65 protein-coding genes (1 of these 65 running past the window's edge) are annotated in these 53867 nt (G+C 53.8%); 43 read left to right on the top strand and 22 right to left on the bottom strand.

Annotation, left to right across the window (positions count from 1 at the left end):
• Window positions 1–343: 343 nt before the first annotated feature.
• Together JHD74_RS06150 and JHD74_RS06155 are read right to left on the bottom strand one after the other, a co-directional pair.
• Complete coding sequence (locus JHD74_RS06150) at window positions 344–1612, bottom strand: site-specific integrase (RefSeq protein WP_199062088.1); 1269 nt, start codon at window positions 1610–1612, stop codon at window positions 344–346.
• Between the two features lie 186 nt (window positions 1613–1798).
• Window positions 1799–2662 carry a YicC/YloC family endoribonuclease gene (locus JHD74_RS06155; protein ID WP_021181835.1) on the bottom strand — a complete coding sequence of 288 codons (864 nt, stop codon included), beginning with the start codon at window positions 2660–2662 and terminating at the stop codon, window positions 1799–1801.
• Window positions 2663–2788: 126 nt separating this feature from the next.
• Here JHD74_RS06155 and rph point away from each other — a divergent pair, with 126 nt between their 5' ends.
• Entirely contained in the window at window positions 2789–3505 is a 717-nt protein-coding gene (gene rph, locus JHD74_RS06160) for a ribonuclease PH (protein ID WP_024482927.1), read from the top strand.
• Between the two features lie 92 nt (window positions 3506–3597).
• Window positions 3598–4239: an orotate phosphoribosyltransferase gene (pyrE, locus tag JHD74_RS06165; RefSeq protein ID WP_024482926.1), complete on the top strand. Its 642-nt coding sequence runs from the start codon at window positions 3598–3600 to the stop codon at window positions 4237–4239.
• Between the two features lie 34 nt (window positions 4240–4273).
• On the opposite strand, the gene slmA is transcribed toward pyrE, so the two are convergent.
• The 3 genes from slmA to coaBC all read right to left on the bottom strand — a co-directional run bounded on the left by slmA (window position 4274) and on the right by coaBC (window position 6780).
• Entirely contained in the window at window positions 4274–4870 is a 597-nt protein-coding gene (gene slmA / locus JHD74_RS06170; RefSeq protein ID WP_021181838.1) for a nucleoid occlusion factor SlmA, read from the bottom strand.
• Window positions 4871–5126: 256 nt separating this feature from the next.
• Window positions 5127–5585 carry a dUTP diphosphatase gene (gene dut, locus JHD74_RS06175; protein WP_024527867.1) on the bottom strand — a complete coding sequence of 153 codons (459 nt, stop codon included), beginning with the start codon at window positions 5583–5585 and terminating at the stop codon, window positions 5127–5129.
• Window positions 5563–6780, bottom strand: a complete 1218-nt coding sequence (gene coaBC, locus JHD74_RS06180) for a bifunctional phosphopantothenoylcysteine decarboxylase/phosphopantothenate--cysteine ligase CoaBC (RefSeq protein WP_074029827.1) — start codon at window positions 6778–6780, stop codon at window positions 5563–5565. The genes dut and coaBC overlap by 23 nt, the downstream gene beginning before the upstream one ends.
• 183 nt (window positions 6781–6963) lie before the next feature.
• Here coaBC and radC point away from each other — a divergent pair, with 183 nt between their 5' ends.
• The 4 genes from radC to mutM all read left to right on the top strand — a co-directional run bounded on the left by radC (window position 6964) and on the right by mutM (window position 9217).
• Window positions 6964–7647 carry a DNA repair protein RadC gene (gene radC / locus JHD74_RS06185; RefSeq protein WP_024527869.1) on the top strand — a complete coding sequence of 228 codons (684 nt, stop codon included), beginning with the start codon at window positions 6964–6966 and terminating at the stop codon, window positions 7645–7647.
• 265 nt (window positions 7648–7912) lie between these two features.
• Complete coding sequence (rpmB, locus tag JHD74_RS06190; RefSeq protein WP_004931195.1) at window positions 7913–8149, top strand: 50S ribosomal protein L28; 237 nt, start codon at window positions 7913–7915, stop codon at window positions 8147–8149.
• An 11-nt stretch (window positions 8150–8160) separates the two neighbouring features.
• The gene (gene rpmG, locus JHD74_RS06195; protein ID WP_004392084.1) at window positions 8161–8328 is read left to right on the top strand and encodes a 50S ribosomal protein L33; all 168 of its coding nucleotides are present in this window, start codon (window positions 8161–8163) and stop codon (window positions 8326–8328) included.
• Window positions 8329–8407: 79 nt separating this feature from the next.
• A complete protein-coding gene (gene mutM, locus JHD74_RS06200; RefSeq protein ID WP_199062090.1) occupies window positions 8408–9217 on the top strand; it encodes a bifunctional DNA-formamidopyrimidine glycosylase/DNA-(apurinic or apyrimidinic site) lyase in 810 nt (269 codons plus the stop codon).
• Here mutM and coaD read toward each other — a convergent pair whose 3' ends face one another.
• From coaD to waaA, 3 genes are read right to left on the bottom strand one after another with little or no spacing between them, the layout of a single operon-like run.
• On the bottom strand, window positions 9218–9703 hold the full coding sequence (gene coaD / locus JHD74_RS06205) for a pantetheine-phosphate adenylyltransferase (protein WP_098929413.1): 486 nt from the start codon (window positions 9701–9703) through the stop codon (window positions 9218–9220).
• Window positions 9704–9706: 3 nt separating this feature from the next.
• Window positions 9707–10480, bottom strand: a complete 774-nt coding sequence (locus JHD74_RS06210) for a glycosyltransferase family 2 protein (protein ID WP_199062092.1) — start codon at window positions 10478–10480, stop codon at window positions 9707–9709.
• The gene (gene waaA / locus JHD74_RS06215; RefSeq protein ID WP_024527873.1) at window positions 10481–11758 is read right to left on the bottom strand and encodes a lipid IV(A) 3-deoxy-D-manno-octulosonic acid transferase; all 1278 of its coding nucleotides are present in this window, start codon (window positions 11756–11758) and stop codon (window positions 10481–10483) included.
• A gap of 123 nt (window positions 11759–11881) precedes the next feature.
• Between waaA and JHD74_RS06220 the strand changes: the two genes are divergently transcribed.
• A complete protein-coding gene (locus JHD74_RS06220; protein WP_024527874.1) occupies window positions 11882–12895 on the top strand; it encodes a glycosyltransferase family 9 protein in 1014 nt (337 codons plus the stop codon).
• 32 nt (window positions 12896–12927) lie between these two features.
• Here the strand turns inward: JHD74_RS06220 and JHD74_RS06225 are convergent, their stop codons facing one another.
• From JHD74_RS06225 to rfaQ, 3 genes are read right to left on the bottom strand one after another with little or no spacing between them, the layout of a single operon-like run.
• Complete coding sequence (locus JHD74_RS06225; RefSeq protein ID WP_199062094.1) at window positions 12928–14025, bottom strand: glycosyltransferase; 1098 nt, start codon at window positions 14023–14025, stop codon at window positions 12928–12930.
• A 3-nt stretch (window positions 14026–14028) separates the two neighbouring features.
• Complete coding sequence (locus JHD74_RS06230; RefSeq protein ID WP_199062096.1) at window positions 14029–15156, bottom strand: glycosyltransferase family 4 protein; 1128 nt, start codon at window positions 15154–15156, stop codon at window positions 14029–14031.
• Window positions 15153–16232: a putative lipopolysaccharide heptosyltransferase III gene (rfaQ, locus tag JHD74_RS06235; RefSeq protein ID WP_074029837.1), complete on the bottom strand. Its 1080-nt coding sequence runs from the start codon at window positions 16230–16232 to the stop codon at window positions 15153–15155. The genes JHD74_RS06230 and rfaQ overlap by 4 nt, the downstream gene beginning before the upstream one ends.
• Before the next feature lie 215 nt (window positions 16233–16447).
• Here rfaQ and JHD74_RS06240 point away from each other — a divergent pair, with 215 nt between their 5' ends.
• Both JHD74_RS06240 and JHD74_RS06245 read left to right on the top strand, forming a co-directional pair.
• Window positions 16448–17404, top strand: coding sequence for a polysaccharide deacetylase family protein (locus JHD74_RS06240; protein WP_199062098.1), 957 nt, complete (start codon window positions 16448–16450; stop codon window positions 17402–17404).
• Window position 17405: 1 nt separating this feature from the next.
• The gene (locus JHD74_RS06245; protein ID WP_074029840.1) at window positions 17406–18500 is read left to right on the top strand and encodes a glycosyltransferase family 9 protein; all 1095 of its coding nucleotides are present in this window, start codon (window positions 17406–17408) and stop codon (window positions 18498–18500) included.
• Between the two features lie 16 nt (window positions 18501–18516).
• Here JHD74_RS06245 and JHD74_RS06250 read toward each other — a convergent pair whose 3' ends face one another.
• The 6 genes from JHD74_RS06250 to rfaD are packed head-to-tail and all read right to left on the bottom strand — an operon-like array spanning window position 18517 to window position 24895.
• Entirely contained in the window at window positions 18517–19506 is a 990-nt protein-coding gene (locus JHD74_RS06250) for a glycosyltransferase (RefSeq protein ID WP_074029849.1), read from the bottom strand.
• On the bottom strand, window positions 19503–20735 hold the full coding sequence (locus JHD74_RS06255) for an O-antigen ligase (RefSeq protein WP_199062100.1): 1233 nt from the start codon (window positions 20733–20735) through the stop codon (window positions 19503–19505). The genes JHD74_RS06250 and JHD74_RS06255 overlap by 4 nt, the downstream gene beginning before the upstream one ends.
• Window positions 20736–20763: 28 nt before the next feature.
• The gene (locus tag JHD74_RS06260; RefSeq protein ID WP_199062102.1) at window positions 20764–21927 is read right to left on the bottom strand and encodes a glycosyltransferase; all 1164 of its coding nucleotides are present in this window, start codon (window positions 21925–21927) and stop codon (window positions 20764–20766) included.
• A complete protein-coding gene (gene rfaC / locus JHD74_RS06265; protein WP_199062104.1) occupies window positions 21924–22889 on the bottom strand; it encodes a lipopolysaccharide heptosyltransferase RfaC in 966 nt (321 codons plus the stop codon). The genes JHD74_RS06260 and rfaC overlap by 4 nt, the downstream gene beginning before the upstream one ends.
• 2 nt (window positions 22890–22891) lie before the next feature.
• Window positions 22892–23938: an ADP-heptose--LPS heptosyltransferase RfaF gene (rfaF, locus tag JHD74_RS06270; protein ID WP_024482909.1), complete on the bottom strand. Its 1047-nt coding sequence runs from the start codon at window positions 23936–23938 to the stop codon at window positions 22892–22894.
• A 24-nt stretch (window positions 23939–23962) separates the two neighbouring features.
• Window positions 23963–24895: an ADP-glyceromanno-heptose 6-epimerase gene (gene rfaD / locus JHD74_RS06275; RefSeq protein ID WP_021807264.1), complete on the bottom strand. Its 933-nt coding sequence runs from the start codon at window positions 24893–24895 to the stop codon at window positions 23963–23965.
• 240 nt (window positions 24896–25135) lie between these two features.
• Between rfaD and kbl the strand changes: the two genes are divergently transcribed.
• The gene (gene kbl / locus JHD74_RS06280; RefSeq protein ID WP_024527884.1) at window positions 25136–26332 is read left to right on the top strand and encodes a glycine C-acetyltransferase; all 1197 of its coding nucleotides are present in this window, start codon (window positions 25136–25138) and stop codon (window positions 26330–26332) included.
• Between the two features lie 9 nt (window positions 26333–26341).
• Window positions 26342–27367, top strand: coding sequence for an L-threonine 3-dehydrogenase (gene tdh, locus JHD74_RS06285; RefSeq protein WP_021181859.1), 1026 nt, complete (start codon window positions 26342–26344; stop codon window positions 27365–27367).
• A 189-nt stretch (window positions 27368–27556) separates the two neighbouring features.
• On the opposite strand, the gene JHD74_RS06290 is transcribed toward tdh, so the two are convergent.
• Genes JHD74_RS06290 through gpmM form a run of 3 tightly spaced genes read right to left on the bottom strand, consistent with a single transcriptional unit; the run spans window position 27557 to window position 31398 of the window.
• Window positions 27557–28507, bottom strand: a complete 951-nt coding sequence (locus tag JHD74_RS06290; RefSeq protein ID WP_199062106.1) for a divergent polysaccharide deacetylase family protein — start codon at window positions 28505–28507, stop codon at window positions 27557–27559.
• 2 nt (window positions 28508–28509) lie between these two features.
• Complete coding sequence (gene envC / locus JHD74_RS06295; RefSeq protein ID WP_024527886.1) at window positions 28510–29844, bottom strand: murein hydrolase activator EnvC; 1335 nt, start codon at window positions 29842–29844, stop codon at window positions 28510–28512.
• A 9-nt stretch (window positions 29845–29853) separates the two neighbouring features.
• On the bottom strand, window positions 29854–31398 hold the full coding sequence (gpmM, locus tag JHD74_RS06300) for a 2,3-bisphosphoglycerate-independent phosphoglycerate mutase (RefSeq protein ID WP_074029864.1): 1545 nt from the start codon (window positions 31396–31398) through the stop codon (window positions 29854–29856).
• A 303-nt stretch (window positions 31399–31701) separates the two neighbouring features.
• Here gpmM and JHD74_RS06305 point away from each other — a divergent pair, with 303 nt between their 5' ends.
• From JHD74_RS06305 to JHD74_RS06355, 11 genes are all read left to right on the top strand, one after another.
• On the top strand, window positions 31702–32136 hold the full coding sequence (locus tag JHD74_RS06305) for a rhodanese-like domain-containing protein (RefSeq protein ID WP_021807259.1): 435 nt from the start codon (window positions 31702–31704) through the stop codon (window positions 32134–32136).
• 26 nt (window positions 32137–32162) lie between these two features.
• Window positions 32163–32411 carry a glutaredoxin 3 gene (gene grxC / locus JHD74_RS06310; protein ID WP_024482902.1) on the top strand — a complete coding sequence of 83 codons (249 nt, stop codon included), beginning with the start codon at window positions 32163–32165 and terminating at the stop codon, window positions 32409–32411.
• Window positions 32412–32494: 83 nt separating this feature from the next.
• Window positions 32495–32965 (top strand): protein-export chaperone SecB, encoded by a 471-nt coding sequence (gene secB, locus JHD74_RS06315; RefSeq protein ID WP_021181865.1) that lies wholly within the window; start codon window positions 32495–32497, stop codon window positions 32963–32965.
• The gene (gene gpsA / locus JHD74_RS06320) at window positions 32965–33984 is read left to right on the top strand and encodes an NAD(P)H-dependent glycerol-3-phosphate dehydrogenase (protein WP_024482901.1); all 1020 of its coding nucleotides are present in this window, start codon (window positions 32965–32967) and stop codon (window positions 33982–33984) included. The genes secB and gpsA overlap by 1 nt, the downstream gene beginning before the upstream one ends.
• 98 nt (window positions 33985–34082) lie before the next feature.
• Window positions 34083–34904, top strand: coding sequence for a serine O-acetyltransferase (gene cysE, locus JHD74_RS06325; RefSeq protein WP_021181867.1), 822 nt, complete (start codon window positions 34083–34085; stop codon window positions 34902–34904).
• Window positions 34905–35077: 173 nt separating this feature from the next.
• Window positions 35078–36328 (top strand): integrase domain-containing protein, encoded by a 1251-nt coding sequence (locus tag JHD74_RS06330; RefSeq protein ID WP_199062108.1) that lies wholly within the window; start codon window positions 35078–35080, stop codon window positions 36326–36328.
• A gap of 263 nt (window positions 36329–36591) precedes the next feature.
• Window positions 36592–37269 (top strand): hypothetical protein, encoded by a 678-nt coding sequence (locus JHD74_RS06335; RefSeq protein WP_199062109.1) that lies wholly within the window; start codon window positions 36592–36594, stop codon window positions 37267–37269.
• A 120-nt stretch (window positions 37270–37389) separates the two neighbouring features.
• Window positions 37390–37602, top strand: a complete 213-nt coding sequence (locus tag JHD74_RS06340; RefSeq protein WP_199062111.1) for an AlpA family transcriptional regulator — start codon at window positions 37390–37392, stop codon at window positions 37600–37602.
• Window position 37603: 1 nt separating this feature from the next.
• A complete protein-coding gene (locus JHD74_RS06345; protein WP_199062113.1) occupies window positions 37604–38026 on the top strand; it encodes a hypothetical protein in 423 nt (140 codons plus the stop codon).
• A 13-nt stretch (window positions 38027–38039) separates the two neighbouring features.
• Complete coding sequence (locus tag JHD74_RS06350) at window positions 38040–38876, top strand: antA/AntB antirepressor family protein (RefSeq protein ID WP_199062115.1); 837 nt, start codon at window positions 38040–38042, stop codon at window positions 38874–38876.
• Window positions 38869–39060, top strand: a complete 192-nt coding sequence (locus JHD74_RS06355; RefSeq protein ID WP_199062117.1) for a DUF4222 domain-containing protein — start codon at window positions 38869–38871, stop codon at window positions 39058–39060. The genes JHD74_RS06350 and JHD74_RS06355 overlap by 8 nt, the downstream gene beginning before the upstream one ends.
• A gap of 318 nt (window positions 39061–39378) precedes the next feature.
• On the opposite strand, the gene JHD74_RS06360 is transcribed toward JHD74_RS06355, so the two are convergent.
• Complete coding sequence (locus JHD74_RS06360; protein WP_199062119.1) at window positions 39379–39570, bottom strand: YlcI/YnfO family protein; 192 nt, start codon at window positions 39568–39570, stop codon at window positions 39379–39381.
• A 208-nt stretch (window positions 39571–39778) separates the two neighbouring features.
• Between JHD74_RS06360 and JHD74_RS06365 the strand changes: the two genes are divergently transcribed.
• From JHD74_RS06365 to JHD74_RS06450, 18 genes are all read left to right on the top strand, one after another.
• The gene (locus tag JHD74_RS06365) at window positions 39779–39997 is read left to right on the top strand and encodes a host cell division inhibitor Icd-like protein (RefSeq protein ID WP_199062120.1); all 219 of its coding nucleotides are present in this window, start codon (window positions 39779–39781) and stop codon (window positions 39995–39997) included.
• Window positions 39990–40184 carry a hypothetical protein gene (locus JHD74_RS06370; protein ID WP_199062121.1) on the top strand — a complete coding sequence of 65 codons (195 nt, stop codon included), beginning with the start codon at window positions 39990–39992 and terminating at the stop codon, window positions 40182–40184. The genes JHD74_RS06365 and JHD74_RS06370 overlap by 8 nt, the downstream gene beginning before the upstream one ends.
• The gene (locus JHD74_RS06375; RefSeq protein WP_199062122.1) at window positions 40181–40360 is read left to right on the top strand and encodes a hypothetical protein; all 180 of its coding nucleotides are present in this window, start codon (window positions 40181–40183) and stop codon (window positions 40358–40360) included. Before JHD74_RS06370 ends, JHD74_RS06375 begins: the two co-directional genes overlap by 4 nt.
• 207 nt (window positions 40361–40567) lie before the next feature.
• A complete protein-coding gene (locus JHD74_RS06380; RefSeq protein ID WP_199062123.1) occupies window positions 40568–40792 on the top strand; it encodes a hypothetical protein in 225 nt (74 codons plus the stop codon).
• Window positions 40785–40970 (top strand): hypothetical protein, encoded by a 186-nt coding sequence (locus JHD74_RS06385; protein ID WP_199062124.1) that lies wholly within the window; start codon window positions 40785–40787, stop codon window positions 40968–40970. Before JHD74_RS06380 ends, JHD74_RS06385 begins: the two co-directional genes overlap by 8 nt.
• Window positions 40954–41160 (top strand): hypothetical protein, encoded by a 207-nt coding sequence (locus JHD74_RS06390; RefSeq protein ID WP_199062126.1) that lies wholly within the window; start codon window positions 40954–40956, stop codon window positions 41158–41160. Before JHD74_RS06385 ends, JHD74_RS06390 begins: the two co-directional genes overlap by 17 nt.
• A complete protein-coding gene (locus JHD74_RS06395; RefSeq protein WP_233169465.1) occupies window positions 41157–41798 on the top strand; it encodes a hypothetical protein in 642 nt (213 codons plus the stop codon). Before JHD74_RS06390 ends, JHD74_RS06395 begins: the two co-directional genes overlap by 4 nt.
• A gap of 9 nt (window positions 41799–41807) precedes the next feature.
• Window positions 41808–44567: a TOPRIM and DUF927 domain-containing protein gene (locus JHD74_RS06400; protein WP_199062131.1), complete on the top strand. Its 2760-nt coding sequence runs from the start codon at window positions 41808–41810 to the stop codon at window positions 44565–44567.
• A 198-nt stretch (window positions 44568–44765) separates the two neighbouring features.
• Window positions 44766–45770: a hypothetical protein gene (locus JHD74_RS06405; protein WP_199062133.1), complete on the top strand. Its 1005-nt coding sequence runs from the start codon at window positions 44766–44768 to the stop codon at window positions 45768–45770.
• 244 nt (window positions 45771–46014) lie between these two features.
• A complete protein-coding gene (locus JHD74_RS06410) occupies window positions 46015–46194 on the top strand; it encodes a hypothetical protein (RefSeq protein ID WP_199062135.1) in 180 nt (59 codons plus the stop codon).
• Window positions 46195–46203: 9 nt separating this feature from the next.
• Window positions 46204–46611 carry a hypothetical protein gene (locus tag JHD74_RS06415; protein ID WP_199062136.1) on the top strand — a complete coding sequence of 136 codons (408 nt, stop codon included), beginning with the start codon at window positions 46204–46206 and terminating at the stop codon, window positions 46609–46611.
• Window positions 46612–46649: 38 nt separating this feature from the next.
• Entirely contained in the window at window positions 46650–46823 is a 174-nt protein-coding gene (locus JHD74_RS06420; RefSeq protein WP_233169466.1) for a transglycosylase, read from the top strand.
• A gap of 9 nt (window positions 46824–46832) precedes the next feature.
• On the top strand, window positions 46833–48608 hold the full coding sequence (locus JHD74_RS06425; RefSeq protein WP_199062138.1) for a hypothetical protein: 1776 nt from the start codon (window positions 46833–46835) through the stop codon (window positions 48606–48608).
• Window positions 48605–49225, top strand: a complete 621-nt coding sequence (locus tag JHD74_RS06430) for a Gp138 family membrane-puncturing spike protein (RefSeq protein ID WP_199062140.1) — start codon at window positions 48605–48607, stop codon at window positions 49223–49225. The genes JHD74_RS06425 and JHD74_RS06430 overlap by 4 nt, the downstream gene beginning before the upstream one ends.
• 8 nt (window positions 49226–49233) lie before the next feature.
• Window positions 49234–50073, top strand: coding sequence for a hypothetical protein (locus JHD74_RS06435; RefSeq protein ID WP_199062143.1), 840 nt, complete (start codon window positions 49234–49236; stop codon window positions 50071–50073).
• Window positions 50074–50082: 9 nt separating this feature from the next.
• On the top strand, window positions 50083–50847 hold the full coding sequence (locus JHD74_RS06440) for a phage baseplate protein (protein ID WP_199062145.1): 765 nt from the start codon (window positions 50083–50085) through the stop codon (window positions 50845–50847).
• The gene (locus tag JHD74_RS06445) at window positions 50844–51221 is read left to right on the top strand and encodes a hypothetical protein (protein ID WP_199062147.1); all 378 of its coding nucleotides are present in this window, start codon (window positions 50844–50846) and stop codon (window positions 51219–51221) included. Before JHD74_RS06440 ends, JHD74_RS06445 begins: the two co-directional genes overlap by 4 nt.
• Window positions 51222–51368: 147 nt before the next feature.
• A complete protein-coding gene (locus JHD74_RS06450; RefSeq protein ID WP_199062148.1) occupies window positions 51369–51566 on the top strand; it encodes a toxin-antitoxin system protein in 198 nt (65 codons plus the stop codon).
• 267 nt (window positions 51567–51833) lie between these two features.
• Here the strand turns inward: JHD74_RS06450 and JHD74_RS26875 are convergent, their stop codons facing one another.
• Window positions 51834–51968 carry a hypothetical protein gene (locus JHD74_RS26875; RefSeq protein ID WP_255519163.1) on the bottom strand — a complete coding sequence of 45 codons (135 nt, stop codon included), beginning with the start codon at window positions 51966–51968 and terminating at the stop codon, window positions 51834–51836.
• 234 nt (window positions 51969–52202) lie between these two features.
• Between JHD74_RS26875 and JHD74_RS26575 the strand changes: the two genes are divergently transcribed.
• The 3 genes from JHD74_RS26575 to JHD74_RS06465 form a co-directional block, all read left to right on the top strand.
• Window positions 52203–52364, top strand: a complete 162-nt coding sequence (locus JHD74_RS26575) for a hypothetical protein (protein WP_233169467.1) — start codon at window positions 52203–52205, stop codon at window positions 52362–52364.
• Window positions 52365–52656: 292 nt separating this feature from the next.
• Window positions 52657–52845 carry a hypothetical protein gene (locus JHD74_RS06460; protein ID WP_199062150.1) on the top strand — a complete coding sequence of 63 codons (189 nt, stop codon included), beginning with the start codon at window positions 52657–52659 and terminating at the stop codon, window positions 52843–52845.
• 324 nt (window positions 52846–53169) lie between these two features.
• Window positions 53170–53867: the 5' portion of an Abi family protein gene (locus JHD74_RS06465; RefSeq protein ID WP_199062152.1), read on the top strand. It continues 265 nt past the right edge of the window; 698 of the gene's 963 nt are visible here — the first part of the coding sequence; the start codon lies at window positions 53170–53172; its stop codon lies off the right edge, out of view.

The following is a 53867-nucleotide window of genomic DNA, read 5'->3' on the forward strand; positions in this document are numbered from 1 at the left end:
CCCCCCCCCCCCCCCCCCCCCCCCCCCCCCCCCCCCCCCCCCCCCCCCCCCCTTTTTAGATGTGTATAAGAGACAGGGATAAGGCTGCTTCGAAATTATGAAGAGATAAACAAAGTTCAATAGCACCAATCTGGCTAAAATGAATTAAATCATTGGGATGACAGCCAAGCAGCTCAGCCGCTCTTGGCAGGTGGCAAAACTCTAGTGCTGGAATGTTATTACGTTCCCAGACGTTATTATTTTTGTTCATAACGTTACCTTTCACGCGCGGCCTTAAAAAGTTATTGAGCCAGGCGGTAAGGTTTCCCGCTTTTCACTCCGTCGAGCTATTCTCAATCCATTCTCATGATAGCTTATGTATCTTCTTGATGGGTGTCACGTTGTATTCTTCGCCGAGCTCTAAGGCCACCAGCAACGCTGCCCATTGCGCCAGTGCTGTTTTCCGTTCGTCAAAGTATTGATGCCGGTTGTAGATGCCCTCAACGCCTCTTATGCGGTGATTCAGGCAACGTTCAGCAACCACCGGGTCAACCCCCAACGCTGCGAGGTGAGTGCGTGCTGTACGCCGGAAGTCGTGGATCGTGTAGTTAGGTACATCCGGCATCTCTGCCCGTACCTTTGCCAGTGCCACAGGTAGGGTACTTTCCTGTATGTGGGGAATCATTCTGTTTTGCATCTTTCTGGCTGGCAGTACCCAGGCGCTATTACATGAGAACGTGTGAAGCTCTCTCAACCATTGAACCGCTGGTGGCGGTAATGGGATGTCAATAGCATCGCCGTTCTTGCTGCGTTCCTCTGGCAGATGCCAGATAGCAGCATCTAGATCGAATTCTTCCCACCGTGCGGCGCCTAGCTCCATCTTACGCACACATAGGGCCAGCAATAGCTTGAACGTGAGTTCGTTTTGTCTGCTGAATCCTTTGGCGGTTCGCATAGCCTGGAACAGTCGGATAAGTTCTTCACGAGTTAACCACCTGTCTCGCGCTACCTCTTTCCCTCCAGCATCGGAAACTTCAAAGGCCGAACAGGGGTTAATCTCCAGTGCGTGCCGTTTAATGCCGTAATCGAATATGCGGCGCGTCCATCTTAAAACGTCGGTTGCTATGGTCGGTGCTCCACGATCAACAATGCTTTTCAGCATGTCGTCAATGTGGCGGGGTTTTACGTCCTCGACCTTCATATGACCAATAGACGGATTTATGTCTTTGTCGATACGGCGGCGCAGTATGTCCGGGTGCTTCCAACGTGGCAGGATCTGGCGCTCAAAGTATTCTGCGGCAAGTGCTGACACTTTTAGAGCGTGTTTCTCCTGCTCCATCCTTTGCAGTGCTTCGGATTTACGTTCCTGTTTTTCTCCGGCTACGTCATAACCCAAGGCAACGCGAGCAGAAAGCTCTTTGGTTGTCTCCCGTGCTTTAGCTAACGACAGCTCGGCATAGGAACCGATCATCATTACCCGTGACTTTCCGGCAAATTTATACCGGAAGCGCCAGACGGGCGTTTGATAGTTTTCCCGATAGGAAAGATAAAGCCCGTTACCGTCTGAGCGTCCCTCAAACCGTTCCCCAGCTTTTATCCATGCCCGTATCTGCATATCTGTGAGCTTTGCCATTGTGCCGCCTGAACCTCAAATAGTGGTGTACACCTAATGCGGTACACCTTTTCCTTAGGGGTACACCCAGGTGTACACAACAATGGTGCGCTTTCTTGATTCTTTATGCTAGCTCATGACAACAAAAAAGCCCGCTGTTATGCGGGCCTTATGGTTTTGTGCAGCGTCTTGATTCTTCCTGAAAACTTACTCGATATTCTGAATTTGCTCGCGCATCTGCTCAATCAACACCTTCAGCTCAATCGCTGAGGTAGTCACTTCGGCATTGATCGACTTGGACGCCAGCGTATTCGATTCGCGGTTGAATTCCTGCATCATAAAGTCGAGGCGACGGCCAACGGCTTCTTTCTTCTTCAGGATGTTGTGCGTCTCTTTGACGTGCGCTTCCAGGCGGTCCAGCTCTTCGGCGACGTCGATACGCTGTGCCATCAGCACCAGCTCCTGCTCCAGGCGAGTGTTTTCCAACTGCACCTGGGCTTCTTCCAGCTTGCTGACCAAACGTTCGCGCTGCCATTGCAGGATATTAGGCATCTGGGCGCGTACTTTGATCACTTCGGCGCTCACGCCGTCGAGGCGTTGCTCGATCAGAGCTTTCAGCGCGGTGCCTTCGCTTTCGCGTGCCACGATGAAATCATCCAGTGCGCCTTCCAGCGCCTGCATCAGTTCGTTGCTGATGAGGTCCAGATCCTGTTCCTGAGCGGACATCACGCCCGGCCAGCGCAGGACGTCGATTGGATCGATTTCCCCTTCGTCGCTCTGCATTTTGACCCAGTTGGCGGCTTCAACCAGCTGCTTGGCCAGTTTTTCGTTCAGGATCATCGAGCTTTGTGCGCTTGGGTCGAGCTCAAAGCGCAGGTTGCACTCCACTTTGCCACGCGTCAGGCGGCCACGGATACGCTCGCGGATCACTGGCTCGAGGCTGCGGAACTGCTCAGGCAAGCGGATGTAGGTTTCTAAATAGCGTTGGTTAACGGAACGCAGCTCCCAAGCTGCGCTGCCCCATTCACCCTTGATTTCACGCCGGGCGTAGGCGGTCATGCTGCGGATCATTGTGCGTACCCGTAAATAGGAAAAGATGGAACGATTATAGCGTTGCACCTGCGGGCAGGATAGGCATAACGTCACGAAGCCCGTATAATGCGCAGCCAAACGTTAATAAGAAGCCGGAGAGAGCCCATGCGTCCTGCAGGCAGAGCACCACAACAAGTTCGCCCCCTGACACTGACCCGTCACTACACGAAACACGCTGAAGGTTCAGTGCTGGTTGAGTTTGGCGATACCAAAGTTTTGTGCACCGCCACGGTAGAAGAGGGCGTTCCGCGCTTTTTGAAAGGCCAAGGGCAAGGGTGGATCACCGCAGAATACGGCATGTTGCCGCGTTCGACCCACAGCCGTAATGCCCGCGAAGCGGCCAAAGGCAAGCAGGGTGGCCGTACGTTGGAGATCCAGCGTCTGATCGCTCGTTCACTGCGTGCCGCGGTGGATCTGAAAAAGCTCGGTGAGTTCACCATCACTCTGGACTGCGATGTGCTGCAAGCCGATGGTGGCACCCGTACCGCTTCTATCTCCGGAGCCTGTGTGGCACTGGCCGATGCGCTGAATGCGCTGGTTGCGGCCGGTAAACTGAAAGCCAACCCGATGAAAGGGATGGTGGCCGCAGTTTCTGTCGGTATCGTTGGCGGCGAAGCGCTGTGCGATCTGGAGTATGTGGAAGATTCCGCCGCAGAAACCGATATGAACGTGGTGATGATGGAGGATGGCCGCATGATCGAGGTGCAAGGCACCGCCGAGGGTGAGCCGTTCAGCCACGATGAGCTATTGGCGCTACTGGCGCTGGCCCGAGGGGGCATCGAAACCATCTTCCAGGCGCAGAAAGCGGCGCTGGCAGACTGATTTTTAAAGGCGACCAAGCAGTCGCCTTTTTTATGCCCGGAAATCGGGCTGCAATAGAACTAAAGTTACCGACCAAATTAGGAGAAGCAGTAATGAAAGCCTACCAGCGCCAGTTTATCGAGTTTGCGCTCCGCAAGCAGGTATTGAAATTCGGCGAGTTCACCCTGAAATCCGGCCGTACCAGCCCCTATTTCTTCAATGCCGGCCTGTTTAATACCGGGCGTGATCTGGCGCTGTTAGGGCGTTTTTATGCCGAAGCACTGGTGGATTCCGGCATCGAGTTCGATCTGCTGTTTGGCCCAGCCTACAAAGGTATCCCGATCGCGACCACCACCGCAGTGGCATTGGCAGAACATCACAATCTCGATGTGCCTTATTGCTTCAACCGTAAGGAAGCCAAGGAACATGGCGAAGGCGGCACGCTGGTAGGCAGCCCGTTGCAGGGCCGCGTGATGCTGGTGGATGATGTGATCACCGCCGGGACGGCCATCCGCGAATCGATGGAAATTATCAGTGCCCATAACGCCAGCCTGGCTGGTGTGCTGATTTCTCTCGATCGTCAGGAGCGTGGCCGTGCCGACATTTCTGCGATCCAGGAAGTGGAGCGTGATTATCACTGCAAAGTGATCTCGATTATTACGCTCAAGGAGCTGATTGCTTATCTGGAAGAGCAGCCGGAAATGGCCGAAAGCCTGGTGGCAGTGCGAGCCTATCGCGAGCAGTACGGAGTTTAAAATAATAGCGCCGGGTTGAACCCGGCGATATTTGTTACTGCAGTTGCGCGGCTAGCAGCGGCCAGCGGGCATCGAAATCCTGCGTTGGGCGGTAGCGGAATTCAGAGCGAATATAGCGCGACAACATCCCTTCACAGAAGGCCAGTATCTGGCTCGCCAGCAAGGTTTCATCGACGATAAAGCCCTTCCCTTCCCGGAGTTTACGTTCCTTCAATACCTGACGCAGTTGCGCTTCAATACGCTCGAACAACTGGTTGATCCTGCCCTGAAGGCGATCTTGCTCAAACATCAGCGCGTGGCCGGTCATGATCCTGGTCAGGCCTGGATTGCGTTCTGCAAACCCCAGAACCAACAGCACAATCAGGCGTAGGCGGTTGAACGTCTCTTTTTCATCCTGCAAGATCAGGTTGATGCGCGTTATCAGGCTATCTTCAATAAACTCGATCAGGCTATCAAACATCCGCGTCTTGCTGGGGAAATGCCGATAAAGGGCAGCCTCAGAGACACCAACGTTTGCGGCAAGCTTGGCTGTGGTAATGCGCTGGCTGCCGTCGCTGGATTCCAGCATCTGGGCTAACGCCTGCAATATCTCCTCACGCCGATTCCTTTTGGTATTTTCTTTTTCTGCCATGTTTGATTAGACCCTTGCTAAAACGGCTTATCCCCTCAATCTCTTCGGGTATAGATTTGCGAAAACCCGCGCACCGGCCGTTGCAGAGTAAACTCTGTGCGGCTTATAAGATCGCTGTTGTACGGTGTAATGGTTAACGGTCTTGCAGACCCTTATTCTCCGTGCGTTACTCTCAATTGCCAAACCAACCGTGCCGCATTGCATGCGGCGCGGTTACAGGCGCCATCCCTGTAGATCATCTTGTTATGGGTGCGATCTATTGGCGGCCAGAGTGGCCAAAACCACCGGTGCCCCGTTCGCTGCTATCGAACTCTTCCACCAGATTAAACTCGGCTTGCACCACCGGCACAAATACCATCTGTGCGATGCGTTCACCTGGCTCGATGGTGAAGGATTTCTGGCCACGGTTCCATACGGACACCATCAGCTGGCCCTGATAATCGGAGTCGATCAGGCCAACCAGGTTACCCAGCACTACGCCGTGCTTATGGCCCAGACCGGAGCGCGGCAGGATCACTGCAGCAAGACCGGTATCGGCGATGTGGATAGCTAGGCCGGTAGGCAGCAGGGTGGTTTCGCCTGGTGCCAGCTCAACCGAGCTGTCCAGACAGGCGCGCAGATCAAGCCCGGCAGAGCCTGGGGTGGCATAGGTTGGCAATGGGAAATCTTGACCGATACGTGGGTCAAGGATCTTAACGTCGATTTTTTTCATCATAACGGCTGACTATCTCGTCTAGTAAACGTTGGCCAAGGAGTGCCTTGTCGCTATGCGGCAGGCGCTTGTCTCCATCCTGCCAAAAAAGATGCAGGGCATTGGTATCACTGTTAAAACCGTGCTCTGCAAGCGATACATCGTTAGCGCAGATTAAATCCAGTTTTTTACGCAGTAGTTTTTGTCGCGCATATTCTTCCACATTCTGGGTTTCAGCCGCAAACCCGACGACAAAGGGACGATTTTGGCTCATCGCGGCAACGCCCGCGACAATATCCGGATTCTTGATCATCTTGAGGATGATTTCATCACCCTGCTTTTTGATTTTCTCATCGGCAATCTGTTCTGCCCGGTAATCCGCCACGGCGGCGCAGGAGATAAAGATGTTCTGCTGCGCGGCGTGCTGTTGTACCGCTTGCTCCATTTCCAGCGCGCTGACGACATCCACACGGGTTACCCAAAGCGGAGTAGGCAGGTTGACCGGCCCGGCGACCAACGTGACTTGCGCACCGCGAGCGGCGGCGGCCTTGGCGATAGCAAAACCCATCTTGCCGGAGCTGTGGTTGCTGACGAAACGCACCGGATCCAGTGCCTCACGGGTGGGGCCCGCGGTGATCATAATCTTTAAATGTTGCAGATCCTGCGGCGCAGAGAAATGAGCGTTAGCCCGTTCCACTATCGCCAACGGATCCAGCATGCGGCCAGGCCCGATATCACCACAGGCCTGGCTCCCGCTGTCTGGCCCCCACAGCAGCACACCACGCCCTTGTAGGGTCTGTAGATTGGCCTGAGTAGCGGCAGCGCGGTACATCTGTTGGTTCATGGCCGGTGCTGCCGCGATCGGGGCATCGGTAGCCAGGCAGACCGTGGTCAGCAAATCGTTGGCCATGCCGGCGGCAACGCGGGCCAGCAGATCGGCGGTGGCCGGGGCCAGGATCACCAGATCGGCCCATTTGCCCAATTCAATATGGCCCATGGCGGCTTCTGCTGCGGGATCCAGCAGATCGTCGAAAACCGGATAGCCGGAAACGGCCTGCAGCGTCAGTGGGGTAATGAAGGCTTTGGCAGCGCTGGTCATCACCACTCTTACCTCGGCGCCTCTGTCGCGCAGGCGGCGCACCAGCTCAGGACATTTGTAAGCGGCAATACCGCCACTGATGCCAAGCACAATATGTTTGCCGGAAAGTCCCGTCATCATGATTGTCCGATTGAAATCCGAAAGAGGCGAACATTTTAGCATAACCGCCGCCAGGTGGAGCGATTCTGCTGTGTATGCAGCCAGTTACATGCGGGTTTTCGTAACACTTCGCAATATTATCAATCACCTGTCGCACGATGAAATTCCCCGTGACATGCTGCTGTAGCAGGCTGGGAGGTGGCAATGAGCAATCAGGATATGTCGTTATGGCCTGGGGCTTTGGCACCCAGGGAAAAATTGATGCGTGATGGCGCAGCGGCGCTCTCCGATAGGGAGCTGTTGGCAATTTTCTTGCGAACCGGGCTACCTGGGGTTCACGTCTCACAGCGGGCCGAACAGTTGCTGACGCACTTTGGTTCGCTGTATCACCTGGTTTCGGCGGACTACGAACAATTTCATAGTCAGAAAGGGTTGGGGATTGCCACCTATGCGCAGCTGCAGGCAATTTCCGAATTAGCCTTCCGGCTGTTTTCCGGTCCCCATTTGTTGGAAAACGCGCTGCTGAACCCGAAAATTACCCAGCATTACCTGCACAGTTTGCTGGCTCACCATGAGCGAGAGGTGTTTTTAGTGTTGTTTTTAGACAATCAGCACCGGGTTATTCGCCATCAGGAGATGTTTGCTGGTACCATCAACAGCGTCGTTGTCCACCCAAGAGAAATTGTGCGTGCGGCGTTGAAGGCTAATGCAGCAGCCCTCATTCTGGCGCATAATCACCCTTCGGGTAAGGCTGAACCCAGTCACGCCGACCGTTTGATAACCGAGCAAGTGGTTAATGCTTGCCGATTATTGGAGATCCGAGTGCTCGATCATTTGGTGATAGGCCGGGGTGAATGCGTCTCTTTTGCCGAGCGCGGATGGCTATAAGCAACTTTTTCGCGATCCTTGAGGGATCTTTAGCTGTTCGGGACTTGAGCACTTACGCTTCAGAGCGTATACTACGCCACCTTTGAGAATCTTGGGTTTGGCGTTAAGAGCCTATCTCAGCAGGTTTCCAACCTGATGTGAGGTTTCTGACCTGATGACGAGAGTCTCCTCAGTATGAAGTTTGCTGAGATGGGCTCTAAAAGCCTGACGAGGCGGCCATACCCTATACGAAGCTCGAGCTGATTTGATTTTTGGAGAATAAGACATGTCACGAGTCTGCCAAGTTACTGGCAAGCGCCCGGTGAGCGGTAACAACCGTTCCCACGCAATGAACGCGACCAAACGCCGTTTTCTGCCTAACCTGCACTCACACCGTTTTTGGGTTGAGGCTGAGAAGCGCTTTGTAACTCTGCGTGTATCTGCTAAAGGTATGCGTGTTATCGATAAGAAGGGTATTGAGACGGTCTTGGCCGATCTGCGTGCCCGTGGTGAGAAGTATTAAGGAACTGCATCATGGCTAAAGGTGTTCGCGAGAAGATCAAGCTGGTTTCTTCTGCTGGTACTGGTCACTTCTATACCACCACGAAGAACAAGCGTACTAAGCCGGAAAAATTGGAACTGAAGAAATTCGATCCAGTTGTCCGTCAACACGTGATCTACAAAGAAGCTAAAATTAAATAATTTTAGTGGATTAATGAAAACCCGGCCTAGGCCGGGTTTTTTCATTTTATAGGGGTAGCAAACGGAGAGGGAGCCAGTCATGCCTGAATTACCAGAAGTCGAAACCAGCCGCCGCGGTATTGAGCCTTATCTTGTTGGCCACAACATCCAGTACGCGGTGGTGCGTAACGCTCGCCTGCGTTGGCCGGTCTCCGAGCAGATCCTGGCGCTGAGCGATCGGCCGGTACGCAGCGTACAGCGCCGTGCCAAGTATTTGCTGATCGAGTTGGACCATGGCTGGATTATCGTACATTTGGGGATGTCTGGCAGCTTACGTATGCTGGCAGAGGAAACCGAGCCAGGTAAGCATGACCACGTCGATCTGGTGATGAGCAACGGTTTTATCCTGCGCTACACCGACCCGCGCCGCTTTGGTGCCTGGCTGTGGTGTGACGATCTGGCCTCCAGCAACGTATTGGCTCATCTTGGCCCGGAACCGCTGGGTGAAGAATTCAATGGTACCTACCTGTACGAAAAATCCCGTAACAAGCGCACGCTGATCAAGCCTTGGTTGATGGATAACAAGCTGGTGGTTGGCGTGGGGAATATCTATGCCAGCGAATCGCTGTTTACCGCCGGGATCCTGCCGGATCGTCAGGCTGGATCCTTGACCGAGGCTCAGGCGGATCTGCTGGCCGAAACCATCAAAGCGGTGCTGCTGCGTTCAATTGAACAAGGGGGAACAACGCTGCGTGACTTCCTGCAGTCGGATGGTAAGCCGGGGTATTTTGCGCAGGAACTGCAGGTCTATGGCCGGGCAGGTGAACCCTGCCGCGCCTGTGGCACACCGATCGAGAGCGCCAAACACGGGCAGCGCAGCACCTTCTTCTGCCGCCGCTGCCAGCACTGATTACTGCGCGGCGAGCTTTTCCATCAACGCTTTGGTGACGACATCCGGCAAGAACGGTGCAATGTCGCCGCCATGACGTGCCACTTCCTTCACCAAGGAAGAAGAGATAAATGACCACTGCTCGGAAGGCATCAGAAACACGCTTTCCAACGTTGGCATCAGATGGCGGTTCATGTTCGCCAGCTGCAATTCATATTCAAAGTCGGACACCGCCCGCAGGCCGCGTATCAGAATATTGGCGTTCTGATGGGCGGCGAAGTGCGCCATCAACTCGCTGAACCCCAACACCTCGACGTTATCCAGATGAGAGGTCACCTGCGTGGCCAGGGCAACGCGTTCTTCCAGCGAAAACAGCGGTTTTTTGCTTGAGCTGGCGGCAATGGCCAGGATCACGTGATCAAACATCAGTGAGGCTCGGGTGACCAGATCCAGATGGCCGTTGGTCAGTGGATCGAAGGTACCTGGGTAGATGGCTTTGCTGCTCATGGTTCACTTCTCTGAATAGTTGCGGCCCAATGCCCACAGTGCGGCATATTTATTGAAGGTATATTGCGCGTTGACCACGGCTAACAGCAAGCCCTGTTTGCCGTCGAGGAAACCGGCCCGCAGCAGCCAGGTTTTGCAGAACGCCCCTAGCGTGTGGGTGAGGATCGACAGATAACCGCAGCGTTTACCGGCCTGGTGGCGTTGGATTGCCCACTGCTCGGCGTAGTGCAGCTGTTTGCGCTGGAAAGCAAAAAAGTCACGGCAGGTCAGGTGTAGCAGATCGCCTTGCAGCGGTACGACTTTTGCGCCGCCGGCGTTGAGGGATTCATGGACCAGATCGTCGTTATAGCGATAGCGCTGATTGGCATACAGCCGGTTGACCCGATCGGGATACCAGCCGCTGTGGCGCATAAAGCGGCCAAGAAACAGGTTACGGCGGCCCAGGCTGTAGACGACGTTATCGTCGGCGTTGGCTAAAACCTGTTCGATGGCGTGGCGCAATTCTGGCGTGACGCGCTCGTCGGCGTCGATCATCAGCACGTAATCCTGAGTGGCGTAGCTTTGTGCCTTCTGCCGCTGCTTGCCGAAGCCTTGCCAGTCGGTATGGATAAATACCTTGGCACCCAAACTTTCCGCCAAAGCGACAGAGCCGTCGCTACTGCCGGAATCTAGCACGATGATTTCATCAGCCCAGGCGACCGATTGCAGGCATTCGCTCAGCAACTCGGCTTCGTTTTTGGCGATCATCACTACCGACAGGCTGTTACGGTGGCTCATTCAGTGGCTCCGTGGCGGCAGGTGTGGCTCCAACAGCTGCAGCAGGCGTTGCAACGCACCCTGGTTCTGATACAACACTTCAACCGCGTGACGGCCGTAATAGCGGCGATAATCTTCATCGGTCAGCAGCGTTTCTATCTCTTTCACCAAGGAATCGACATCGCTGATGGTGATCATCCCGCCCGCTTCGGAGAGTTTGGCGCAGATATCTTTGAAGTTGAACGTATGTGGGCCCATCAGCACCGGAATGGCATGGGCGGCTGCTTCCAGGGGGTTATGCCCCCCGCGCTCAACCAGGCTGCCACCGACGAAGGCCAGATCGGCAATGCCGTACAGCAGCATCAGTTCACCCATGGTATCGCCAATCACGACCTGCGTGCTGCTGGAAGGGATTTCGCCGCTGCTGCGGGTGGTGTAGCTGAAGCCCGCTTTTTGCGTCAGTTCTTTGGCGGTTGGGAAGCGTTCTGGGTGGCGCGGTACCAGGATAAGTAATAGGTCGGGGTGTTTTTCCAGCAACCGGCGGTGGGCTTCCAGCAGAATGGTTTCTTCACCTTCGTGAGTGCTGGTGGCGATCCATACCGGGCGGCGTGGTGCCCATTGGCGGCGTAGCGTAACGGCTCTGGCCGCCAGCTCTGGCGTTACGGAGATATCGAACTTCAGGCTGCCGGTGACGGTCAGCTGAGAACGCTTCAGGCCCAGTTCGATAAAGCGCTCGCCGTCTTCCTGATTTTGCGCAGCGATCAGGGTAATACGGCGCAGGATATCACGGATAAAACCGCCGATCTTCTTGTAGCCAGCCGCCGAACGGGCGGAAAGGCGCGCGTTGGCAATTACCAGCGGGATTTGGCGCTGATGCAGGGCGTTAATCAGGTTGGGCCACAGCTCGGTTTCCATGATGATCACCAGCTTGGGATCCACCTGGTCGAGGAAACGGCGCATCGAACCCGGCAGATCGTAAGGCAGGTAGACATGATGCACATCTTTACCGAAAGCGGACTGCACCCGTTCGGAACCCGTTGGCGTCATTGTGGTCACAGTAATCGGCAAGTAAGGGTAACGATGGCGCAGGGCGCGAACCAGAGGGATCGCCGCCAGGGTTTCGCCAACAGAAACGGAATGCAGCATAATGCCGCCCGATACTACTTTCCCGGCGCAGAAACCATAGCGTTCCGCCCAGCGTTTACGGTAGGCTGGTGCTTTGCGGCTGCGCAGCAGTAAGCGGAGCCAGATCAGGGGTTGGATAAGGTAGAGTAGTACCTGATATAAACGGAGCAGCATTCTATCAATTTCATTTATATGGGTTATCCAGAATAGTACCATAACCGGAAGGGAAAGGCGCTAACTTGGTGGCTCGGTGTCAGGTTGGGACAACAGGCGAGAGATGTCGCCGATAGGTTTGTAATGAAGAATATTTTAATTATCCGCCGCGACAATATTGGCGATCTCGTGTGCACTACCCCGCTGATTGAAGGGGTGAAAACCGCTTACCCTGACGCCAACCTCTATCTGCTTATCAATAAAGTCAGCCAGGATGTGGTGAAAAATAACCCGCATCTCACCAAGGTGTTTGTTTATAAGAAGGCCAAACACAAGGCCAAGAATGAGACTACCTTGGGAGTCTATTTTGAACGGCTGATGATATTTTTAAAGCTGAGAAAAATTAAGTTTGATGCAGCTATTCTGGCTAACCCGGTGCCGTGCAAATATAGCCTGCGTCTGGCAAAAATGGCCGGGGTTAAAAATATTATCGGCGCAGATCTTGGCACCAGTGAAATTCATCACCCTTTCCGCGCGGCGGATTTTCACGGCAAGCATCAGGTGGAACACACGTTCAGCTACCTGTCTGCCATTACCGATCGCTCCATTGCCATTCCTCCGGTGAAGGTCTTCCTCACCGCGGAAGAACAGCAGCAAGCGCAGCAACGTTTACACAGCCTGCTGCCCCCGGTTGAGCGGGTGTTTGCCGTGCATATCAGCAGCCGCAGCCCGAAACGGCGCTGGCCCATTGAGCGCTATGCCGAAATCATCAACCGCCTGGTTGCCGATCCCACCACCGGCGTGCTGATCTTCTGGTCACCGCAGGGGACGCTGACGCCTGATGATATCGGCGATCAAAAGCGGGCGGAGCAACTGTTGGCTGGTTGCCTGAATGAAAGGGTCGCGCTTTACCCAACGGCCTCGGTACGCGAACTGTTGGCCGGTTTCGAGTTATGCGACAGGGTGCTGTGCAGCGACGGTGGCCAGATGCATCTGGCCGCGGCATTGAATAAAAGCATGGTGGTCTTCTTTGGCGATACGGATAAAGAGTCTTGGCATCCGTGGAGCGGGCAATATCGGATCCTGCAAACCGAATCGGGTGATTGCGTCGATGTTACCGTCGACGAGGTGTGGCAAGAAATACAGGCCTTGAATTAATTAACAACCAGGCAGGGTAAACCTGCCTGGACTTATTTCTTTAACGCCAGATACTGTTGGCAAATAGGCTCGAGGCCATAACTCAGCAGTTGCTGGTGATTAATGACCGGCGGCTGGGCATAAATCTCTGCCATTTTCTCCGCCAGTGAGGCTTCATTTAATTCCGCCAATGCACGGGTCAACCCCGCCTTTTCCAGAATTTCCTCAGGCCCGCCAGGGCAACGGGTGCTGACGACCGGCGTGTCGCACAGCAAGGCTTCAACCAGCACGTTACCGAACCCTTCGCTGTCTGAGCTGAGCACCAGCATCGCGGCGTGTTTGATCAGGGGATAGGGATTGGCCTGAAAACCGAGGAACAGCACACGATCGCTAATGTTTAACTCTGTGGCAAGGCGTTTGGTCTCGTTGATTTGCGCTTCATTGCCGGCACCCACCAGTGCCAAAGGTGCCTGGATACCAGACAGTGCGTAGGCTTTCAGCAAGCGGTCGTGGCGTTTATGTGGATGAAAACGGCCCACGTGCACCAGATAGTCTTTGCCTGCCAGTTCACAAGGCTCTGCCGCCTGCTGTTCGATGGCGGCGATATCGAACGGGTTGTTGATCACCGCCAGCTGGTTAGGAGTAATCCCCAGATTTTGCTGGAGATCGTTGCCCACCGCCTGCGAGACGGCAACGATATTCTGCCGCTGGTAGACGCCCGCGACCTTGCGGCGTTTCAGCCAGCGATCGAGGCCGGTACGGTGACCGAGGTAGGAGGTGGACAGAATACCGTGAATGCAGAACCACAGCCGGGTGCGGTTCAGCACTTTGCTATGGCTGACGATACGATCGGTCTTATGCAGGTTGGAGAACACCAGGTCGTAGAGGCCGTGCTGCTGCTCGTTGGCGGCAACCGCGCGATCCAACATCGCGGCGCGGCGTGCCAGCTCGGTCAGTTTACGCCAAGGCGATCGACAGTTGTCGCTGAGCACCTGATAATCAATGCCGGTGGGGATCGGGTAGTTGCAGACGTCCCGTAATGAGATCAGGCTGACATCATGCCCCAACTGCTGCATGCCCTGGCACAGCGTCAGTACCACCTTTTCGGCTCCGCCGCCCGGCAGACCGTCGATAATCATCAGAATACGCATAAGTTAGTCCAGCAGTCGGTTATACAATGAGATGAGCTGTTCTGAGAGGTGTGCTGGCGTGGCAGACATGATACGCAGCCGCGCCGCCTCTCCCATGCTCGATCCCAGGGCTTGCCGTGGCAGTGCAACGATAGCCTCGGTGAGGGCACTGACGTCCAATGCATCACAGACAAAGCCGTTTTGCCCAGGAGTGATGAACTCAGCGCCACCGCAGGTGGTGCTGGTGATCACCGGAAGCCCGCATGACATGGCTTCCAAAATCACATTGGGGAAGGGATCGTACAACGTTGGCAGCAACAGAGCGTCGGCGGCCTGATAGAACGGCAACGTCTGTTTCTGCACGCCCATGAAGCGCACCCGGTCATCACAACCCAGCTTTTGTGCCAGTGAACGGTAACGCTTTTCAGCTTTATCCTTGCCCACCACCAATAGGTAGCTGTCGGTGGCAGCTACGGCGCGAATTGCGGCAGCCAATCCTTTACGTTCAAAGCCTGAACCGACAAAGATCAGGCAATGTGCCAGTTGCGGGAGTTGATACTGCGCCCGCAACTGCTGCCGCTGTTGCTCATTCGCCGGTAAAAATTTCTGATTGTCGATGGCATTGTAGATCACCGTGATCTTATCGGCAGGCACGCCGAAATCGGCGATGATTTCCCGTTTGATCATCTCGGCGTTGCAGATCACCGCTTTCAGCTCTGGCGCGGCATACATGGCGCGTTCGGCACACATCACATAGCGGTGATAGCGGTTGGAGAACAGCCATTTGCGCCGCCACTCCGGCAACAGGCGTGCCCGTTGCAGCAGCCAGCGGCGATGGACACCGTCACCGGCGCGATAGATATCACAACCGGGGATGCGTTCATGGCTTTGTACCAGATCGAAGCTCTCTTTCTGCCACAGGGCCCGAGCCGCTTCGGCAAAACCACGTTCGCGGCTGATGCGCCCGAACTTCATCGGGTTACACAGGTGGATGTGCCAGTTCGGGTTGACGTCCCCCTGCCACTCGCGGGTGATGACGTTCAGATCCAGATCTTGTTGTTCCAGCGCCTCCAGGGCACGGGAAACGAAACGTTCTGCCCCGCCGTCCGGGCGGTATTTTTGGCGTACAATCGCCAGGCGAAATGCTTTCATGCAAGCGTGCTCCGCGCGGCTGCAATCACCACGTCTGTAGGAATAAGGTCCAGGTAGCGCTCATCGGTGCCGGTATTAATGGCATCCGGGTCCGGCAGGCTGCCGTAGTCTCCGGCCCAAATGACCTGGCCGATAACTTGCCAGGGGCGCCAGAATACCAGCTTGGATGGCCCGAACAGCGCCACGCAGGGCGTCTGTAATGCGGCCGCCATATGCATGGGGACAGAGTCTACCCCGATAAACAGTTTGGCATGGTCGATCAACGCTGCCAGCTGACGCAGGGTCAACTGCCCGGCCAGAGAAACCACCCCTTGCTGCGGGCACTGTTTCAGTATTTGCGCCACCATGTCCTGCTCTTTGGCATCCGGCCCCGAGGTGATCACCAACTGGTGCCCTTCGGCCTGCAATGCGCTGATGGTGGCCGCCATTTTTTCTTCGCTCCAGCATTTAAAGAACCAGCGCGAAGTGGGTTGTACCACGATATAGCTACCGGTGACGCCATTTTGTTGCAAAAGCTGGTGGCTGGCCTGCCAATCTTGTGGGCTGTAGCTCATGGTGACCTGCTGATTTTGCTCAGGTAAACCCAGAGGTTGCAGCAGAGAGAGGTTTTGTTCAACGGTGTGCAGATGCTCGTGCCCAGTTACCGGCACCAACTGAGTGTGGCAGTAGCGCCACAGAAAACCACGGCGCTTGGGGAAATCGAACCCCAGACGAATACGTGCACCGGTGAGGCGAGTAATCAACGCGCTGCGCCACTGATCGGCCAGGTTGACCACCAGATCGTAGCGTTGTGCCTGCAATTGACGGATCAGATGCAGTTCATGGCCCAAGTGTGCCTTGGTGCCCTGTTTTTTCCACTGGCGATCGATGACAAAGATTTGCGATAGCGCCGGGTTGCTCGCCAACATCTCCTGCGTTTCTTTGTACAGCAGGATGTCGATCTGAGCATCGGGATAGTTCTGCCGCAGCGTATTGATGACCGGAGTGGTCAGCAGCATATCGCCATGATGGCGCAGCTTGACGATCAGAATACGCTGTATGGGCGTGGCAGAAACAGGGGCTGGCGCGTCGTTCATAGTCAGTCGCTTTCAGGGAAACCAATCTTTGATTCTAAATGACCCGATTGCATGTGGCTACTGTTGCTCGGTTTTCTTGCCTGCGCAGAAAAAAATAGTGGCGTAGGGTGACAATTACGGCTCAATGTTGTCCAAACGAGGCAATAAAGTCGTTTGCCCTGAGGGATCGGGCTGCGTAACATAATGTCAATCTGTGACTATCAGGTTCCCAATGTATGACTAAACCGGCGTTTCTTATCACGATTGATACCGAAGGCGATAATCTGTGGCAAAACCACGACCGCATTTCGACCGAGAACACGCGTTTTTTGCCGCGCTTTCAGGCGCTGTGCGAAAAATACGCCTGCAAGCCGGTTTATCTGACCAACTATGAAATGGCGGTGGATACCCAGTACGTTGAGTTTGCCCGCGACGTGATAGCACGCGGCACCGGCGAAGTGGGCATGCACCTGCACGCCTGGAACAGCCCACCGTTGACGCCGCTCACTGATGATGACTGGCGGCACAAACCCTATCTGATCGAATACCCGGCCGACCAAATTCGCGCCAAGGTCGATCATATGACCAAGCTGCTGGAAGATACCTTCCAGACCAAGATGCTCAGCCACCGTGCCGGGCGCTGGGCGTTTAATGAGTTTTATGCCTCATTGCTGCTGGAATATGGCTATCAGGTCGATTGTTCCGTCACCCCGCGAGTGAACTGGCAGTATTCGCCCGGCAATCCGCAGGGCAACGGCGGGACCGACTATCGCCATTTCCCCTCGCAGGCCTATTTTATCGATCCGGCCAATATCGCCAAACCCGGTGATTCCACGCTGTTGGAAGTGCCAATGAGCATTCAGTATAAACATTCGGCGCTGATGAATGCGGTGAAGCAGGGCTATGACAGCCTGCGGGGTAAAAAGCGTTCGCCGTCGGTACATTGGCTACGTCCCTCCGGTAACAATTTGGACAAGATGAAGCTGGTGGTCGAGCGCTCTCTGGCACAGGGACACGATTACGTCGAATTTATGCTGCACTCTTCCGAGTTTATGCCGGGAGGTAGCCCAACGTTCAAGACCGAGCAGGATATTGACGCGTTATATCGCGATTTGGAGCTGCTGTTTGCCTGGTTGCAACAGCGCACGGTTGGCATGACCTTGGCTGAATACTATCAACTGAAAGTGAATTAACATGTCAAAAAAATGGAAAATCAAGGCCGCTGACTGGTTCTTGCGGCGCTATACGGCAAAGCATGGCCGTTTCCAGCCGCCAGCGACTTTCGACAGCCGTCTCCAGTTCGAGAATATCGTAATTTATTCCACGACGGCACTGGGGGATTTCATGTTCAACACCCCGGTGTTAAGAGCAATGCGCGAACGCTACCCGGCGGCGCATATCACGCTGGTGGTGCATCAAAAGAATAGGGAACTGGTAGAAAACGGCCGCTATTACGATCGCGTAGTTTACTGGAACAGCAAAATAAAGACCCTGGGGCCTCTGTTGAAATCGTTGCGTGAGCATCAGCCTGATTTGGCGCTGATCATGCATTCACATCTGCCCTATGACATTATCAGCGCCATTATGGCCGGGGCTAAATATGTCATCCGGGATAACTACAGTTCGGGGATCTGCGGGCTTGAGCCTTGGCTGACCAACTACGTATTCCATTATTACGGCCACTTTATCCGCCGTAAGCTGGAACTGGTTTCTATTCTGGGCTGCCGCAGCGACGATCCGACCATGGAAATACCGGCCCCTTATACGCCAGGCATTAAAAACCCTGATTTCTGCACCATTGGCTTCCAGCTAGGTGCATCAACAGAATCACGTTGCTGGCCGGTGGGGCACTTTGCCAAGCTGGCGGATATGCTGGTTGCTCGCTATGACAACATGCGCTTCGTGCTGATCGGCGCGCCGATGGAAGAAGGAAAAGCTCAACAGTTCCAGCGGCTGATCAATGCCAATACCCAGGCCTGCGTTGATAACCAGATCGGCAAAACCGGGCTGCAAGGGGCGCTGACGCTGATTAGCAGCCTCGATGTGCTGGTGACCGGCGATACCGGGCCGCTCCATCTGGCGGTGGCCTTGAAAACCAAAACCATCAGCCTGTTTGTCACCGCCGATCCGCGCTCAACCGGGCCTATCCAGGATCACCCGTTGCACCGTATCATTCATCAGTCACGCACGGGCTACACCATGCCATTGGAAGCGGATGGCCCGGTGGGTGTTATACAACCGCAGCGAGTTTTTGATGAAATCGTGGCCCACGTGCCGCTGAACCCTTGAGAAAAAAACGCATCGGTCACCCGGTGCGTTTCTTCAGCCATCGACGGATTTTAGACAGGCAGCTATCCACGCGTGCGAAACGCATCTGGCGGACTTTCTTGTGCGGTACATCGCTGTTGCTACACAGGGCCGCCGTTTGGTGCAGGATCGCCAGGGTTTCCGGCGGGTAGCGATAATAGCCGTAAACCGCCTTCGACATGGCTTTTAACTCTGAGAAAGCGTTGGCGAGCATCAGGGCGGCCAGTTGCCGCAGTGGTTCATCACCGCGATGAGCGTCCACGAAGCGCAGCATCTTCTGCATGGCAAACAGCATATCTTCACTATCTTTCGCCCGGATATTGCGGGTGATCCCCCGGTCATTATCCCGATAGAAGTAGAGCGGGTGGTCGAGATGAGCGATTTGGCGAGTTTTGAAATATTGGAACGGCGTGAAGATAACGTCTTCATAGCGGCGGCCGTTTTCGAACGTTTCCCCAGCCAGCAGCGTACGCCGGTAAATCCGGCTCCAGACGTGCCACATTGAGTGGGCAAACAGCGGCTTCAGACTGGCCAGACCCTGCTGTTCGAAATCGTAGATGCGGTAGCGTATCTCGCTATTGGTGGGCACTGCTGGCGGGCTGCCAGAGAATTTCTGATAGTTGAAATCAATCAGGTCATCTCTGCCCGTGAGTAACAGTGGGCGCAGGAGCGCCAGATAGTCGCTGCTCAGTAGGTCATCGCCGTCCAGGAATGCGACGTAGCGTCCGCTGACGTGTTGCAAACCGACGTTACGGGCGTGAGCAACGCCGCCGTTTGCCTGAGTAATGAATTTGCTATGCGGGTGCTGCCTTGCTGCCAGGAATTGGCTCACCAGGGCCGCAGACGCATCGCTTGAGCCGTCATCGATAATCACCACTTCAATATCATCGGCGATCTGATCGTATAACGAGCTCAGGCTGGCGATGACAAAGTCTTCATTGTTGTAAATCGGCACAATAAAGCTGAGCAGCAGCGGTGACGAACTCATACCGACGGTTCCTGACGCTTTTTCACCGACAGCACGCTGGCGATGATGGCCAGGCAGAAGACTGCCGTGCCTTCGGTGCTGAAGAAAATAACGTCGCTAAGCCCGTAGACAAACAGGCTGAAGGTCACCCCCAGCAGCAGCGCATTGCGATACGGCTTAAATGAGGAGATGAATAGGCCGATGTAGAGTGCCAGTAACAATAAACTTCCCCAGAGGCCTTTAAGCGAATAGGTTTCCAGCAGTTCGTTATGCAGATGCACGTTGATGTAAGGCGTTACCCCGTACAGCCGCGGCTCCTGCGCAACGATGGCGCGGATCTCTTCCCCACGCTGTTCGGCAGATTGCCCCAATGGTGCAAGCGAGCCAGTGCGTATTGCGATGACCTGCATTGTCAGGCGGGAAATAATCGAGTTATCCACTTCGGGCTGGTCGATCATTTGCAGATTGGTTTTGAAATCGGCAACGCGCTGTTCGATCTGTGACTTAAAGGCGAAGCCGCAGACTAATAGCAATACAGGTACCGAGGCGACTAGCTGGATCTTATGCTTGCGGGTCACCAGATCTTTGGTTGCCAACAGCGACAGGCAGATGGCAACGGGGTACACCAGTATGGCCGCCCGCGTTCCGGTGAGGATCAGGGTGGAGAAGGTGAGCAAGAAGCCAACCACGTACAGCGGGATGCGATACTTGGTCCGCAGCATCAGTATTGCCTTCATCATGACCAGGCTGATGGCGGTCATCAGGTAGGCAACAACGGTGGCCCGGTCGAAGTTAAGCTCCACGCGCGAGATATCTAAGCGCAGGCCCTGATAAAGCGCATAGCCATTGACGGCCAAGCCGCAAACCAGCGCCACGACAATAAAGGCGCGCTGCATGCAAAGGCGCTCATTCAGCGCGATCAGCAAAATAAACGCTGTAGCAATCTGCAGTTTGCCGGTCGACATATACGAGCGATAAATATTGATGTATTCGCCGGGCTGTTTGAAATGGTTCATCCAGAAAATCGTCCCCATGCCCACGCAGAAAAACAGCAGCGGCAGGATCAGGTTTCTTTTGTTTTTCAGGAAATACCTTAAGTGCAGGCAAACGGCAATAAAGGAGATATAGCTGGAGACATAAAACAGGTTACGCCCCGTGTCGAAGCCGAAAGGAATGGTACAAAAGGCAATAGCGCATCCCAGATAGATCAGGTAACTGAAAATGGCGTGTGGGGCTGTTTCTTTAAACATGGAGTAAGGTTTCCGGCTCACATTACGGTTAGGCAATAAAGGATTGCAGCGTGTCGTCGAATTCTGTTTTGAACAGAGCATAGCTGAAATGTTGAGCGGGGTAGTGCCGGGCATTCTGGCTCATCTGGTTATAGGTTTCCGCCACCAGCAGTTTCTCTACCGCATCCGCGCAATCGATATGCGACAACAGCTTCGGCGTGACCAGGCTGTCGGAGAGGGGATCGTAAACCTCGTGCGGGAAATCGACCTTGATGCCGGTTAACCGCAGGTGTTCTTCAATGGACACCGTCGGCGTCAGGCCGATGCCGCAGTAGCCGTCTTTCACCGCTTCCGGCTGGCCGTCGACCATGGGGAAGATCACCGGTACGCCAAAATAGAGCGACTCCATGCAGGATAAGCCGAAGGGTTCGGTGATCGGTGTGCTCATATAGATTTGTGTACGGTTGAAAAAATCCGCCACGTTATCCTGAAAGCCGCTGAAGATGACTCGCTCACCGAGCTGCAGTTTGGCTGCCAGGGCTTCAAACGCTGCCCGATCCGGGCCTTTGCCCGCAATTTCCAGATAAACGTCGTGCCCACGGCGCAACAGCTCCTGCATCATCAGCAAAGAAACGCTGATGCCTTTCAGGCTCACCAGGCGCGAGGCGGTCCCAATCCTGATCGGCTGTGCCGATGATTTTGGCGTCTCACTGATCCCGGTAGGCGTTTTGATACGGTTAATCACCACCGGGTTCGGGCAAGGCAGATTAAAACGCAGCTCCATCACCCGTTTTGAGGCATGGGAGGCAGAAATCACGCCGTCCAGCATGGCGAAGAAGCGCAAGGTTTTGTGGTTTTTGGCGTAGCGCCATGAGCAGCCATGATCGTAGTAAACCAGTTTGCCACGCTTGGGCTTGGCTGCCAGTCCTGGGATCAGATCCCACACGATAATTACGTCGGCGTTTGCCCGCTCGATTTTTCTTTGCAGCAGGTATTTGCGCAGAAACTGTGGACAACGCAAAGGGAATGAATTGAACAGCCGATTGGCGAAGGTGACCTGCTGGTTCGGCATCTGTTGGCGGATCTCTTCGCCAACTTCACCGCTGACGCAAATCACCTGGTTACTGCCGTCGTGGGTATCATTGATATACTGCAGGAACAGGCGCTCAACCCCGCCCATCTTGCCTAAATTGATAATATGCAGCTTTTTCATTCAATAACCTTTTGCAGTTCTGTCCAAACGGCGTCGGCGGTGAGGGTGGCCATGCTTTTTTCCGGCGAAATCAGTGAGTGCTGATTCTGCCCGTAACCGCCAATCAGCCCCGGATCGGTCGGGCCGAACAGGGTGATATTCGGGCGATCCAGCGCGGCGGTCAGGTGGCTGAGCCCGGTATCTACCGACACCACGGCTTTGGCCCCAGCCAGCACTTCGGCAACCTGTTGCAGACTGAGCTTGGGCAACACTTCAACGTGTTCAAACCCTTCTGCCAGCTGTAAAGCGCGTTGGCGTTCGTGCTCAGCCCCCCAAGGTAGCTTGATGTTTATTCCGCTCGGAGCGATCAGTGCGATCAGTTCGCGCCAGTTTGCCTCCGGCCAGTGTTTTTCATCCCGCGTAGTGGCGTGCAGGAACACCAGATATTGCCCGGCATCGGTAGGAGGGGAGCTGAGAAACCGAGCGGCAATGGCGTAATCACCCGTGCTCTGCGGCTTTGCATACCCCAGGCTCTTGGCGAACAGCTCGCGAATGCGTTCCACCGCATGTTGCTGCTTGTCGACCTCATGGCGATGATTATAGAACCAACTGGCAAAAGGCTCACGGACGCTTTTGCAGTCCAGACCGTGTTTGCTGCCGTGCGCTATGCGCGTCACCAACGCCGCACTCTTGATGAGGCCCTGTGCATCGATCACGATGTCATAGTTGCGCTCCTGTACCTGGCGCTTGAAATCGCAGCGCTGCTGGCGCGCTTCACTGCCGAACCAGTTTTTACGCCAGCGGCGAATGGCTACCGGGATCACGCGATCCACCGCCGGATGCCAGGTAGGGATCTGGCTGAACCCTTCTTCCACCACCCAATCGAAGCGGATACCGGGGATGGCCTGCATCGCGTCGGTCAAGGCCGGCAGCGTATGGAGTACATCCCCCATCGAAGAGGTCTTTACGATCAGCACCTGCATGATTATTCCTCGCTGGCGGCTAGTAACGGCGTCAGCGCGTCTAACACCTGCTGTGGCTGGATGTCGATCAGGCTCTGGTGATAACCCTGGTCGGCATCGCCTTTGCGTACCTTGTGATAGCCACTGATCAGACGGATCACCTTGGCCTGATGAGACAGCGGTGGGGTGAAGTCCGGGCTGCTCGGGCCGTACAAGGCTATCAGCGGTTTGTTCAACGCCGCTGCAACGTGCATCAAGCCGGAATCGTTACTGACTACGGCCCGGCAAGAGGCCAACAGGATCACTGCCTGTTCGAGCTGGGTTTCTCCGGCCAGGTTGAAGCAGAAATCGCGAGACTTTTCCGCCAAGGCGGCACGGATCTGCTCACCGGCTTCGTGGTCTTTGGCCGAACCAAACAGGGCGATTTGATAGCCTGCATCGATCAGCATCTGTGCCAGTGTGGCGTAATGGTAATGCGGCCAGCGTTTGGCTGGGCCGAATTCGGCACCTGGGCAAAAACCGATAATGGGCCGGTGGTCGGTGAGATTAAACGCCGAAGTGGTTTCGGCAATCTCTTCGTCACTGACCTGCAACTGCGGCCAGAGTATCGGCTGCGGCAGATCTTCGGCGCGCTGTATCCGCTGCTTGTCGTAGGCCAGCGCGACGTAGCGCTGCACCATCAACGGGAATGCCGCTTTATCCAGTACGCGGAGATCGTTGAGCAGGCCGTAGCGCATCTCGCCGCGCCAGCCGGTACGCTGTGGCACGTTGGCAAAGAAGGGCACCAGGGCAGACTTGAATGAGTTGGGCAGCACATAGGCACGGTCATAGCCATTGGCGCGTAGCGCATGGCCAAGACGGCGGCGTTCGCCCAATGCCAGGGCACCATGGCCCAGCGGCATTGCCAACGCTTGGTTGACTTCGGGCATTCGCGCCAGCAGAGGACGGCACCAGGCAGGTGCCATCACATCGATTTCTGCCGACGGGTACTCGGCCTTCAGGGTGCGGTAGAGACTTTGCGACATCATCATATCGCCAACCCACGAAGGGCCAATGACCAGTATTTTCATACCGTGAGTAACTTCCTTCAGCGCTTAAGCGGGACGATTCAACCAGGCCATGTATTCTTTCACGCCTTCGGCTACGGTTTTGAACGGTGCGTCATAACCGGCAGCGCGCAGCTTGGTTTGATCGGCCTGGGTGTAAGCCTGGTAGCGGCCTTTCAGCTTTTCCGGGAACTCAATGTATTCCACGGCACCGGACTGATGGTATTCCACTACCGCATCGGCTACGGCTTGGAAGGTTTCCGCACGGCCGGTACCGCAGTTGAAGATGCCGGATACGCCGTTTTTCCAGAACCACAGGTTGACCGCCGCCACGTCGCCGACGTAGATGAAATCGCGCTTGAAGTTTTCGCTGCCGGCGAACAGTTTTGGATTTTCGCCACGGTTGATCTGGTTGTTCAGGTGGAATGCTACGCTGGCCATGCTGCCTTTATGGCCTTCACGCGGGCCGTAAACGTTGAAGTAACGGAAGCCACACACCTGCGAATCCGCTTCTGGCAGGATCTCGCGTACGTATTGGTCGAACAGGAATTTGGAGTAACCGTAAACGTTCAGCGGCTGCTCAAACTGACGCTCTTCGATAAAGTTATCGGTGCGGCCGCCGTAGGTGGCGGCAGAAGAGGCATACAGGAACGGGATCTGACGATCCAGGCAGTAATGCAGGATGTCTTTGGAATACTGATAGTTGTTATCCATCATGTATTTGCCATCCCACTCGGTGGTGGAGGAGCAGGCACCCTCGTGGAAAATGGCGTCGATGTCACCCAGATCGTCACCGGCCATGATGCTGGCGATAAAGTCTTCTTTATCGACATAGTCAGCGATATCAAGGTCGACAAGGTTAACGAATTTGGTGCCATCTTTCAGGTTATCCACCACCAGGATATCGCGATATCCGTTTTCATTCAGTGCCTTGATGATGTTGCTGCCAATCATGCCAGCGCCGCCAGTGACGATAATCATTGGGTTTACCCCTGTATTCTTCCCGGTGGCGCACAATGCCCCACCCTATATGCTGCCTATAATAGCATTTCATGCCATTGGGAACATCGGTACGGCTCTTAATATCCCGTGCCGTTACACGATGCGCCGGTTTGCCGTGATATCTGCTGCAATTTTCAGATTCTCTGCGGCGGTATGTCGTCAGTTTGCTGGCAAAGCAGTAAAATATGCCGAAATTGCCCCTATCCTGGAGATGACCGAATGTCTGCGTCTTTTTACCAGCAGCTGGAACAGCAGCTTGCTACCACTCGCGCCGAAGGGCTGTTTAAACAAGAGCGCATTATCACTTCTGCCCAGCAGGCCGATATTTCGGTGGCCGATGGTCGCCAGGTGATCAACTTCTGCGCCAATAACTATCTCGGGCTGGCTAACCACCCGGAACTGATCGCGGCGGCAAAGGCCGGGATGGACAGCCATGGCTTCGGCATGGCGTCGGTGCGTTTTATCTGTGGTACACAGGATAACCATAAGCAGCTGGAACAAAAGTTGGCCGATTTCCTGGGAATGGAAGATGCGATCCTCTACTCCTCTTGTTTTGACGCCAACGGTGGCCTGTTTGAAACCCTGTTGGGCCCGGAAGACGCCATTATTTCCGACGCGCTGAACCATGCCTCAATCATCGACGGTGTGCGCCTGTGCAAGGCCAAGCGCTACCGCTATGCCAACAACGATATGGGCCAACTGGCTGAGCAACTGCAGCAGGCCAAGGCAGACGGTGCTCGCCACATCATGATCGCTACCGACGGGGTGTTCTCCATGGACGGCGTGATCGCCAACCTGAAGGGCGTGTGCGATCTGGCGGACCAATATGATGCGCTGGTGATGGTCGATGACTCCCACGCGGTGGGGTTTGTTGGCGCCAATGGGCGCGGGACGCACGAATACTGCGAAGTGATGGACCGCGTCGATATCATCACCGGCACTTTGGGTAAGGCGTTGGGCGGCGCTTCCGGCGGCTATACCGCAGGCAAAAAAGAGGTGGTGGAGTGGTTGCGTCAGCGTTCACGCCCTTATCTGTTCTCCAACTCGCTGGCTCCGGCCATCGTGGCAGCCTCGATCAAAGTGTTGGAACTGCTCGAAGACGGGGACGCTCTGCGCGATCGCCTGTGGGCCAATGCCAGCCTGTTCCGCGAAAAAATGACCGCAGCGGGCTTTACGCTTGCCGGGGCCGATCACGCCATCATCCCGGTGATGTTGGGTGAAGCAAAACTGGCGCAGGATTTCGCCAACGCACTGCTTAAGGAAGGCATCTACGTTACTGGTTTCTTCTACCCGGTGGTGCCAAAAGGTCAGGCACGTATCCGCACCCAGATGTCTGCCGATCACTCACCGGAGCAGATTGAACGTGCCGTTGAGGCGTTTATCCGCATCGGTAAGACGCTTGGCGTTATTGCATAAGGTAATTTGATGAAAGCATTAGCAAAACTGAAAGCGGAAGAAGGTATTTGGATGACCGATGTGCCTCAGCCTGAGCTGGGCCACAACGATGTCATGATTAAGATCCGCAAAACCGCTATCTGCGGTACTGATGTGCATATCTATAACTGGGACGAATGGTCGCAGAAAACCATTCCGGTACCGATGGTCGTTGGCCACGAATATGTGGGCGAAGTGGTCGCCATCGGCCAGGAAGTCAAAGGTTTCAGCATCGGCGATCGCGTTTCTGGCGAAGGGCACATCACCTGTGGCCACTGCCGTAACTGCCGCGGTGGCCGTACGCATCTGTGCCGCAACACCACCGGCGTGGGCGTAAACCGCCCGGGATCATTTGCCGAATATCTGGTGATCCCGGCGTTTAACGCCTTTAAAATTCCGGACAATATCTCGGACGAGCTGGCCTCGATCTTTGACCCGTTTGGCAACGCCGTGCATACCGCGCTTTCCTTCGATCTGGTTGGGGAAGACGTGCTGGTGTCTGGTGCAGGCCCGATCGGCATTATGGCCGCTGCGGTATGTAAACACGTTGGGGCACGCCACGTGGTGATCACCGACGTGAACGAATATCGCCTGGAGCTGGCGCGCAAGATGGGTGTGACCCGTGCGGTAAACGTCAGCAAAGAAAACCTGACGGATGTAATGGCCGAGTTGGGCATGACCGAAGGGTTTGACGTGGGCCTGGAGATGTCCGGCGCGCCACCGGCGTTCCGTTCGTTGCTCAATGCCATGAACCACGGCGGCCGTATTGCGATGCTGGGGATCCCACCTTCGGATATGTCGATTGACTGGACCCAGGTGATCTTCAAGGGGCTGTTTATCAAAGGGATCTACGGCCGCGAAATGTTCGAAACCTGGTACAAGATGGCGGCACTGATCCAATCTGGTCTGGATCTGACGCCGATCATCACCCACCGTTTCTCAATTGACGAGTTCCAGCAGGGCTTTGACGCCATGCGTTCCGGGCAGTCGGGGAAAGTGGTGCTGAGCTGGGATTGATGTAACGCCCCTCACCCTAACCCTCTCCCAAAGGGAGAGGGGATCGAACGAGTGTATTTGAAAGTGTTGAGTTCTGTCTTGGATGTGGAGGCGATCGAGTTTGCTGAGATGAACTCTTTACTTCCAAAAGAGCTGGGGCTAACAGCCCCCTCTCCCTGTGGGAGAGGGGCGGGGTGAGGGGAAAATGAGTTATGGCTTGGTAGGTGTTGAGCCCATCCAGTGCTGCCAATGGCGTTTGATCACCACCACGACCGGTGACTGTGCCACGCTTTCTGCAACGATGCCCAGCGCATGGCTGGCATTCATGCCTTCCTTCGGCAATTTAACTTTGCACTGCTTGATGCCACCGGTGAACGGATTTTTCGGCTGCGGTTTGTGTGGCTTGGATGGCGGCACATAGCCGCTTCCGCTCTGCTGCGGTTCATTGAGCAGCGAGCTGGGTTTCACCAGTACGATGTCGGAGGGCAGCGTAGCCAGCATCTGTTGCAGCACTTTTACCGTTGCCGGGCGCGGATGGCCTATGGCGATGGCCGATCCGTTGCGGCGCGCCAATTCGACGGCACGATTAAACTGGCGGCGGATATCGTCCGGGTTGGGCGTATCGTCGAGGAACACCTTGCGTTTGATCACCTTCACGCCGGTGCCCGCTGCCGCATGCGTGGCCTGGCTGTTGCCGATGGTCATGCTGTCGAGAAAATAGAGATGGTAGCTTTCCAGCGCCTGCATGACCTTTTGCATGCCCGGTAGGCTGGAGGTCATGGCGCTGCCCATATGGTTATTCATACCCACCGCAAAAGGCACGTTATTCACCGCATTACGGATGATACGCTGCACCTCTTCACTGCTCATGGAGGGTTGTAAGGTATCGCGCTCCAGCGGCTGTTTGCTAAGCGGGGCCATAGGCATGTGGATCAGCACTTCGCGCCCCTGGCTATGGGCTTTGGTGGCCATCAGATGGGCGTGAGGTGCGTTGGGCAGCACGGCAACGGAGATCGCCGTCGGCATTTGCAGTACGGCGTTTTCTTCATGTGGACGATAGCCCACGTCATCGATCACGATAGAGAGCTTGCCTGCCTGTGCTGCGCTAACGAACAGCAGCGCACTCAACAACAGGGCAGTACGCGTTTTGCTATAGTACAAATCTATCTTCCCAACCACGGCTGTGGGTTAACGGCCTGACCCTGGCGACGGATTTCGAAATAGAGCGATGGCGTTCCCTGACCACCGCTGGTACCGACCAGGGCGATAGGCTGACCGGCACGCACCTGCGCCCCGACGCTAACCAAAGCACTCTGGTTGTAGCCATACAGACTCATGTCGCCCTTACCGTGTTCGACCACCACCACCAGACCATAGCCTTGCAGCCAGTCGGCCAGCAGCACGCGGCCATCGGCAATGGCTTTCACTTCGCTGCCTTCGGCCGCGGAGATCACCATGCCTTTCCAGCGTAACTCACCTTGCAACTGTTCGCCAAAGCGATGCTCTATGCGGCCACGCACCGGCCATACGGCTTGGCCCGCAGGCTGGCCTAAACCGCCGGTTCGCGCCATCAGAGAACGCTCACCTTCGCTTGGTTTATAGCTGGTGCCGGTTTTCTTCGCCTGCTGTTCTTTGACTTTGACCTGCTCACGCACCTTGGCTGCTTCACGCGCTTCGCGTTCGGCTCGGGCGCGGGCTTCACGTTCGGCACGGGCGATCTGATCGCGCAGGCGGGTTTCGTTCTGGCGCAGTTCCACCAGCCGCTGCTGATCTTTTTCCAACGAGGCTTCTAACGCGGTCAGGGTTTTTTTACGGGCGATGCGCGCCTGTTCCAGTTTTTGCTGCTGGGTTTGTTGCTCGCCAAGCAAGGATTTCTGCTGACCCTGTTTGGCCACCAGCGAGCTCTTTTGCTCTGCCAATTGCTTGCGGGTCTGCTTGAGCTGTTCAATGGACTGCTGGCGCGCTTCGTTCAGATAGCCAAAATAGGCCAGCATGCGTTCACTGCGCTGGGTTTCTTCACCGCTGAGCACCAGCTGCAAGGCGCTGTGTTGCCCCTGACGGAAGGCGGCATCGAGCTGTTTGGCGAGGATTTCCTGCTGGGTGGACTGCTGTTTTTGAAGCTTGGCGATGGAGGTGTTCAGCCCGGAAATGTCTTTGCTCAGTATGTCGAGCGTACCTTGGGTATCACGCAGCGAACGGCTGGCTTGCGCGATGGTCTTTTCCTGGAGTTTGAGCTGATTTTGCAGCGAACTGCGCTGTTGTTGCTGTTGTTTAACCGCTTTTTCTTTTTCAGCGATGCTCTGCTGAATGTCTTTGAGCTGGGATTTGTTATCTTCCGCGGCGTTGCCGGTGAATGGCAACAGCAATGCGCCAGCGAAAAACACGCTGGCGCAGATAGTGGTTAACTTCCGTGGCGCGGAGCGTTCAGGCAACGGTTGGCTGCCTGAGTTTGCGCTTCGGGTTACCCTTGATAGTGCAAAATTCGCCTTCTCCCTCATGGGAAAGGATTATTCCACGATGAACAGCGGCTTACCAGTCATCTCTTGCGGGATTTCCATTCCCATCAGTGACAGCATGGTTGGAGCGATGTCGGACAGTTTGCCACCTTCTACCGCTTTAGCGGGTTTACCGATGTAGATCAACGGCACTGGCAAGCTGGTATGGGCGGTGTGCGCCTGGCCGGTAGCCGGATCGCGCATTTGCTCGGCGTTACCGTGATCGGCGGTGACCAGCAGTTGGCCGTCAACGGCTTTCACCGCTTCTACTACCTGCTCAATACAGTTATCCAGGGTTTCTACCGCTTTGACGGCTGCATCATAGACACCGGTGTGGCCAACCATGTCGCCATTCGGGTAGTTACAGATGATGGCGTCATATTTACCGCTGTGGATGGCTGCCAGCAGCTTTTCGGTCAACTCGGCGGAGCTCATCTCTGGCTGTAAATCGTAGGTGGCCACTTTTGGCGAGTTGATCAGAATACGGTCTTCACCTTTGAACGGTTCTTCGACGCCGCCGTTATAGAAGAAGGTGACGTGAGCGTATTTTTCGGTTTCCGAGATGCGCAACTGGGTTTTGTCGTGCTTCATCAGCCATTCACCGAAGGTGTTGGCCAGTGAGGCTGGTGGATAGGCACAGGCGGTTTTGATGTCGGCGGCGTATTCAGTCAGCATGACAAAATCACCAAACTTGACCACTTTGCTGCGTGGGAAGCCGTCGAAATCGGCATTGACGAAGGCGCGGGTGATCTGGCGCGCACGGTCGGCACGGAAGTTCATGAAGATTAACGCGTCGCCGTCGTTCATTTCGGCGCTGGCTTCGCCCGCTGCCTGGATCACGGTCGGTTTAACGAACTCGTCGTTTTCGCCACGGGCATAGGCAGCCTGCAGCGCGGCCACGGCGTTGTCGGCGGTGAATTCGCCTTTGGCCTGGGTCATCAGATCGTAGGCCAACTGTACGCGGTCCCAACGATTATCACGATCCATCGCATAGTAACGGCCGATCACCGTGGCGATACGTCCGGCACCCAGCGTGGCAAATTCGTCACTGAAACGTTTCAGTGAATTTTCAGCACTGCGCGGTGGAGTGTCGCGTCCATCCAGGAAGGCATGCAGGTAAACGGCTTTGGCTCCGCGTTGTGCGGCCAGTTTGATCATCGCCAGGATATGTTCTTCATGGCTGTGGACGCCACCAGGAGACATCAGGCCCATGATATGTACCGCTTTGCCTGCCTTCACGGCCTTGTCGACGGCGCTGGTCAGCGTTGCGTTGGTGAAGAAGTCACCGTCTTTGATCTCTTTATCCAGGCGGGTCAGGTCCTGATACACGATGCGGCCTGCGCCGAGGTTCACGTGACCGACTTCCGAGTTACCCATCTGGCCATCAGGCAGGCCGACATCCAGACCGGAAGCGGCAATCAGGGTATGTGGCTGTTGTTGCCACAGACGGTCCATGACCGGCGTTTTGGCGTTCAGGATCGCGTTGTCCTGTTGCTCTTCCCGGTGGCCGTAGCCGTCCAGGATCACCAGTACCATGGGCTTTTTCTTGCTCGACATTGCAGTAACCTCTTTATGATCGTTTTAAGTTGTGAATAGCCATCAGCCCATTGGCACTGGAATGATGGCTATTCACCCTCTGGAACCTGATGATACTACAATGTGGCCGACTAAAAAGAGCCCAAAGAGATCAAAGATGCGGTGAACAGCCTCGACTTTCTCAACGTCATGACGGTAATTTTCCAGTGTACTCCGCAGTTTCTGCATTCCCGTTTGCTTATTGGCTGTATTTGACGCATTCGGCAGGTATACTCTGAAACCTTGACTTATTTTTCCCTTAACTGACGGGAGTTGTTACACCCCATGCTGCAAGAAATTATGCAATTTGTTAGCCGGCACCCCATACTTAGTCTGGCCTGGGTCGGTCTGCTGGCTGCCGTGATCGTCATGACCTTCAAGAGCCGTTTTTCCAAGGTTAAAGAGATCGCCCGCGGTGAAGCTACTCGCTTGATCAATAAAGAAGATGCGGTAGTAGTAGATACCCGTACCCGTGATGATTTCCGCAGAGGCCATATCGCCAACGCGATCAACCTGACGGCGAGCGAGATCAAAACCGGCAGCTTCGGCGAACTGGATAAACACAAGGCCCAGCCGGTCATCGTGGTCTGTGCCAATGGTACCACCTCACGCGAACCCGCAGAAAACCTGAGCAAAGCCGGGTTTGAACAGGTCTATACCCTGAAAGACGGCATTGCCGGCTGGAGTGGGGAAAACCTGCCGTTGGCACGTGGCAAATAAATTATAGTGTGATTGAAGGGGTTTCCATGGCTAACATTGAGATCTACACCAAGGCAACCTGCCCGTTCTGTCATCGCGCCAAGGCGCTGCTGAACAGCAAGGGAGCTGCGTTTAGCGAGATTGCCATCGATGGTGATAACGTCAAGCGCGAAGCAATGATTGCGCGCAGTGGGCGAACCACCGTGCCTCAGATTTTCATCGATGGCCAACATATTGGCGGCTGTGATGATTTACATGCACTTGATGCTCGCGGTGGGCTGGATCCGCTGCTGTAAACCAGCGGCGGTCCCACTGCCAAGATGTGGGTATTGCAACCACTGAGTGTCTCTAAGGATAGTTAACCAAGGGTATTACACACATGTCAGAACAAAACAGCACAGAGATGGCTTTCCAGATCCAACGCATTTACACCAAGGATATCTCATTCGAAGCGCCAAACGCTCCGCAGGTATTCCAGCAAGAATGGCAGCCAGAAGTTAAGCTCGATCTGGATACGGCTTCCAGCCACCTGGCAGACGACGTCTACGAAGTGGTACTGCGCGTTACCGTTACCGCCTCTCTGGGTGAAGAAACCGCATTCCTGTGTGAAGTTCAGCAGGCAGGTATCTTCTCCATCTCCGGTATCGAAGGCACGCAACTGGCACATTGCCTGGGTGCATACTGCCCGAACATCCTGTTCCCGTACGCGCGTGAGTGCATCACCAGCCTGGTTTCTCGCGGTACCTTCCCGCAGTTGAACCTGGCACCGGTAAACTTTGACGCGCTGTTCATGAGCTATTTGCAGCAGCAGGCGGAAGGCGAAAGCGCTGAACCTCATCAGGATGCCTGATGAATACCGTCAATGCTTCAATGACTGTAATCGGTGCCGGCTCGTACGGCACCGCTTTAGCCATTACGCTGGCGCGTAACGGCCACCCGGTAGTGCTATGGGGGCATAACCCCGAGCAGATCCAGATTATGCAGCGCGATCGTTGCAATCAGGCGTTCCTTCCCGGCGTCCCTTTCCCCGATACCCTGTTGCTTGAAACCGATCTTGCTCGTGCATTAGCGGCCAGCCGCGATGTGCTGGTGGTGGTGCCTAGCCACGTGTTTGGTGACGTATTGCGTCAGTTGAAACCCCATCTGCGCCCAGATGCCCGCATCGTATGGGCGACCAAAGGTCTGGAAGCGGAAACGGGGCGGCTATTGCAAGACGTGGCTCGCGAAGCGCTGGGGGATACCATCCCACTGGCGGTCGTTTCTGGGCCAACGTTTGCCAAAGAGCTGGCGGCCGGATTGCCAACGGCGATCGCTCTGGCAGCCACCGACGAGCAGTTTGCCGAAGATTTACAGCAGCTGCTGCACTGTGGCAAAAGCTTCCGCGTCTACAGCAACCCGGATTTCATTGGGGTACAGCTGGGCGGTGCGGTGAAAAACGTGATTGCCATCGGTGCCGGTATGTCTGACGGTATCGGTTTTGGTGCCAACGCGCGTACCGCATTGATCACTCGTGGCCTGGCTGAAATGAGCCGTCTCGGCTCAGCATTGGGTGCCGATCCTTCCACCTTTATGGGCATGGCTGGGTTGGGCGATCTGGTGTTGACCTGCACGGATAATCAATCGCGCAACCGTCGTTTCGGTATTATGCTGGGGCAAGGCAAGGGCGTGCAGGAAGCGCAGGATAGCATCGGCCAGGTGGTTGAAGGCTATCGCAATACCAAAGAGGTATTGGCACTGGCGCAGCGCTTTGGCGTAGAAATGCCGATCACCGAACAGATCTATCAGGTGCTGTACTGTGATAAAAATGCCCGTGAGGCAGCGTTGACTCTGCTTGGGCGCACCAAGAAAGACGAAAAGCACAGTGCTTGACCTTGGCAGCGGTACAGCAATGTATCGCGCCGCGACAATTTGATTAGGTTACCCTGCCGGGATCAGGCGGGGTAGTCTGTTTTGGCAGAGAGGAAGCGATGTCGTCAGAAGAGTTAGAACAGGTCTGGAGCAGCATTAAATCAGAGGCGAGAGCACTGGCAGATTGTGAACCGATGCTGGCTAGCTTTTTCCACGCGACCTTGCTCAAGCATGAAAATCTGGGCAGCGCGCTCAGCTACATTCTGGCGAACAAACTGGCCAATCCGATCATGCCGGCGATTGCCGTGCGTGAGGTGGTGGAAGATGCCTATCGTTCCGACGCACAAATGATCGTCTCAGCGGCCCGCGATATTCTGGCGGTGCGGTTGCGTGACCCCGCAGTAGATAAATATTCAACGCCGTTGCTATACCTGAAAGGTTTCCATGCCTTGCAGGCGTACCGCATCGGCCATTGGTTGTGGATGCAGGGCCGCCAGGCATTGGCGATCTACCTGCAAAATCAAATCTCGGTCGCCTTTGGGGTGGATATCCACCCGGCGGCCACCATCGGCTGCGGCATCATGCTCGACCACGCCACCGGCATTGTGATCGGTGAAACCGCCGTGGTGGAGAATAACGTCTCTATCCTGCAGTCGGTAACCCTGGGCGGGACGGGCAAAACCAGCGGCGATCGCCACCCTAAAATCCGCGAAGGTGTGATGATTGGCGCGGGGGCTAAAATCCTCGGTAATATCGAAGTGGGGAAAGGGGCCAAGATTGGTGCCGGTTCCGTGGTGCTACAGCCCGTGCCACCACATACCACCGCCGCAGGCGTGCCCGCACGTATTGTTGGCCGCCCGGAAAGCGATACGCCATCGATGGATATGGACCAGTACTTCAACGGTGCCAATCACGGGTTTGAGTATGGCGACGGTATCTGAACAACATATCTGTAGTTATCACTAAGTACCTCCAACACCCCTGAAACCCCTTATATACTGGTGTGTGACGCAAAGTCACATATCGGTTTATATCTGTATCGCTTGTTATTACTCTGCCATTTTGGGACTATCCTAGGGACTATGATTAACTAGGTGTGAAAAGGTGTAGTCCCATGCCAGCAAAAACTAAACCATTAACCAACACCGAGATACGCAGCGCTAAGGCCACCAGCAAGGACTTGTCTTTGTATGATGGCGACGGGCTGATCCTGTATGTAAAGCCGTCAGGTTCCAAGGTGTGGCGGTTTCGTTACTACAAGCCGATCACCGGCAAGCGCCAGACAATGACCATTGGTGCGTACCCTGAAATATCTCTATCTGAGGCGCGGCAGTACCGAGAAGAAGCCAGGGCATTAGTTGCCAAGGGTATAGACCCGCAGGAATACAAGCGGGAGATAATGGCGGAGGCGCACGAGGCGAAGGTGAACACGTTGGCGAAGGTTGCTGCCGAGTGGCTGGCGGTGAAGCTGTCGCAAGACCTCAGTAAGAGCACGATCACCCAAATCAACAGAATGCTCGATGTGTACCTGTTGCCGTCTATGGGTTCGATGCCAATAACCACAATCACACCGCGCCGGGTTATTGAGGCCATGGAGTCTCTAAAGGTGGCGGGAAGGCTTGAAACCATACACCGGGCCATTCAGCGCCTACGGGAGATAATGGACTATGCCGCCAACGTTGGTTACATCACTGCTAACCCCATATCGCGGATCTCTACCGCATTCAGCCAGCCAGAAAGAACCAACAGCCCGACAATCAGACCGGAAGAGTTGCCAACGCTTTTACAGACCGTTGCCATATCACGCCTGGAACTGCCTACCCGGTTACTCATTGAATGGCAGTTGCTCACAATGACGAGGCCACATGAGGCTTCAGGCGCTGAGTGGAGCGAAATTGACACCGAGGCCAAGCTGTGGGTTATACCCGCCAATCGAATGAAGATGAAGCGTGAGCACGTCATACCTCTCTGTCAGCAAGCCTTAGACGTTATTCAGGCCATGAAGGCTATCAGTGGTGATCGAGTGCATGTATTCCCGTCATTCAAAAACCCTCAAAACTCAATGAACAGCCAAACTGTTAACGCCGCACTAAAGCGCATGGGCTACAAAGGAGAGCTGGTATCTCATGGCCTGCGCTCTATCGCCAGCACCGCACTGAATGAAGAAGGATTTAACCCGGATATTATCGAGGCCGCATTGGCGCACAGGGGCAAGGACACAATCAGGAACGCCTACAACCGCAGCGTATACCTTGAACAACGGCGTGTGATGATGGAGTTCTGGGGGAGCTATGTAGCACAAGCAGCGTCTGGGCAGGTCATGGCATCTGGTGGGCTTAAGGGATTAAGGGCCATCGCTAGCTAATAGACAGATTTTACCCATCGCTGGCACGTCTGATAAAGCCCCATTCAGACACCTCGATATTTATGACTTGCCCACAACTGTGAATAACTATCATTCTGTTTCCAAAGGGATTAATGGATAATGTGGAGGCGGGAGATCCTACTTATCCACCATTTTGGAAGGCACTTTGCAGGTGGCATGGTACACAGTGCCGATATAAAATGCAGATATAAACAGATAGTAACTGTCACAGACGGGCAGATACAGCGGCGGCGGGGAAAGGTATGAGCTGGGAAATTCTTGATGACCATCATAATTTTGTACCAGTATGGCAACTGATTAAAGGCATTGCTGATATAGGAGGCTATGACCTGAGAACGGCCACAAAATACCTATGCCGCCTAAACCCTATTGATCCAATTGATGGCACTAGAACGCTAGGTTTTTATGGGTACACTGATTTTGATGGCTATTTCCTTGCGAAGGACTACGAGTATGACCTTTGCTTGGATGCGTTCAAGATGGCCATACAAAGGGGAACCGTAAAAGCCCTTAGCCTGGGTGGTTCTAATCAACCTTATGAATCAGAGTTGTCGCTTGAGGATGGCTTCGAGCAAAGCAAAGGATTTGACTTCTTTTTGAGTAAGCGCGAGGTTCTCAAGGAAATTGAATTTCGGAACAGTGTTAATCCGGTGCAAATCCAAGTACCGGAGTGTTTAAATTTGGCTGTTAAGCATGAAGCACCAATCCCGCCATCATCCAGCAGGATATCGGACGCTGCCAAGGTTCTCATTATCTCAAGGCATGAGCATCAGCATGGTGATGTAAGCAAAAACTACCAGCGGGCAGCCGATATCATGACCGCAGAGGTTAAAGTCGCTGGTTATGTTTACGAATTCAATAGAGACACAGTGAAGCGCTGGAAGTCCGATGTATCAAAATTAAAGTTACCTGCTGCTTAAATCCCTTAATAAGGGGGCGGCTTCCCTTAATGATGGGGGATGTGATTTAACTTCCCCTCGTCACAAGTAAATATATCTGTATCCACCGGTAAGCCGGTTATCACCCAGGAGTATAGATATATGTCACTGCTAGATCGCAAAATCCTACTCAAGAAAGAAGTTAAGGCCATTCTGCGTATTTCGGCAGATAGCGCCTTTGATGATATGTGGAAAAATCACGACTTCCCCAAGCCTCTCCGCATTGGTATTCGCCGCACTGGCTGGTATGCGGATGAAGTTGAAGCGTGGCTTAAAGCGCGTAATGACGAGCGTTTTAACGCGGAGGCTGCGTAGCATGGAAATGAAAAACTGCCCCGTACAGCAGGCGGCTAGTCAGAAGGTTGGCACCTCTGATAATAGCGCCATCCCAACCATCAAGCCAGCACCGAAGAAGCACCGTGCTCGTGTGTACATGTTGAAAACTGGCGTCAATGGCTGGACTGAGAACGACATTCTCAAGTATTGCCGCCTCTCGTCTGGCCGCAACTACGCCAGCGAGCTGGAACGCCGCCTGGATATTCATCTGGAGCGTATCGACGAGAAGAACCCGGACGGAATCGGTAGCCATTTCCGCTATCGCTTTGTGAGCCGTGCTGATGTTCTGCGCGTGATCCAGTTGGTCAACCATAACGCCGCTGCTGGTGGCTATCACGGCCTTTCCCAAGGCGACATAGCCAACATCCTGACCTTGTACCCGGACGCCTTCACCGCCGCCTAACGGAGCCTGACAAATGAAACTCGAAAAAAGCAGATTCAATTCTGAGGCCGCCCCTCAGCCTGTCGCCGCCCAGGGCGTTATTGGTAATAACGACTTTGCCGCCCTAGTGCCGGTTATTTCCGGCCAGATCGGCGGGCGTGAAAATAATATTGTCAGCGCCAAGGCATTGCATAAAACGCTAGGTGTGGGCCGTGATCTCTCAACCTGGTTCAATGAACGCATTCAGGAATACGGCTTTGTCCGTGGTGTGGACTACTTCACCGACGATGACCAGGGCGCAGTATGGTTAATTAATGAACAATATTCCCCCGTTTCGGGGAAAAATAAAAAGCGTGGTCGCCCTGAGAAAGGTTACTACCCCACCTTAGCAACAGCGAAAGAGCTGGCAATGGTAGAGCGCAATGAGCAAGGCCGCGCCATTCGTCGTTACTTCATCCAGTGTGAGGAAGAATTACACCGCAGCGTTCCAGAGATAGCCGCACGTTTACGCCACCAGCTCAAATCCCGCATTGGTGCCGCCAATATGTTCAAGGCAATGTGTACGGCCTTGGAAGCTGCCAGAGCTGAGCAGGGTAAACAGACCTCACAGAACCATTACACCAACGAAAGCAACATGATTGCCCGTATCGTCCTGGGTGGCATGACGGCCAAACAGTGGGCGCAGGCGCACGGCATTGATGGTGATCCACGCGACAGCATGAACGCCGAACAGCTTGAACACTTCTCCTACATGGAAAGCACCAACATCACTCTGATTGATATGGGTATGGACTACGAGCCGCGTAAGGCTGAGTTAATTCGCCTGTCGCAACGCTGGTTAACCAAGCGCCTGGGGGCTGACCATGACTAAGCCAACAAGCAAGCCACAACCAGGGCAGCGCTACAAAGACTCACACGGCCACCGGGTAACAGTGGTTAGTGTGGAGTTCCTGCGTGTGACGTTCTACCGCGACGGATACGAGCACCCATGCGTACAGCCGTTAGAGCGCTTCGACAAGGATTATCAGCTTATCGTCGGGGGTGAGAATGATTAACGCTACCTGCCAGAAAGAAGCCTTTCCCCTGGCTGGCGACCTGTCAAAACCTGACATCTGGCCCGGGGCAATGTTAACAATTGATAACACCACCGACCGTAAAGCTGGTGGCGCGATCCTAACAATTCCTAAGGCTCTGAGTGCTGCCGGTCATTATCCGGTTTTGGATAATGCTGTTATGCATGGCTTTTTACTTACGTCAGTCTTTGCGTACCGGGTATGCAATGCGGTAGCAACTGAGTTTCTTGAGTCCATAAAAAAAGGCAGCATTTCTGCCACCCTGGAGAGTGTGAGGCAAAGTGCAAAAACGCACTGTGGTCACTCTTTTGGTTTCTTGCGCTGTTCCAGCTTGAGCTTTCGACCACAGGCATCAAGTACCCAGGCAGAAAAGTTGGCGCTGGGATTTTCTGGCTTCTCTCGCTCTACGCTTACGTCTATTTCTTCAATTAGTTCGTGCGGAAAGCGAATTCCCTTCAAGCTTGACTTGTTATTAACATTCTTAGTCGCCATTGGTTTTTCTCCTAGATGGTGTGTAAGCACTATACACAAAAGTGGAGGAAATAAAACACTTGACGTGTTAGAACACTCGGGGTTATGGTGTTCTAACACCTTATCCACAGGTAAGGCACAGGCAACACACAAAATAACGAAACCCGGCAGTGCGTCAACACTAGCCGGGTCTCTTACCACCAACGTTAATCACAGTAACGAGGTAGCTATGTCAGATCATACCACACCCTTAACCGGGCGGAATTCCCTCACCCCGAATAAGTTCACCTGGCGCTTTCTGGCGATATCCCGCACAGACCGTAACGCCAAACCTTGCCGCATGTCTGTAGAGGCACACACCGAGCGCGAAGCCCGCCAAGTGCTGGCCCCTCACTTCATCCTGTCATTGGCCGCCCGCCTGCCGGTTCAGGGGGTGAGCTATGCGTAAGCCAAAGCACGAACCTGTCGCAAACATCCTATCGCTTGCTGAACAGGCCGAGCAAATTCTAACCGTCATCTATAACAGATGTTCCGATGATATCCCCTTTGATTTACTGGAAGTTATCGGTGTGGCAAAGGATTTAACCGCAAAGGTGGCTAGCTGGCTTCAAGTTGTTGAAGGGGGTGAGGCATGAACACATACAGAATTATCGGTTACGCCGTGAATAAGCGCTTTCTGACGGTCGGTATTCACTTTGACATCAAGGGCGAGAACGCGAAGGCAGCGACCGCAAAGGCGATGAATCAAGCGCAGCAGGATGGCTATTCGCATATCCGTTTCAACCAGATTCGCGAGGTGAGCCATGTGTAAATCGATGCCACTTATTGACGCTAGAGGCCGCGTTGAGCAAGCGAAAACCACCCTTTCTGTCTGGCTTGAGGCAACAAAGGCCGGAGAGTCCGATAGACATATGATCGGCGCGGTAATGTCTTTGCTGGAAGGTGTGACAGAGGCAATGGACGAGGCGGAAAACAGTCTCGGTGACTACGTTATGCGTGACCATTCTGGGGGTAAATCATGAGCCACGAAATCACCTTAGCTAAGGCGGCAGAAAAGGCCGAACAGGCCGAAGTCGTCAGTCGTCTATTAGAGAGCTATCCGCATCAGATGGCAGAAAGTGAAGTTTCCGCCATTGCCTCGTTACTGGCCCGACTAACAGGTGAAGTTTCTACATGGCTGATTGAAGAACAGGCCCAGCGCATGGATGCCGAAGCGGCGAAGCGTGGAGGTAAACATGCATAGCATTCTTTCGCTACTTGATGCCCTGATCAAGATTGAAGCACTAGCCGCAGCAGCCGGACACCTCGCACCGAGTGGTGATGAAGGGGAGGTAAAACACCGTCTGTTGGAAGTTATCGAGATAACAGCCAAAGAGGCGCAGGACGGCAACAAGGGGGCTGGCTATGTCGAATCAAACTAACCGTTACCGCGTGTTTATTTGCGCTACTGATGCCGCTGGGTACCCTATTTCCCCTGCCTGGTATGGCAATGCTCAGAACCAGAATGAGGCTATCAAAAAGGCGTTGGACGAGGCTGTAGAGAATTGTTGGACTGTGACCAAAGTCATTGGCGTTCAGATGAAGCGCAAGCCGCAGGTGGTGGCAGCATGAATAAAATAATTGAGCCCCAAAAACCGGGATTTCCCGGTATTTCCCGCATAGAGGCCACGCCTGACGGCATCACCTTCACAGCTCTGAACGACGAAGGTGCTTTCCAGCAGCCTCGACTACTGGGGTACTCCTCCGCTATTCGTCAGCTTGACCGGGGTGATTTTGATAAATCGTTGCCTGATGGTCTGGGTGTGATAGCAGAAATTCAGCAGGCTGATACTAACGATTGGTTTACTCCATCCGATGAACAGATGGCGATTGTCTGGCGCTGGATTGTGGCCTGCCTGTTTATCTGCGAACAGCGGGATAAAAACGGAACCGTTGATGTTGAAAATGAGGACGGCGGCGCTGACCGTGCGGTTCTCTATGTGGGTGAATATGGCGGCATTTCCATTTATCCCGCGACGGAGCGTTTTTCATTGGCCACCCATATCGAGGGGCTAGCTATTGAAAAGTACGGCGCAAAGGAGGGGCTATCGCTTGCCATCAAAATGTACCAGGGAATGGCAGAGGCAGATCCTGAAGGAGGCCAACTGCGTTTGTCACCGATGGGGCGCGACGGTCTGACAATGCTCCACGATGGATTTATCGAAACTCTGAATACAGAAGGCATACCGCCAGCACCGACGGCGCACTAAGGGGAAGTTATGCGTAATATCGAATTAATCCGCGAAGTGACCAAAGCAGCCGCAAACCGCTGGCCTGATGTGTTGCCGATGGTGGGGATCGAGGTTCCTGCCAGCCCACGCGCACAAGTGGCCTGCCCGGCCTGTGGTGGGAAAGATCGCTTTCGTTTCGACGATAACAAACGCGGCTCCCATATCTGCAACCAGTGCGGGGCAGGTGACGGGCTAGACCTCATTAAGAAGGTGAAGCAGTGCGACGCCACCGAAGCCGCTCGAATGGTCGCTGATGTGCTGGGTATTGATTACCGGACAGCAGATACAGCACCAGAGACCACCAGCCAGAGCAAGGCAATAATCGAAGCCGAGCGCCAACAGCGGGAGCAGGAACGCCAGCAAACTGAGGTAGTGGAGCAGGAGCGGAAGCGCCAGCAGTTTAACCGGTGCTGGAAATCACTGACCGCCGAAGCTGTGGAGTGTGTGCCTGATTACCTTAAGGCCAAGGGGCTGACTGGCTTCACCTTCCCCACCCTGAAAGATGGCCGCTTGCTGGTGGCCCTGACCGACGAAACCGGCACAGTCACGGCAGCACAGACCATAACCCCCACTGGTGAGAAACGTCAGGTAACCGACGGCACCAAGCGCGGCGCATACCATGCCGTAAACACCACAGAACAGCCGCACACGGTGATTATTGCCGAGGGGCTGGCAACCACACTAACCGCTCACCTGATGCGCCCTGACGCGCTGACGGTGGCCGCTATCGATGCAGGGAACCTGCTACACGTTGCTCAGGTAATGCGCCGGAAATACCCAGACGCGCAGATCATCATTGCCGGGGATAACGACCACCACGCAGACGGCAGCGCCAACACTGGCAGGATCGCCGCAGAGAAAGCCGCTACCGCTGTTGCTGGATGGGTATCCGTGCCACCGACTGAATACAAAGCCGATTGGGATGACTACCGCCAGCAGAATGGCCTAGAAGCTTCTACACAAGCATTTGACGATTCGCAGTATCAGCACAAGGGGGAAGGAGTGAGCGTCCAACTGAAAGCCATTGAGGGCGGTAAAAAAGACCACCAAGAGGCTGACCCGCTAAAACCTCGCATTGAGAGCCGCACAGATGGCGTTTTCTGGATCACGCCGAAGGTAGACACGGTGAGCGGCGAGGTGATCAACAATGAATCGTGGTTGTGTTCACCGCTGGAAGTGATCGGCACAGGGCGGGATGACAAAGACCAATACCTGATTATCCGTTGGCTACCGGTAGGCGAAACCCTGCCGACAACCGCAGCTATTCCCCTGGCCGACATTGGCGAGCGTGAAGGCTGGCGCACCTTGAAAGCGGGCGGGGTGAATGTGACCACGAAAACCGCACTCAGGGCCACCCTGGCCGACTGGTTCCAACGTGCTGGCTCTCATGAGATTTGGCGTGTGGCACAGGCTACAGGCTGGCAGTGTGGGGCGTACATCATGCCAGATGGTGAGGTCATTGGTTCACCTGACAAGCCGGTACTGTTCAATGGTCGCAGTGCTGCCGCTGCCGGGTACACCGTCAAGGGAACGCCGGAGGGCTGGCGTGATTCGGTGGCGCGTTTGGCGCGGGGCAATCCGTCAATGATGGCGGGCATTGGTGCGGCGTTGGCTGCTCCCCTCATTGGGCTGGCCGGTGCTGATGGGTTCGGCATTCACTTCTACGAGCAATCGAGCGCCGGTAAGACCACCACCGCCAACATTGCCAGCAGTCTGTACGGTGAGCCTGACGCCTTACGCCTGACGTGGTTCGGGACGGCATTAGGGATAGCCAACGAAGCCGCTGCGCACAATGACGGACTGATGCCGCTGGATGAGGTGGGGCAAGGCGCTGATCCGGATAGCGTGGCGAAATCGGCCTACACCCTGTTTAACGGCGTCGGTAAGCTCCAAGGGGCTAAGGAGGGAGGCAACCGTGATTTGAAGCGCTGGCGTACCGTGGCGCTCAGTACCGGGGAAATGGACATTGAAACCTTCATCGCTACCGCTGGCCGCAAGGTTAAGGCCGGGCAGTTGGTGCGCCTGCTGAATATCCCATTGGAGAAATCACAGCAACACCATGAAACGGCCAACGGCAAGGCCCACGCCGACGCCTTGAAAGATGCTTATCAACACAACTACGGGGCCGCTGGGCGCTTTTGGATTAAGCACCTAGCCGACCACCAGCAGCAGGCCATAGCCGCTGTGAGAACCGCTGAAGAACGTTGGCGCTCACTGATACCGGCAGACTACGGCGAGCAGGTTCACCGGGTAGCGGCGCGGTTCGCTGTACTGGAGGCGGCGCTGTTGTTCGGGTGTGTCGTTACCGGTTGGGATGCGCAGGAATGCCGGGACGCGATCCAGCACAACTTTAACGCCTGGATCAAAGAGTTCGGCACCGGCAACAAAGAGCACCAGCAGATTATCGAGCAGACGGAAGCCTTCTTGAATGCCTACGGCCTGAGCCGCTTTGCACCGCTGCCCTACGATCCGCAGAGCCTGCCTATTCGTGATTTGGCCGGATACAGGGACAAGGGGAAGCATGAATGTGATGCGATGGTGTTCTACACGTTCCCAGCAGCGTTTGAGAATGAGATAGCGGGAGGGTTCAACTCGAAGCACTTCGCTAAGGCGCTGGCAGAGGCCGGGATGCTGACACCGCCAGCCAGTGGGAGAGGCTTTCAACGGAAATCACCGCGTATCAACGGGCGACAGATTAACGTGTACGTGATCCACCACCTGCCAGACGGCGAACAGTCAGAAGAATAAAATCTCTACGTGAGAGAAAACATGTTGGTTCAGTTAGTTCAGTTGGTTCAATTTGTAAAGATGACTGTTTTTAAAGGAAATTATTTTTAATTTTGAACCAACACTGAACCAACAAATGCCCGTTTTGAACCAACAAATTATTGTGTTTCTGGCTGGTGGCCCTAATCACAAGCCAGAAAACCAGCGGAGTGAGTGGGAATGAGCACACAAACCAACGTGCATACCGGGGGTGCAAAATCTACCGGCAGAATGAGCAAGGAGCACCGGGCGGAAGTGCTACGCCTGAAACAATCGGGCATGGGTTATCGCCGTGTTGCTGACATCACCGGCTTTAACCTGAGTACGGTTAAAAGCGCCTGTAAGCGGTCTGGCCTGTTCGCAGACAATCAGGTACACAAAGCCCTGTTTGCAATCCCGGAACCGCAATACGGCACCGCTGTAGCGACAGTAAAGCCACTACCGCCTCAACGTGTCATTACCGGGCATAAGCAAACGGACGCTTACCTGTGGGTGCTGGAAGTGATCGGCACTAACGAGCTGGCACACGTCGCCGCAGCAGAGGACGCGCTTAAAAAGCTGACCATTACCCCTAGGCAAGCGCAGGAACGCTACACGCAGCATCTTGTAAGCGCGGGCGCGGGTTGGACGGCCGCATTCTCAACCATGTTCATGGATGACCCACAGCACCACATCAACCGAGCCAAAGCGCAGAACAGCGAGGCGGCCAAGGTGAGAGCGGTATTCGGTAGCTATGAAGCCGCCATGAAGCCCACCCAGGCAGAGACGATGATGCTGGATAAATACGGGCATCTGTATGTCAGCGATTTGGCTGAAGGCGAAACCCGCTCAATCAGTTGGGAAGAACACGAACAGGAAGAAACGGAGCGTCAACGTAAAACCGAGGGGTTCAGGGATGCGCTTCCAGAGCCTCACACGCTCTCGGACGTGGTGAGGGAGTGGCAGTATTGGGATTGGCTCTACGGTATGCGTCAGGCGGCTTACAAGGAGCTGTATAACGATTCCCTGGTGGATAGCGAGCCGTATATTTATGACCGTGAGGATTATCTTTCTGGCCGATTGTCGCAGATCCGCCCGCTCCACCAGCGTGAGGCTGTGGATGTGTTGAAGTGGATACTGGTTCAAGAGCGATTTGAGGATGACAGCGAGGCGATATTATTCAATCTCATTGGCGCTCAATACTAACAGCAATAGCGTGAGTGAATTATTACTCAGGCAACTTTATTCGCATGTCCATACCAGGCTCTAAACATTCATAGACAGGCCCGCTCAGGTGGGCTTCAGTCATCCTCAATGTGACTTCCACAGCCATCAACAAAATCGATCGCAATGATCGAAATATACCATTGCATTTATCGCAATAATAATTGCAATCATTTCATTTTGTGCAACACTAAAGACTGTATTAATAACCAGTGAGATTGTGGCTATGGCAACGAAAGCAAACGTTAAGCCTGTTCTTTTATCTGGTGAGCAGATGGCGGCGATACTTCAAATTCAACGCCAAGAGAAACAAAAGTCACCGTTGGGTATCTCGCCAAGCATTCATGAGATTGCTCGCGGGCTGGTGGCTAAAGCGCTTACTAGCACTATCAACGAATCTAACTAAGGGGCATCCATGGCTCGTAAAGAACTCTATTACACAGTGTCAGGCACCAAAGGCCGTGACGAAGGGAAAATGTTTTACATCCAGGAGATGCCAGCATCACAGGCTGAGTGGTGGGCAATTCAAGTGGGGATGGCGATGTCTCGAAACGGCGTTGAGGTGCCAGACGATTTATCAAGCATGGGCATGGCTGCGATGGCTATGCACGGGTTGGCCCTGGTTGCGAAAATCCCGGCAGTTGAAGCTAAGCCGTTACTCGATGAACTGATGGCATGCGTTCAGGCTGTTCCAAACCCTAACGATAAGAAAATTCAGCGCACACTGGTTGAGTCCGACACCGAAGAGGTTGCTACACGCCTTAAGCTGCGTATGGAGGTTTTCAAGCTTCACGTGGATTTTTTGCTACCCGCAAGCGCTTAAATATGCCTCCGACTATGCCGGGTGATGATGTTGGCGGAATGATTGAACTCGTCAATGTGCCGAAGATTATTGGCATCATCATCTCGCATAAGTTGAATTTGGCGAGCCTCCATGAGTTAGACACGGTTTATGGCCTGGAGGATGCTTGGCGGTTTCTCGAAGTGATAACCGTTCATGATTACAACCAAATGGTCATCAACAAAGGCCAGTGAGGCGAGATAATGCCAACAGTTATTGATGCTTTAGTTATCACCCTCGGTCTTGACCCCTCTGATTTTAAGAGGGGTAGCGATGAAATGACCGAGGAAATGAAGAAGCAAAAAAAGGAATCAGAGAAATTAGCCAAGGATATGGAGGCGGCAGGTAAAAAAGCCGCCTCTTTCTTTGGTTCGATAAAGAATGAATTACTTGCTTTGGCAGGGATAACCCTAACTATCGGGGGGATAAGAAGCTTTGTTTTATCGACCGCCGACTCCCTGAGCAAGCTAGGGTATGCCGCGCAGAACCTTGGAATGAGCAGCAAGGAACTGGATGGCTGGCAGAAGTCATTTGCAAAATTTGGGGCGGGAGCTGAGCAGGTGCGCGGCTCCATGGCTGGTCTGCAGAATGACCTTGCATTACTCCAAAACAAAGGTGAGATAAGCCAGGGACTGATAACCATTACTGGCCGTCTGGGCATCAACCTTCAAGACAAGGAAGGTGCCTACAAGTCTGTTCAAGCCATTTACATGGAGTTGGCCGACCGATTCAAGAATATGGATCCGGCTACGCGTCAAATGTATGGGCGCGATGTTGGCTTGTCTCCTGAGATGGTTAACATGCTGTCGCGTGGGAGCGGTGCTGTTAAGCAGGATGTATCTCGGTATACCGCAATATCTAATGCCACGGATGAGGCGACAAAAAAAGCTCAGATGTATGAGCAGAAGCTCTCAGATCTGGCTTCCAAGTTTGATGCGACCAAGCAAAAAATCCTTATTGGCATGATGCCAGCGCTGGAACAACTTAATCGGCTTCTTGATAAGTTTGGTGATTGGGTCAATAAGAACTCAGACAAAATTGCCGCATTCTTCAATGAGGCTGCCATTGGGATCGGTGACGCAGCCAAAGCCGTTGGGGACTGGCATGGCGAATTATCGGCGCTAGCCATTTTCATGGGCGCTGTTTGGCTTGGCAGCATGTTGGGGCCAATAGGTAAAGTTATAGCCATGATTGCGCTTGCAACCTCCAAGGTAAAATCACTGCAAGAAGAAGCAGGCAAGGTTGGAAAAACAAAAGGTGAGTACCTCCTTGATAAGGTTAACGAGAACCAAGAAAAAAACGGGGTCGGTTTTTGGGAGTTCGTTGATAAAGCCAAGAATTATTTAGGCTTTGGTGATGAAGGGGAAGATCCTGCCGAGCCAGTTCAGCACGCCCAATCAGCCAACCGCTCTAAAACGAGAGGTGCGCGTAACAACAACCCTGGCAACCTTGAATTCAGAGGCCAGCGCGGGGCTGTTCCTGAGCAGGGGCCGGGAAGGTTTGCGGCATTCAAGACCATGGGCGAGGGAGTTGCCGCCCTATACCGTCAACTGATGCGGTATTTTCAACGCGGAAAAGACACCATCGCGGAAATTGTTAATACCTACGCCCCGTCCAGCGATGGGAATAATGTTCAGGCGTATATCTCCCACCTTTCCAAGGCTACCGGCAAAGGGGCTAATGAAAAGCTAAATCCCAACGACATTGAAACCATGCGAAGTTTGATGCGCGGCATTGTTGACCACGAAAGTGGGAAGGATGCGGTTAGCAATGCTGACTTAATAAAGGGATTACAGCTAGGGTCTGGTGGTTCGTTCTCCCCGGCACCAGGTGGAGGCGCTGGATCTTCAAGCGAAGTTAATATCGGGGTTCAAAACATCTATACGCAGGCAACTGATGCCAAAGGGATCGTGACAAGCATGCATGATGAATTGGGTCGCAGCCCACTGATAGGGGCAATCAACGGTGGCGTATCATGAGTGATGACAACAAGGGCTATGTAGGAGAATTAAGCGCTGAGGATAGGGCCAGTCAGGAAAACCTGCTGATTGCCATGATGAAGCAATTTATGGGGTTAAAGTGCTTCACTGCCGTGGTTAACGTGATCGCAGTGTCTACTGATGAGGAGCTATCGCCCGTTGGCTTTGTTGATGTGAAGCCGATGGTTAACCTGCTGGCGGCGAGTGGTGATAGGGTGGATCACAACACCCTTTACAGTCTCCCCTTCTTCCGATTGCAGGGGGGTAGTAACGCCATCGTCATTGACCCGCAGCCCGGCGATATCGGCGTCGCTATATTTGCAGACAGGGACATTACCAACATCAAAAAAACACGCCAGCCGGGCAACCCAGGTTCATTTAGGCGCAACCATTACTCTGATGGTCTTTACATTGGTGGATTCCTCAATGGTTCGCCAACGCAGGTCATTCAGTTTTTAAATGGCGGCATAAAAATAACCTCGCCAGAGGTGAACATTAACGGACTGAAAGTGCTTGGTGATGGGACGCTTGTTCTTAAAGACGGCATCGTTGTTGACTCTCACAAGCATGGCGGCGTTGAGTCTGGCGGCAGCTCTACCAACACACCTGAAAATTAAGGCATAAAATGAGCACATACTCGGAAAAGCTGATATCCGTGGAGTTTAAGCTTGCAAGCAACAGCGATGAAGTGGTGCGCCTGGATGGGTATCGTTGCGAAGTTAACATACAGAATGCTGGAGGGAGGAGCCAAAGCTCAATAGATATGGTGATTCACAATGTAAATCAGGATCTTTCCCAGTTAATTGTGGGGCAGGGATTCAGCCAGTTTACAACCAAAAGCACTATTTCACTGCTAGCTGGTGAGCAAGATAATCAAATACAGGTTTATCAGGGCACGGTAGTCGACGCGTATGTTGATTATAACAAAATGCCTGATGTCCCCATGCGGATACAGTCCAATAGTAAATATTACTACCAAGTGAAACCAGCCGCCCCGAACTCCTACCGAGGGGCCGCGAAGGTTCAAGACATCATAAAATCGCTGGCAGAGTCATGCGGCTATGCTTTTGTTAATCATGGCGTAGATAAAACCCTAACTGATATGTACCTGGTTGGTAGCGCAATCAATCAAATGCTGGACTGCGCAGATGCTGCCGATATTGGCATGACAATCCACAACGGGAACGTTGAGATATCCAATAAAGGCGGGATACTCACAGATATTGTCCCTGAAGTCTCCCCAGAAACCGGCATGGTTGGATATCCAACGGTGACCAATCAGGGGGTGGTAGTTAGTATGCTATTCAACCCCCAGCTACGACGGCAGGGGCGCGTTCTTATTAAGTCAGACAACAAGGCTGCTGATGGTGTATTGACGATTGTTAATCTTACTCACAATATATCATCAAAGATTCCCGGTGGCGTTTGGATGACAACCATTAGAGCAATCAAATATGCGGGGTAGTTGGTAGCTATGGCACTAAATTTAAATGAAACAACAATTTTATCAGCAATCAATGGTGGCGGGATTTTCTCGGTAATTGGCAGCGTTCTTGTTCCAAGTTATGGCGTCTATTACTCATCTTCTTCGCCAAAGATCGGGCAGAAAGCGCTTGTTTATGACACGACTGTTTCTTTTGCTCGCCAGAATGAAAGCGTGATCACTACAGCCCCCTTAGAGCGCGGTGACTATATTGCAGTGAACAAGGTTAGGAGGCCGTCAGAGATAAATCTTGTTGTGGCATTCGATGGCTGGACGGGATACAGCGGGGCCGTTCCAAACCTGCCAAATTTCACCACAACATCGAGAACGGACTTTTTAAGAACGCTAGACAAAATGGTTGAGAGCCCTGACACGTACGACATTGAAACGCCAGACGACCTCTACCGTGATTATGACTTGGCCAGGTACGACTACAAGATCGACTCAAAAAACGGCGTAACTATGCTAATTGTCTCTTTGGTGTTCCAGGCTGTGCCTGTTACAGCGAGAAGCTCAAAGGCAACGATTAACAAAAACACGAAATCAGATGCCGCGTTTGTCACTGAGAAGAGCGATAAGGCGGCGACGAGAGAGGCCAATATTGATGATGTAACCAAGGCGATTCGTTCAGCCAGGGACATGGTGCCATCAGCGCAGCCTCAAACAGTGAATACGGTTAGCCGCGCTGCTCTTGGTCTTAGTGGCGAGGCACAATTAAAGAGTGCGGTCAAAACGCTTATGGGGCTCATCTCATGAAAAAATTGATGATGATCGCATTGATTGCCATGCCTTTCGTTGCAAATGCTGATAGAGAGTCGCAGGAGCGCATAGATGATGCATGCATGGATCAGGCCAAAGTGTTCTCAGTGGTTGCCTACCAATCAGCGCAGTTCTATCCTGATAAGGATTTGGCTGTCAAACAAGCCGACTGGGCAGCTAGGCAGGTTAACAAAGAGAGCCCCAATATAGCCTTTGCTCGCCGCATAGTTGAGGAAATATTCAGAAACTCACCGATGAGGCGGGTATTTAGGGATGGACACGATTTAGATTTTATGTGGCCGTATTATCAAAGTTGCCGCGACGAGCCAGAAAACTACCTTAGCGACTACAACTCCATTAAGACGGGGTAAGTGGCAGTGTATGGGGGGCGGTTCCGCCAGCTTTAAAGCGCAACAGTTTGATGATTTATACACACCATAAAAAGGTGAGATTTCTCACCTTTAGCTTAGATGATTAAGCGACAAGTACGGGAGAGCACGCCGGGTGGAGGCAATGCCATGACTCACAGCACAAAGAAAAAGGTTAACCGCTACTTTAACGGCAAGATTACGGCAAGGCTGATTGTGTCGGTTGAGGCTGATATTGTCGCCCTGGTGGATGAAGTGATAACGGGTAACCCAACACACCCCGCAGCGCGGAACCGTTCGGAGTTCGTGAGGCTGGCAATACTGGAGAAACTGGGGAGGGGCGGGTAGGTAAATCTTTGACCCCTTCACCTGACAGACCACCAGCACCCTATCAATTTAACGCTAACCCGATTTCTTTGGATTCATGGGCCTGTAAAACGAAACATAAAGCAATTCGCAAATTGGCCTAAAAGCCGCACCACGACAGGGATAAGCCCGATTGCGCACGGTTCGCATTTCTTTTAACTCCCATATTATTTCGTATTCAAAAATCTGGAGATTGCGAAAATGAGAGAGCAAACCAGAAGCTACACAGACGCACTCCCACGCATTGGGTTAGCGTACCTTGGGAATATGCGCCGGGATTTGGCAGATATGCCAGACGGACATGCCACCAGTGCCACCACCGAAAGCGGGACGTTGTGGATCGCCAGGAATGGTAACGGGTACACCGCCACCATCAACGGGCATTCGTTCACGCTATCACTCACAACTACTCAGGCTGGTTACGGCGTGCGTCATTGGTATCTATGCCCTCACTGCCACCAGCGATGCGCAAAGCTCCATATCGGGCGTAAGGATATCGCCTGCCGTAAGTGTTGGGGGCTTCACTACGCCAGCCAGAGCGAGGATAGGTTAGCCAGAATGCGCCGGTTAATGAGAAGTAAGCGCCTTGCCATCTGGCCCCATAACACACCGGAGTTAATGAACCTGTTCAAGACGCCTTTCCAGTTTGCCAAGCCCAAGGGTATGAGGTGGGAAACGTTTGAGCGTAAGCGTTGGCAGTTGTTCCGGCAGGAGGAACGCTACTGGAAGGTATTCATCCCTGCAATTGAACGCCTGACAGGGAAGATTGAAAGGGATTAGGCCTGTGAGTGACCAATAGTCACGCACAAATGCGAATTGCGAATATGGCCGAAGGGTTCCAGGCATAGGCGGTGATCCAGACAATGCCGATCACCACCGAATGGCAGCATTTAACACCATCAAGTTAAAAATGTACGTTAGTCCATAAGTTCGAAATTCTAGCTAAGGTGAGAATCACCATTGATTACGCTAAAATGGCGGTGATCCACGTAAGGAGTGGTCACCACTACCCTAAGGTTGCCCTAAAGGATGTGCTGTTGAGAGCAGGCTACCAATCATCGGAGGTGATACCGTGCTTGACCGTCATACTATGGAACTGGCGTTAATCAGCGTCGCCAAGCGGGAAGGATTGACCTTGAACGGTAAAGACCTGCTAGACATCCGTACCAATGTTTCGATGGCACTGGCGGCCAAGGAGCGCCACCGGCAGCGGATGAACACACCGGCCTACCAGTGGAAGAAGCCAGCACCACGCAGGTAATCAGTAGACAACCACAAGATCACCACAAGGTATTGTGGTAACACAACACCCCTAACTACGGCTGAAGCACTGCTGATAAGATTGATAGGTAAAAACGTTCAATACACCCTTTGGTGGTGTTAAACAGGCTTAACAACCACATATAGTGTTTTGCATTGATGTATAGCTAGCTATACAAAAGCAAGTGCGCCCGGTCACATTGACATAAAAGCAACATAGTGTAGATTTAGCATCAACTGAGCCCGGCCCCCTGGCTTGATCCTATCTTAGATGGGTGATTGTTATGGCCGGGCCTTCTCATATCTGGGGGCAGGGAAACTCTGAATGGCTGATCCGGTAAAGGTTCATAAAGAATATGACGAACTAATCGATCTGCTACTTTCCCGTGGCATGAATGTGCCCGACCGTCCCCATGCAATAAAAAAAATCTCGCAGGTAGGCTATTACCGCCTATCGGGTTTTTGGTATCCGTGTCGAATCCCTCACATAACGTCTGAAAATATCAGAACTCGATTGGATCAGGTGCGCCAAGGGACAAACTTTCGGGATGTATACGACCTGTATTTGTTCGATAAAAATCTTCGTCTTCTGATGATGAATGCCTTGGAACGAGTCGAAGTTTATGTTCGCTCTGTCATTGCACATGAAATTGGCAAAATATCCCCTCTTGGGTACCTGGACGATGCGCTGATCAACCCCAAACACTTGAAGCCACGGCATGGTGGGCGTTGTAGCGCAAGAGATGAATGGCTTACCAAGCATTCAAACGAAATAGCCAAAAGCAGAGAGGATTTTATCAAGTGGCACGAGGGTAAATATGAAGGATTGCCGTTCTGGGTAGCTATTGAGGTTTGGGATTTTGGCTTAATGTCAAAATACTATGCCATGCTGAAGGATGGTCACCGCAATGGGATACTTTCTAGGCTTGGTATAGCTCCTGGTAATGGTGCTATCTTTCAAAACTGGCTTAGCGCCATGAACGTGCTTAGAAATCGTTGCGCTCATCACTCACGTATCTGGAA

The organism is Serratia sp. ASV30 (genome assembly GCF_016428815.1).
In the GTDB taxonomy this organism is placed as follows: Bacteria; Pseudomonadota; Gammaproteobacteria; order Enterobacterales; family Enterobacteriaceae; genus Chania; species Chania fonticola_C.

What these genes read in the sequence shown, in the direction of transcription:
- JHD74_RS06155 (WP_021181835.1), bottom strand. Translation starts at nt 2,662, where the DNA reads ATGATCCGCAGCATGACCGCCTACGCCCGGCGTGAAATCAAGGGTGAA.
- JHD74_RS06225 (WP_199062094.1), bottom strand. Translation starts at nt 14,025, where the DNA reads ATGCGTATTCTGATGATTATCGACGGTCTGCCGGGCGGCGGAGCCGAA.
- rfaC (WP_199062104.1), bottom strand. Translation starts at nt 22,889, where the DNA reads ATGCAGGTGCTGATCGTAAAGACCTCTTCGATGGGGGATGTACTCCAT.
- coaD (WP_098929413.1), bottom strand. Translation starts at nt 9,703, where the DNA reads ATGAGCAGCAAAGCCATCTACCCAGGTACCTTCGATCCACTGACCAAC.
- JHD74_RS06365 (WP_199062120.1), top strand. Translation starts at nt 39,779, where the DNA reads ATGTCAGATCATACCACACCCTTAACCGGGCGGAATTCCCTCACCCCG.
- JHD74_RS06405 (WP_199062133.1), top strand. Translation starts at nt 44,766, where the DNA reads ATGAGCACACAAACCAACGTGCATACCGGGGGTGCAAAATCTACCGGC.
- JHD74_RS06395 (WP_233169465.1), top strand. Translation starts at nt 41,157, where the DNA reads ATGAATAAAATAATTGAGCCCCAAAAACCGGGATTTCCCGGTATTTCC.
- mutM (WP_199062090.1), top strand. Translation starts at nt 8,408, where the DNA reads ATGCCTGAATTACCAGAAGTCGAAACCAGCCGCCGCGGTATTGAGCCT.
- JHD74_RS06400 (WP_199062131.1), top strand. Translation starts at nt 41,808, where the DNA reads ATGCGTAATATCGAATTAATCCGCGAAGTGACCAAAGCAGCCGCAAAC.
- JHD74_RS26575 (WP_233169467.1), top strand. Translation starts at nt 52,203, where the DNA reads ATGAACCTGTTCAAGACGCCTTTCCAGTTTGCCAAGCCCAAGGGTATG.
- envC (WP_024527886.1), bottom strand. Translation starts at nt 29,844, where the DNA reads ATGAGGGAGAAGGCGAATTTTGCACTATCAAGGGTAACCCGAAGCGCA.
- JHD74_RS06210 (WP_199062092.1), bottom strand. Translation starts at nt 10,480, where the DNA reads ATGAGCCACCGTAACAGCCTGTCGGTAGTGATGATCGCCAAAAACGAA.
- JHD74_RS06360 (WP_199062119.1), bottom strand. Translation starts at nt 39,570, where the DNA reads ATGGCGACTAAGAATGTTAATAACAAGTCAAGCTTGAAGGGAATTCGC.
- JHD74_RS06415 (WP_199062136.1), top strand. Translation starts at nt 46,204, where the DNA reads ATGGCTCGTAAAGAACTCTATTACACAGTGTCAGGCACCAAAGGCCGT.
- gpmM (WP_074029864.1), bottom strand. Translation starts at nt 31,398, where the DNA reads ATGTCGAGCAAGAAAAAGCCCATGGTACTGGTGATCCTGGACGGCTAC.
- JHD74_RS06420 (WP_233169466.1), top strand. Translation starts at nt 46,650, where the DNA reads ATGATTGAACTCGTCAATGTGCCGAAGATTATTGGCATCATCATCTCG.
- rfaF (WP_024482909.1), bottom strand. Translation starts at nt 23,938, where the DNA reads ATGAAAATACTGGTCATTGGCCCTTCGTGGGTTGGCGATATGATGATG.
- JHD74_RS06445 (WP_199062147.1), top strand. Translation starts at nt 50,844, where the DNA reads ATGAAAAAATTGATGATGATCGCATTGATTGCCATGCCTTTCGTTGCA.
- gpsA (WP_024482901.1), top strand. Translation starts at nt 32,965, where the DNA reads ATGAATACCGTCAATGCTTCAATGACTGTAATCGGTGCCGGCTCGTAC.
- rpmG (WP_004392084.1), top strand. Translation starts at nt 8,161, where the DNA reads ATGGCTAAAGGTGTTCGCGAGAAGATCAAGCTGGTTTCTTCTGCTGGT.
- JHD74_RS06305 (WP_021807259.1), top strand. Translation starts at nt 31,702, where the DNA reads ATGCTGCAAGAAATTATGCAATTTGTTAGCCGGCACCCCATACTTAGT.
- JHD74_RS06335 (WP_199062109.1), top strand. Translation starts at nt 36,592, where the DNA reads ATGAGCTGGGAAATTCTTGATGACCATCATAATTTTGTACCAGTATGG.
- JHD74_RS06330 (WP_199062108.1), top strand. Translation starts at nt 35,078, where the DNA reads ATGCCAGCAAAAACTAAACCATTAACCAACACCGAGATACGCAGCGCT.
- JHD74_RS06385 (WP_199062124.1), top strand. Translation starts at nt 40,785, where the DNA reads ATGCATAGCATTCTTTCGCTACTTGATGCCCTGATCAAGATTGAAGCA.
- kbl (WP_024527884.1), top strand. Translation starts at nt 25,136, where the DNA reads ATGTCTGCGTCTTTTTACCAGCAGCTGGAACAGCAGCTTGCTACCACT.
- JHD74_RS06380 (WP_199062123.1), top strand. Translation starts at nt 40,568, where the DNA reads ATGAGCCACGAAATCACCTTAGCTAAGGCGGCAGAAAAGGCCGAACAG.
- JHD74_RS06260 (WP_199062102.1), bottom strand. Translation starts at nt 21,927, where the DNA reads ATGAAAAAGCTGCATATTATCAATTTAGGCAAGATGGGCGGGGTTGAG.
- pyrE (WP_024482926.1), top strand. Translation starts at nt 3,598, where the DNA reads ATGAAAGCCTACCAGCGCCAGTTTATCGAGTTTGCGCTCCGCAAGCAG.
- JHD74_RS06220 (WP_024527874.1), top strand. Translation starts at nt 11,882, where the DNA reads ATGAAGAATATTTTAATTATCCGCCGCGACAATATTGGCGATCTCGTG.
- JHD74_RS06430 (WP_199062140.1), top strand. Translation starts at nt 48,605, where the DNA reads ATGAGTGATGACAACAAGGGCTATGTAGGAGAATTAAGCGCTGAGGAT.
- JHD74_RS06390 (WP_199062126.1), top strand. Translation starts at nt 40,954, where the DNA reads ATGTCGAATCAAACTAACCGTTACCGCGTGTTTATTTGCGCTACTGAT.
- coaBC (WP_074029827.1), bottom strand. Translation starts at nt 6,780, where the DNA reads ATGATGACGGGACTTTCCGGCAAACATATTGTGCTTGGCATCAGTGGC.
- JHD74_RS06375 (WP_199062122.1), top strand. Translation starts at nt 40,181, where the DNA reads ATGAACACATACAGAATTATCGGTTACGCCGTGAATAAGCGCTTTCTG.
- secB (WP_021181865.1), top strand. Translation starts at nt 32,495, where the DNA reads ATGTCAGAACAAAACAGCACAGAGATGGCTTTCCAGATCCAACGCATT.
- JHD74_RS06245 (WP_074029840.1), top strand. Translation starts at nt 17,406, where the DNA reads ATGTCAAAAAAATGGAAAATCAAGGCCGCTGACTGGTTCTTGCGGCGC.
- JHD74_RS06450 (WP_199062148.1), top strand. Translation starts at nt 51,369, where the DNA reads ATGACTCACAGCACAAAGAAAAAGGTTAACCGCTACTTTAACGGCAAG.
- JHD74_RS06340 (WP_199062111.1), top strand. Translation starts at nt 37,390, where the DNA reads ATGTCACTGCTAGATCGCAAAATCCTACTCAAGAAAGAAGTTAAGGCC.
- JHD74_RS06440 (WP_199062145.1), top strand. Translation starts at nt 50,083, where the DNA reads ATGGCACTAAATTTAAATGAAACAACAATTTTATCAGCAATCAATGGT.
- rph (WP_024482927.1), top strand. Translation starts at nt 2,789, where the DNA reads ATGCGTCCTGCAGGCAGAGCACCACAACAAGTTCGCCCCCTGACACTG.
- JHD74_RS06370 (WP_199062121.1), top strand. Translation starts at nt 39,990, where the DNA reads ATGCGTAAGCCAAAGCACGAACCTGTCGCAAACATCCTATCGCTTGCT.
- rfaQ (WP_074029837.1), bottom strand. Translation starts at nt 16,232, where the DNA reads ATGAACGACGCGCCAGCCCCTGTTTCTGCCACGCCCATACAGCGTATT.
- rpmB (WP_004931195.1), top strand. Translation starts at nt 7,913, where the DNA reads ATGTCACGAGTCTGCCAAGTTACTGGCAAGCGCCCGGTGAGCGGTAAC.
- JHD74_RS06255 (WP_199062100.1), bottom strand. Translation starts at nt 20,735, where the DNA reads ATGTTTAAAGAAACAGCCCCACACGCCATTTTCAGTTACCTGATCTAT.
- dut (WP_024527867.1), bottom strand. Translation starts at nt 5,585, where the DNA reads ATGATGAAAAAAATCGACGTTAAGATCCTTGACCCACGTATCGGTCAA.
- JHD74_RS06355 (WP_199062117.1), top strand. Translation starts at nt 38,869, where the DNA reads ATGACTAAGCCAACAAGCAAGCCACAACCAGGGCAGCGCTACAAAGAC.
- slmA (WP_021181838.1), bottom strand. Translation starts at nt 4,870, where the DNA reads ATGGCAGAAAAAGAAAATACCAAAAGGAATCGGCGTGAGGAGATATTG.
- JHD74_RS06150 (WP_199062088.1), bottom strand. Translation starts at nt 1,612, where the DNA reads ATGGCAAAGCTCACAGATATGCAGATACGGGCATGGATAAAAGCTGGG.
- JHD74_RS06410 (WP_199062135.1), top strand. Translation starts at nt 46,015, where the DNA reads ATGGCAACGAAAGCAAACGTTAAGCCTGTTCTTTTATCTGGTGAGCAG.
- cysE (WP_021181867.1), top strand. Translation starts at nt 34,083, where the DNA reads ATGTCGTCAGAAGAGTTAGAACAGGTCTGGAGCAGCATTAAATCAGAG.
- rfaD (WP_021807264.1), bottom strand. Translation starts at nt 24,895, where the DNA reads ATGATTATCGTCACTGGCGGCGCTGGCATGATTGGCAGCAACATCATC.
- grxC (WP_024482902.1), top strand. Translation starts at nt 32,163, where the DNA reads ATGGCTAACATTGAGATCTACACCAAGGCAACCTGCCCGTTCTGTCAT.
- JHD74_RS06250 (WP_074029849.1), bottom strand. Translation starts at nt 19,506, where the DNA reads ATGAGTTCGTCACCGCTGCTGCTCAGCTTTATTGTGCCGATTTACAAC.
- JHD74_RS06230 (WP_199062096.1), bottom strand. Translation starts at nt 15,156, where the DNA reads ATGAAAGCATTTCGCCTGGCGATTGTACGCCAAAAATACCGCCCGGAC.
- JHD74_RS06350 (WP_199062115.1), top strand. Translation starts at nt 38,040, where the DNA reads ATGAAACTCGAAAAAAGCAGATTCAATTCTGAGGCCGCCCCTCAGCCT.
- JHD74_RS06345 (WP_199062113.1), top strand. Translation starts at nt 37,604, where the DNA reads ATGGAAATGAAAAACTGCCCCGTACAGCAGGCGGCTAGTCAGAAGGTT.
- JHD74_RS06240 (WP_199062098.1), top strand. Translation starts at nt 16,448, where the DNA reads ATGACTAAACCGGCGTTTCTTATCACGATTGATACCGAAGGCGATAAT.
- waaA (WP_024527873.1), bottom strand. Translation starts at nt 11,758, where the DNA reads ATGCTGCTCCGTTTATATCAGGTACTACTCTACCTTATCCAACCCCTG.
- JHD74_RS06425 (WP_199062138.1), top strand. Translation starts at nt 46,833, where the DNA reads ATGCCAACAGTTATTGATGCTTTAGTTATCACCCTCGGTCTTGACCCC.
- JHD74_RS26875 (WP_255519163.1), bottom strand. Translation starts at nt 51,968, where the DNA reads ATGCCCGTTGATGGTGGCGGTGTACCCGTTACCATTCCTGGCGATCCA.
- radC (WP_024527869.1), top strand. Translation starts at nt 6,964, where the DNA reads ATGAGCAATCAGGATATGTCGTTATGGCCTGGGGCTTTGGCACCCAGG.
- JHD74_RS06435 (WP_199062143.1), top strand. Translation starts at nt 49,234, where the DNA reads ATGAGCACATACTCGGAAAAGCTGATATCCGTGGAGTTTAAGCTTGCA.
- tdh (WP_021181859.1), top strand. Translation starts at nt 26,342, where the DNA reads ATGAAAGCATTAGCAAAACTGAAAGCGGAAGAAGGTATTTGGATGACC.